The sequence below is a fragment of the Fimbriimonadales bacterium genome (genome assembly GCA_035559795.1).
GTDB lineage: Bacteria > Armatimonadota > Fimbriimonadia > Fimbriimonadales > ATM1 > DATMAR01.
This window is the reverse complement of the sequence record DATMAR010000009.1, coordinates 173,015-230,685: the sequence shown is the minus strand read 5'-3', so window position 1 is coordinate 230,685 and position 57,671 is coordinate 173,015. Positions and strand designations below refer to the sequence as shown.

The 57,671-nt window shown below is 47.3% G+C and carries 49 protein-coding genes (2 of these 49 running past the window's edge); 15 read left to right on the top strand and 34 right to left on the bottom strand.

Going from position 1 to position 57,671, the window contains the following annotated elements:
- Window positions 1-1,226, top strand: the final stretch of a protein-coding gene (locus VNK96_06590) for a TIR and AAA domain-containing protein (GenBank protein ID HWP31374.1). Its footprint begins 1,312 nt before the window's first position; 1,226 of the gene's 2,538 nt are visible here — the last part of the coding sequence; its start codon lies beyond the left edge, outside the window; it ends in the stop codon at window positions 1,224-1,226.
- Between the two features lie 166 nt (window positions 1,227-1,392).
- Here the strand turns inward: VNK96_06590 and rpsT are convergent, their stop codons facing one another.
- The 7 genes from rpsT to VNK96_06555 form a co-directional block, all read right to left on the bottom strand.
- On the bottom strand, window positions 1,393-1,656 hold the full coding sequence (gene rpsT / locus VNK96_06585; GenBank protein HWP31373.1) for a 30S ribosomal protein S20: 264 nt from the start codon (window positions 1,654-1,656) through the stop codon (window positions 1,393-1,395).
- Window positions 1,657-1,665: 9 nt separating this feature from the next.
- Window positions 1,666-3,483, bottom strand: coding sequence for a hypothetical protein (locus VNK96_06580; protein HWP31372.1), 1,818 nt, complete (start codon window positions 3,481-3,483; stop codon window positions 1,666-1,668).
- 95 nt (window positions 3,484-3,578) lie between these two features.
- A complete protein-coding gene (locus VNK96_06575) occupies window positions 3,579-4,775 on the bottom strand; it encodes an ABC transporter permease (protein ID HWP31371.1) in 1,197 nt (398 codons plus the stop codon).
- Window positions 4,776-4,902: 127 nt separating this feature from the next.
- Complete coding sequence (locus VNK96_06570; GenBank protein HWP31370.1) at window positions 4,903-5,304, bottom strand: cupredoxin domain-containing protein; 402 nt, start codon at window positions 5,302-5,304, stop codon at window positions 4,903-4,905.
- A gap of 114 nt (window positions 5,305-5,418) precedes the next feature.
- A complete protein-coding gene (locus VNK96_06565; GenBank protein HWP31369.1) occupies window positions 5,419-6,150 on the bottom strand; it encodes a sulfite exporter TauE/SafE family protein in 732 nt (243 codons plus the stop codon).
- 56 nt (window positions 6,151-6,206) lie between these two features.
- Entirely contained in the window at window positions 6,207-6,740 is a 534-nt protein-coding gene (locus tag VNK96_06560) for a hypothetical protein (protein HWP31368.1), read from the bottom strand.
- A 279-nt stretch (window positions 6,741-7,019) separates the two neighbouring features.
- A complete protein-coding gene (locus VNK96_06555) occupies window positions 7,020-7,526 on the bottom strand; it encodes a hypothetical protein (protein ID HWP31367.1) in 507 nt (168 codons plus the stop codon).
- 230 nt (window positions 7,527-7,756) lie between these two features.
- On the opposite strand from VNK96_06555, the gene VNK96_06550 reads away from it, so the two are divergent.
- From VNK96_06550 to VNK96_06540, 3 genes are all read left to right on the top strand, one after another.
- Complete coding sequence (locus VNK96_06550) at window positions 7,757-9,511, top strand: beta-L-arabinofuranosidase domain-containing protein (protein HWP31366.1); 1,755 nt, start codon at window positions 7,757-7,759, stop codon at window positions 9,509-9,511.
- A gap of 134 nt (window positions 9,512-9,645) precedes the next feature.
- A complete protein-coding gene (locus tag VNK96_06545; protein HWP31365.1) occupies window positions 9,646-13,911 on the top strand; it encodes an FtsX-like permease family protein in 4,266 nt (1,421 codons plus the stop codon).
- Between the two features lie 107 nt (window positions 13,912-14,018).
- Window positions 14,019-15,425 carry a hypothetical protein gene (locus VNK96_06540; protein HWP31364.1) on the top strand — a complete coding sequence of 469 codons (1,407 nt, stop codon included), beginning with the start codon at window positions 14,019-14,021 and terminating at the stop codon, window positions 15,423-15,425.
- A 23-nt stretch (window positions 15,426-15,448) separates the two neighbouring features.
- Here the strand turns inward: VNK96_06540 and VNK96_06535 are convergent, their stop codons facing one another.
- From VNK96_06535 to trxB, 3 genes are read right to left on the bottom strand one after another with little or no spacing between them, the layout of a single operon-like run.
- Complete coding sequence (locus VNK96_06535) at window positions 15,449-16,189, bottom strand: hypothetical protein (GenBank protein ID HWP31363.1); 741 nt, start codon at window positions 16,187-16,189, stop codon at window positions 15,449-15,451.
- Window positions 16,190-16,206: 17 nt separating this feature from the next.
- Window positions 16,207-18,294 (bottom strand): hypothetical protein, encoded by a 2,088-nt coding sequence (locus VNK96_06530; protein HWP31362.1) that lies wholly within the window; start codon window positions 18,292-18,294, stop codon window positions 16,207-16,209.
- On the bottom strand, window positions 18,254-19,219 hold the full coding sequence (gene trxB / locus VNK96_06525) for a thioredoxin-disulfide reductase (GenBank protein HWP31361.1): 966 nt from the start codon (window positions 19,217-19,219) through the stop codon (window positions 18,254-18,256). The genes VNK96_06530 and trxB overlap by 41 nt, the downstream gene beginning before the upstream one ends.
- 547 nt (window positions 19,220-19,766) lie before the next feature.
- Between trxB and VNK96_06520 the strand changes: the two genes are divergently transcribed.
- Window positions 19,767-21,071 (top strand): hypothetical protein, encoded by a 1,305-nt coding sequence (locus VNK96_06520; GenBank protein HWP31360.1) that lies wholly within the window; start codon window positions 19,767-19,769, stop codon window positions 21,069-21,071.
- A 40-nt stretch (window positions 21,072-21,111) separates the two neighbouring features.
- Here the strand turns inward: VNK96_06520 and VNK96_06515 are convergent, their stop codons facing one another.
- The gene (locus VNK96_06515; GenBank protein HWP31359.1) at window positions 21,112-23,667 is read right to left on the bottom strand and encodes a T9SS type A sorting domain-containing protein; all 2,556 of its coding nucleotides are present in this window, start codon (window positions 23,665-23,667) and stop codon (window positions 21,112-21,114) included.
- Window positions 23,668-23,692: 25 nt separating this feature from the next.
- The gene (gene gcvT / locus VNK96_06510; GenBank protein HWP31358.1) at window positions 23,693-24,769 is read right to left on the bottom strand and encodes a glycine cleavage system aminomethyltransferase GcvT; all 1,077 of its coding nucleotides are present in this window, start codon (window positions 24,767-24,769) and stop codon (window positions 23,693-23,695) included.
- A gap of 195 nt (window positions 24,770-24,964) precedes the next feature.
- Here gcvT and miaA point away from each other — a divergent pair, with 195 nt between their 5' ends.
- Genes miaA through dapF form a run of 3 tightly spaced genes read left to right on the top strand, consistent with a single transcriptional unit; the run spans window position 24,965 to window position 26,990 of the window.
- Window positions 24,965-25,858, top strand: a complete 894-nt coding sequence (miaA, locus tag VNK96_06505; protein HWP31357.1) for a tRNA (adenosine(37)-N6)-dimethylallyltransferase MiaA — start codon at window positions 24,965-24,967, stop codon at window positions 25,856-25,858.
- A gap of 18 nt (window positions 25,859-25,876) precedes the next feature.
- Window positions 25,877-26,152: an RNA chaperone Hfq gene (hfq, locus tag VNK96_06500; protein HWP31356.1), complete on the top strand. Its 276-nt coding sequence runs from the start codon at window positions 25,877-25,879 to the stop codon at window positions 26,150-26,152.
- Window positions 26,142-26,990: a diaminopimelate epimerase gene (gene dapF / locus VNK96_06495; GenBank protein ID HWP31355.1), complete on the top strand. Its 849-nt coding sequence runs from the start codon at window positions 26,142-26,144 to the stop codon at window positions 26,988-26,990. The genes hfq and dapF overlap by 11 nt, the downstream gene beginning before the upstream one ends.
- Window positions 26,991-27,105: 115 nt before the next feature.
- Here dapF and VNK96_06490 read toward each other — a convergent pair whose 3' ends face one another.
- The 3 genes from VNK96_06490 to trxA all read right to left on the bottom strand — a co-directional run bounded on the left by VNK96_06490 (window position 27,106) and on the right by trxA (window position 29,764).
- Window positions 27,106-27,726: a PilZ domain-containing protein gene (locus VNK96_06490; protein HWP31354.1), complete on the bottom strand. Its 621-nt coding sequence runs from the start codon at window positions 27,724-27,726 to the stop codon at window positions 27,106-27,108.
- Window positions 27,727-27,812: 86 nt separating this feature from the next.
- The gene (gene murJ, locus VNK96_06485; GenBank protein ID HWP31353.1) at window positions 27,813-29,411 is read right to left on the bottom strand and encodes a murein biosynthesis integral membrane protein MurJ; all 1,599 of its coding nucleotides are present in this window, start codon (window positions 29,409-29,411) and stop codon (window positions 27,813-27,815) included.
- Between the two features lie 26 nt (window positions 29,412-29,437).
- Window positions 29,438-29,764 (bottom strand): thioredoxin, encoded by a 327-nt coding sequence (trxA, locus tag VNK96_06480; GenBank protein ID HWP31352.1) that lies wholly within the window; start codon window positions 29,762-29,764, stop codon window positions 29,438-29,440.
- Between the two features lie 150 nt (window positions 29,765-29,914).
- On the opposite strand from trxA, the gene VNK96_06475 reads away from it, so the two are divergent.
- From VNK96_06475 to VNK96_06465, 3 genes are all read left to right on the top strand, one after another.
- The gene (locus tag VNK96_06475; protein ID HWP31351.1) at window positions 29,915-30,658 is read left to right on the top strand and encodes a hypothetical protein; all 744 of its coding nucleotides are present in this window, start codon (window positions 29,915-29,917) and stop codon (window positions 30,656-30,658) included.
- A 6-nt stretch (window positions 30,659-30,664) separates the two neighbouring features.
- Window positions 30,665-32,392 carry a DNA primase gene (gene dnaG / locus VNK96_06470; protein HWP31350.1) on the top strand — a complete coding sequence of 576 codons (1,728 nt, stop codon included), beginning with the start codon at window positions 30,665-30,667 and terminating at the stop codon, window positions 32,390-32,392.
- 98 nt (window positions 32,393-32,490) lie between these two features.
- Window positions 32,491-33,303: a PD-(D/E)XK nuclease family protein gene (locus VNK96_06465; GenBank protein HWP31349.1), complete on the top strand. Its 813-nt coding sequence runs from the start codon at window positions 32,491-32,493 to the stop codon at window positions 33,301-33,303.
- 34 nt (window positions 33,304-33,337) lie between these two features.
- Here the strand turns inward: VNK96_06465 and VNK96_06460 are convergent, their stop codons facing one another.
- From VNK96_06460 to VNK96_06435, 6 genes are all read right to left on the bottom strand, one after another.
- Window positions 33,338-34,930: a S8 family serine peptidase gene (locus VNK96_06460; protein ID HWP31348.1), complete on the bottom strand. Its 1,593-nt coding sequence runs from the start codon at window positions 34,928-34,930 to the stop codon at window positions 33,338-33,340.
- Between the two features lie 176 nt (window positions 34,931-35,106).
- Entirely contained in the window at window positions 35,107-36,696 is a 1,590-nt protein-coding gene (locus VNK96_06455; protein HWP31347.1) for a S8 family peptidase, read from the bottom strand.
- 218 nt (window positions 36,697-36,914) lie between these two features.
- Complete coding sequence (locus VNK96_06450; GenBank protein HWP31346.1) at window positions 36,915-38,042, bottom strand: S8 family peptidase; 1,128 nt, start codon at window positions 38,040-38,042, stop codon at window positions 36,915-36,917.
- 134 nt (window positions 38,043-38,176) lie between these two features.
- Entirely contained in the window at window positions 38,177-39,031 is an 855-nt protein-coding gene (locus VNK96_06445) for a hydroxymethylglutaryl-CoA lyase (GenBank protein HWP31345.1), read from the bottom strand.
- Complete coding sequence (locus VNK96_06440) at window positions 39,028-39,450, bottom strand: biotin/lipoyl-containing protein (GenBank protein ID HWP31344.1); 423 nt, start codon at window positions 39,448-39,450, stop codon at window positions 39,028-39,030. Before VNK96_06440 ends, VNK96_06445 begins: the two co-directional genes overlap by 4 nt.
- Window positions 39,447-40,898 (bottom strand): biotin carboxylase N-terminal domain-containing protein, encoded by a 1,452-nt coding sequence (locus VNK96_06435; protein ID HWP31343.1) that lies wholly within the window; start codon window positions 40,896-40,898, stop codon window positions 39,447-39,449. Before VNK96_06435 ends, VNK96_06440 begins: the two co-directional genes overlap by 4 nt.
- A 212-nt stretch (window positions 40,899-41,110) precedes the next feature.
- Between VNK96_06435 and VNK96_06430 the strand changes: the two genes are divergently transcribed.
- Window positions 41,111-42,334, top strand: coding sequence for a hypothetical protein (locus VNK96_06430; protein ID HWP31342.1), 1,224 nt, complete (start codon window positions 41,111-41,113; stop codon window positions 42,332-42,334).
- Between the two features lie 18 nt (window positions 42,335-42,352).
- Here VNK96_06430 and VNK96_06425 read toward each other — a convergent pair whose 3' ends face one another.
- From VNK96_06425 to VNK96_06405, 5 genes are all read right to left on the bottom strand, one after another.
- Complete coding sequence (locus VNK96_06425) at window positions 42,353-43,447, bottom strand: aromatic ring-hydroxylating dioxygenase subunit alpha (protein HWP31341.1); 1,095 nt, start codon at window positions 43,445-43,447, stop codon at window positions 42,353-42,355.
- 579 nt (window positions 43,448-44,026) lie between these two features.
- Complete coding sequence (locus VNK96_06420; protein HWP31340.1) at window positions 44,027-44,911, bottom strand: sugar phosphate isomerase/epimerase; 885 nt, start codon at window positions 44,909-44,911, stop codon at window positions 44,027-44,029.
- A gap of 255 nt (window positions 44,912-45,166) precedes the next feature.
- A complete protein-coding gene (locus VNK96_06415) occupies window positions 45,167-45,934 on the bottom strand; it encodes an enoyl-CoA hydratase-related protein (protein ID HWP31339.1) in 768 nt (255 codons plus the stop codon).
- Between the two features lie 10 nt (window positions 45,935-45,944).
- Window positions 45,945-47,339, bottom strand: a complete 1,395-nt coding sequence (locus tag VNK96_06410; GenBank protein HWP31338.1) for a TIGR00366 family protein — start codon at window positions 47,337-47,339, stop codon at window positions 45,945-45,947.
- A gap of 72 nt (window positions 47,340-47,411) precedes the next feature.
- Window positions 47,412-49,001: a carboxyl transferase domain-containing protein gene (locus VNK96_06405; GenBank protein ID HWP31337.1), complete on the bottom strand. Its 1,590-nt coding sequence runs from the start codon at window positions 48,999-49,001 to the stop codon at window positions 47,412-47,414.
- Window positions 49,002-49,042: 41 nt separating this feature from the next.
- On the opposite strand from VNK96_06405, the gene VNK96_06400 reads away from it, so the two are divergent.
- A complete protein-coding gene (locus VNK96_06400) occupies window positions 49,043-50,014 on the top strand; it encodes a Gfo/Idh/MocA family oxidoreductase (GenBank protein HWP31336.1) in 972 nt (323 codons plus the stop codon).
- 11 nt (window positions 50,015-50,025) lie between these two features.
- Window positions 50,026-50,937 (top strand): aldo/keto reductase, encoded by a 912-nt coding sequence (locus VNK96_06395; GenBank protein ID HWP31335.1) that lies wholly within the window; start codon window positions 50,026-50,028, stop codon window positions 50,935-50,937.
- A 127-nt stretch (window positions 50,938-51,064) separates the two neighbouring features.
- Here the strand turns inward: VNK96_06395 and atpG are convergent, their stop codons facing one another.
- From atpG to VNK96_06355, 8 genes are read right to left on the bottom strand one after another with little or no spacing between them, the layout of a single operon-like run.
- Window positions 51,065-51,931 carry an ATP synthase F1 subunit gamma gene (atpG, locus tag VNK96_06390; protein HWP31334.1) on the bottom strand — a complete coding sequence of 289 codons (867 nt, stop codon included), beginning with the start codon at window positions 51,929-51,931 and terminating at the stop codon, window positions 51,065-51,067.
- A gap of 27 nt (window positions 51,932-51,958) precedes the next feature.
- Window positions 51,959-53,560 (bottom strand): F0F1 ATP synthase subunit alpha, encoded by a 1,602-nt coding sequence (atpA, locus tag VNK96_06385; protein ID HWP31333.1) that lies wholly within the window; start codon window positions 53,558-53,560, stop codon window positions 51,959-51,961.
- A 22-nt stretch (window positions 53,561-53,582) separates the two neighbouring features.
- Entirely contained in the window at window positions 53,583-54,134 is a 552-nt protein-coding gene (locus tag VNK96_06380; GenBank protein ID HWP31332.1) for a F0F1 ATP synthase subunit delta, read from the bottom strand.
- A 1-nt stretch (window position 54,135) separates the two neighbouring features.
- Window positions 54,136-54,726 carry a F0F1 ATP synthase subunit B gene (gene atpF, locus VNK96_06375; GenBank protein ID HWP31331.1) on the bottom strand — a complete coding sequence of 197 codons (591 nt, stop codon included), beginning with the start codon at window positions 54,724-54,726 and terminating at the stop codon, window positions 54,136-54,138.
- A gap of 21 nt (window positions 54,727-54,747) precedes the next feature.
- Entirely contained in the window at window positions 54,748-55,077 is a 330-nt protein-coding gene (locus tag VNK96_06370; GenBank protein HWP31330.1) for an ATP synthase F0 subunit C, read from the bottom strand.
- Between the two features lie 33 nt (window positions 55,078-55,110).
- A complete protein-coding gene (locus VNK96_06365; GenBank protein ID HWP31329.1) occupies window positions 55,111-55,836 on the bottom strand; it encodes a F0F1 ATP synthase subunit A in 726 nt (241 codons plus the stop codon).
- A gap of 12 nt (window positions 55,837-55,848) precedes the next feature.
- Window positions 55,849-56,202: a hypothetical protein gene (locus VNK96_06360; GenBank protein ID HWP31328.1), complete on the bottom strand. Its 354-nt coding sequence runs from the start codon at window positions 56,200-56,202 to the stop codon at window positions 55,849-55,851.
- Window positions 56,199-56,615, bottom strand: coding sequence for an AtpZ/AtpI family protein (locus tag VNK96_06355; GenBank protein ID HWP31327.1), 417 nt, complete (start codon window positions 56,613-56,615; stop codon window positions 56,199-56,201). The genes VNK96_06360 and VNK96_06355 overlap by 4 nt, the downstream gene beginning before the upstream one ends.
- A gap of 247 nt (window positions 56,616-56,862) precedes the next feature.
- On the opposite strand from VNK96_06355, the gene VNK96_06350 reads away from it, so the two are divergent.
- Window positions 56,863-57,671, top strand: partial view of a hypothetical protein gene (locus VNK96_06350; protein HWP31326.1) — the 5' portion only. Its footprint extends 214 nt past the window's final position; the window shows 809 of its 1,023 coding nt (coding positions 1-809); its start codon is at window positions 56,863-56,865; the stop codon falls past the right edge of the window.

Sequence of the window (57,671 nt, the reverse complement as noted above, 5' to 3'; positions counted from 1 at the left end):
TTGGACTGAATAGAGAAACCCTGGATATCCTTTTGGAATCCCGCATCCTCTCTGGAGGGGGCGGAAGAGTGAGCCTTCACCATTCGGCTGTCGCAAACCTTTTCCTGGAAGCCCAAACCTCATCCCGGCTCAGACAACCGGTCAAGCAAATTCGTAATGCCATCCTAACTCATGCGCAAGACTTACAAAATACACCCTGGGAGGATGCCCTCTTCCATCTGTATTTACGGAACTGTCCGAAGAACGCCTGCGAACTCATCGCAAAGCTTCCCTCGTGGACAGGAGAAGGTAAATCGCTGATTCGTTCTCTCGCCGGGAAGAAGGAGAATCTGGACAAAATTCTTGAGGCAATTCGTGGGGAGATGGATGTTGGAAATATCGGATGGTGCGTGTGGGGAATCGCCAATGCCAGCATAGAGGTTGCCCGGAAGATTGTGGAAAACCCGAAGTTTGACTGGCAGGGGCTGATAAAGAAACTGAAGGAAGAGAAGGATGTGGGAAAAATCAGATGGTGCGTGGAGGAAATCGCTAATGCCAGCAAGAAAGTTGCCCTCAAACTAGTTCCTGTGGTGATAGAGAAACTGAAGGAAGAGAAGGATGTGGGAAAAATCGGAAGGTGCGTGGAGGGAATCGCCGAAGCCAGCATAGAGGTTGCCTGGAAGATTGTGGAAGAGCCGAAGTTTGACTGGCAGGGGCTGATAAAGAAACTGAATAAGGACAAGGATGTGGGAAAAATCGGATGGTGCGTGGAGGGAATCGCCCTCGCCAGCGAGGATGTTGCCCGGAAGATTGTGGAAGACCCGAACTTTGACTGGCAGGGGCTGATAAAGAAACTGAAGGAAGAGAAGGATGTGGAAAAAATCAGATGGTGCGTGGAGGGAATCGCCCGTGCCAGCAAGGATGTTGCCCGGAAGATTGTGGAAAACCCGAAGTTTGACCGGCAGGGGCTGATAAAGAAACTGAAGGAAGAGAAGGATGTGGGAAATATCGGATGGTGCCTGGAGAGAATCGCCCGTGCCAGCAAGAAAGTTGCCCTCAAACTAGTTCCTGTGGTGATAGAGAAACTGAAGGAAGAGCAGGATGTGGGAAAAATCGGAAGGTGCGTGTTGGGAATCGCTAATGCCAGCGAGGATGTTGCCCGGGAGATCTTTCAGGGGCTGGAACCTGAAGTCCAGAATATACTGCGGGAAACGTTTCCCTGGCGCATAAAAAGCATATTAGAATAGATTCCGGTGCGTGTTGTTTTGCGAGTACAATCGCACTCGATTCACCCCCCCCACGAAAAATTATCCAAATTTAAATAAAATTATCCAAATTTTAAATAATTAAAAAGCCTCCGGAACACAACAATCTAAAAAACTGCCGAATCTTAAAGATTTGTCCAAACAGAAATCAAGCGTTCGACTGTGAGCGGTTGAAGGCTTGCATTAGACGAGATTTCCTGCGCGCGGCTTGGTTTTTGTGAATAATCCCCCGTTCCGCCGCTTTATCCAGCATCCTGCACGCCTCTCGAAGGAGCGCCTCTCCTTCCGGAGAGCCTATCGCTTCGCGCGCTTTTTTGACGTAGGTTTTCAACGCTGATTTCGTGCTCTGATTTCTCAAGCGTCGTTTTGCATTGCGCTTGAGGTCTTTGACCATCGATTTGATATTCGGCATATTTCTTTCCTACTTCCTGATGAATTTCCGTTTCGTTTTATCGAACCCTTGCGCTGCTTTCTTCGCATCGAAGTGCCATACCGGCGAACCGGGACGTTGATAGAAGCAATGATATCCGGTGAGTATCGAGGCAACCAGCCTACGTGTCACACGACGAACGACATTCGTTTCTGCAAGGATCGTCAAGTAATGCGCTCCTTTGGGATGTTTGCTCAAAATTTCCATGATGATCTCGTAGGTGGACAAATCCGCGGAGCGCGAAGCGAAATCGCGAAGTTCTTCCATCCTGTCGTTCGGGATGAACAAGAGCGGGTCTGTTTCATCGAGCCATTGAAACGCATAAACATTCGGGCGCTGTGTTTTCGTCAGCGTGAACACTGCCCCACTCTCCACTGGTTGCTCGAGCCACCAATCCAAAAGATTATAAAGAAGGCGCGTTTCGTGATTGAGCCAAACGGGCAACTCTCTACCTTGCGGGTCTACAAAAACGATTTCCTGAATCGTCGGCTCTGTCTCTAGCCAGCCGGGGGGGAATTGGCAAAGGGGGAAAGTACCGAGTTCTCTGTGTAAAGATTTCAAAACGAGCCGAATTATGACCGGAAGTTTTTTCGAAACCGGTTGTGGGTCTTCATCCAAGACATCCATTGCGAGCGGATGCGACATCTCTTTTCTCAAAGCGCTGCTGAACGCGTCATCGGAAAGTTCGATGTCGATCAATTCGCCGTCTTCATCGCGAAATTCGTATTTCGGAAACTCGAAAAATTCAGGAACGTAATAAATGTAGTCGGGCGCACTGTTCGGTTTTCTAAAACGGTCTCCACCGACCCACCATGCAACTCCCGCATTTTTCAATGCGTTGACGGCATTCGCTAAGTCTTCGTAGTACGTTCTATCGACGGGAGTGAGTTCGTATTTTTCTTCCAAATACTTGCTTACGCTGAAGGATTCATCGCTCGAGAAAATGAGTTCGTGCATCTCCTCGATTTCCTGTTTTCCGAATTCCAGGGGAGCCGCTTCTTCGATTTCGACGGTAGGTTCCATTGCGTGCGCTTCTCGAATCGCTGTACGAATCCAACTCGCGGCCGTGCTTGCGGGATACAACTTTCCGTCTGCCCCGAATACGACATCGCTTTGCGAAATCAGCGCTTCGAAAAGGGCTACAGGATCGTAAAGTCTCGGCGCGTATGGCTCTGCTGGATTTAATTTCCGCCATGCGAGAAACCCGATAGGTTTCACAGCGATAGGCAAAAACTCAACGATTCTCTTTGCGGCGGAATCCAAGTCGTGAAAACTCAAACGTGCAATGGACGGGTCGATCTCTTCGACTTCCTCGTAAGTGAGGTCATTGATATAAAGTGCTTGCTCTGGGGTCTCGTCGTAGGCTTCGAAAATCCATTTTCGCAGCCCTGCAATTCCGTTTTTGGTGCAAAAAAGATAAGGGTCAGCATTCAGCATTTTCGGAAGCCTTTCGACCCAAACCTCTTTAGCCCTACCACGGCTCGCGGCAAGTTCACTCGCTAAGTCCACCACACGCATAGGCCCTTCGACTTTCTCTAAAGTCAAACGAATCTGCTCGTTTACAGGCTGCCCAATACTCTCAACCCGCGCTTTTGGAAGCCATCTGCGGTCATGGTAAACGTATTTTTCAGGGTTCGTTGCTAAAATTTGTTGAAGGTCTTCCATCTCGATGCCGAAGGGGGCAACGAGAGTAGCCAGTTCCCCTAAACGAAGGGTCGTCGAAACACGCGCCATTCCGACGAGTACGATCCGGTCTACGTAAGCGCGCGCGAGTTCGCTCTTTGAAAGTGTTTTAATGGTGGTAATCAAGCGTGAAATGCCTCTGTCCTATACAAAGCCGAAACATCATTTTACCCTGAAAAATTTTTTCAACGAATACGCAAAAGGGCATAAATTCCACAAATTCATTCATAGCGCATGCTTTCGACGGGGTCTTTGCTGGCGGCACGGATGGCAGGTAGTAATCCGAAAATACATCCGACACCCATAGACACGGCAAAACCAAGTACTACAGTCTCTAAGGTCAAAATTGCCCGTATTGGGGTAAGCCATTCGAGAATGGTGATTCCTATATACGTTACAGCCAAACCGAGCAAACCTCCTAAACTCGTTAGGAGGACAGCTTCCCAAAAGAACTGAGTGAAAATGTCTATTTTTCGTGCCCCTACAGTTTTTCGGATGCCGATTTCCCGTGTTCGTTCGTTCACATTCATAAGCATCACGGTCATCACCCCTAACCCTCCGACAGCCAAGGCTACTGTAGAAATTCCGACGACGAGATAGGTGACGATTCTCAGCACATTGTAAACAGCCTGCAAAAGTTCGTCTTGTGTGAGCACGCTGAAATTCTCCGAGCCATTTTGAGTGTGAAGCATGCTTTTCTCGATTGCGCTTTTCAACAATCGAGGTTCGACGCTAGGGTCTGTTTGCACGAAAATTCGGTGAATCTGTTCTTGTCTCATCATTTTGGACACTTCGTCGAAAGGAATATAAACGACGATGTTGCTCAATGCAGGACCCGATAATAGATTTCGCTCATCTTCTCCCTTCAAAACTCCTATTACTTCGAAAGGAAAATTATTGATTCTGATTTCTTCGCCTATCGCTTTTCCGGTCTTGAATAAATCCCACCTTCGATTCGAACCCAAAACAGCGACATTTCCACGAACGCTGTCGAATGGAACACCTTCGGAAAATTCGTGTTTCGCAATCGAAAACCATTCCGGGTCGCATCCAATTGCGAAAGCGCCCGTTCTTCCGTTTTTCGATGTAATTACTCCACCTACTAATGCCCAACGAACCACTTTTTTGACACCGGGGATTCGCTTCAAGCCTTCGACATCTTTATTCGTAAATGGGCTGAGCCCAATGGTGCCACTTCCACTGAATGGGTCCGAAGGGTCGACGATTCCAGGCATCACTACAAGAAGGTTCGTCCCCAGTTCGTCTACTTCTGCTGTTACACCTTCTTTCACCCCGAGCGCGATGGAAACAAGCAGCATAATCGCCGTCGTCCCCACCATAATTCCGATAGCGCTCAATAGAGAACGCATTCGATGCTCTCCTAACGCCGTGAACGCTAAACGAAAAGAGGTGAACACAATCAGTATTTTACAGACTTCGATGTAGGAAAACGCATAAATTTATGCCTCAACATTCCTACGTTGAGGCTTATTAATCGCGTTCGCTAATAAAAAAATTAGAAGGACCAGACTAAAACAGGGGGGGCTATTTCGCTACGATTTTTCCCTTGTACATCCCCATAGGACATTCGAAAACGTATGTCCCGGCATTCTTCGGAGTGAATGTTACGACAGTCTTTTTACCATCGGTAAGCCCTTTTCGGATTTTCAAAGTTTTAAAGACGACTTCCGTTGCACACCCACGGCTTTTAGTATCGAAAGTCAACTCCACGAGTTTTCCTGTCTTTACAATAATCGTCGCAGGAGAAAATCCGTTATCTACTTTTATCGTCGCCTTTTGCACACCTTTTTTATCCGGGCTAATTTGCAAACTATTCTTCGCTTGTTCGTCCGTTGGCTTTTTGCAACAATCACATTCTTGTTGTTGTGCGAAGGGGGCTGTTCCAATCGTAAGGGCTAAAGCGATGCTCATTAGAATCGTTTTCATTTGTAACCTCCGAAAACATCTGCGTTTTAGTCGCTCTATTTTACACGTTATTCAGACTCAAAAAAAATAAGCAACTCTTTTGAGAGCAGTTCCACTGACCTTTCCAAGCCTTGATCAACTATAAATGAGTTTTATCGCTGCTACTACCAGCACCGCTGATAGAGCGCGGCGGAGACCCATTGCGCTCAGTCTCTTTACGCCTAAATGCGACCCAAGTAGTCCACCGCATAATGCAGCGGCAGCCCAATAAGGAATTTGTGGAGGAAGGCTCGGTGCTGCCTGCCATCTACCAGCAAGGCCAGTTATAGAATTCACGAGGATAAAAGCGGCTGAGACTCCGCTCGCTTCCCTCGGACGTGCCCAGCCTGCAAACAGAATCACGGGTGTCAAATAAATTCCTCCGCCCACTCCTGTAAGACCGGATAACAGCCCGATCGCTGCCCCTAAGATGAGCGTTTGCCACAAAGGTGCTTCAACAAGTGGTTTTTCTGCCCCTCGAGAGTGTAGAGCCAAACGAAATGCTGCCGTTACCAGTGCAAAGGCGACCAGAATTTTGTACCACTGTCCGGATAGCGTCCATGCCCCTCCGAGAAATGCAAACGGAGCTGAAGTCAGCACTAACGGAATAAACAATTGTGCACTAAACGCTTTCGCTGTTAAGAATCGCGTGGTGGCAATAGCAGCCACTAAAATATTCAATACAAGCGCAGCTGGCTTCATCGTTTCCGGCGCTACTCCGAAAAGCGCCATCGCTGCTAAGTAGCCGGAAGCACCTGCATGACCTACAGAAGAATAAAGGGTCGCCGCGAGGAAAATGAGAAAGACCAAAGCGGCGTCATCGAGCATCACAAATGGGACACTCCTGCTGGCTCGATAAGAAGCGATGATTTATCAAAGATTTTTTATTTTACATTTCCGAACCCAAATCCGACGGCGATTAGCAGTTCGGGTTCTTTGATGCCGTGCGTTCCCACTGTAACCCAAAAATCTTTCTGAACAAAGTTCAAAAGAACATTCCACTTTTCACCATCATACATAGGCAGGAGGCTAACCTCTCGACTCAATTGAAAACTAACGCCGAATGGAAACTCGAAACCACGGTCGAAAGCGTAATGGACTGCGAGATATCCTCCGAGTGGAGATTGAGGTAGGGATTTTGCAAACGATAAGTTGATATGACCCCCAGCGACTGAACCTACGCGTGTTTCTGAAGTGCTAATTGTGATCATTGGTATCTGCTCTGTTTCCTCGGTGAGAGTCCAAATGATTCGCAAGAGATTCGCACTTTTGTCCCCTGGGTTGTATTCGATACCGTAACTGAACTTGTGATTGAAACGGTATTCGAGCACATTCACCCAACGTTCCTCTTCCTCTTCGGAGTCAACGAACCGAGTCGAAAAAGTCCATTCTTTGCCGAGGTTGCCCGCACCGAGCAACTGCCCTTCACCAGGTCAACCTGCTCATGTGGGAACGGTAACTTGAGCAAAAGCAGAAACAAGCAAGGAGTACGCCATAAGCGAAAGCAAAGAAAAAAGCCTAAGCACGAATGCGGATGATACTTGAGGAAATCCTTGGTTTTTGCTAGGGTTTGAAAAAAGCATTTATGGAACTCTAAAAAACGAATGTCCCCGAACCGATAAAAATATCGAGTTCACACATCTTTGGGGGTTTGCGGGCTTTGCTCTCCTTTCACCGCAACCCTCTTTTTTTGCTTTTTACGCAGTTTGTTTTTGCTTCAAAAACTTCTCGATTTCGAGAGGACCTAAAATTCTAACCGTGGGATTTCCCTCCTCCAAGAACCTCTCGAATTCATTTTCCCCGAGATACCCCTCAGCGACGAACTCTTCGAAAATCGTTCGGAGAACAGTGCCTTCACTCGGAGGAGTTGGATAGGCGTCCATCCACAGCCCCGGACCTGCCTTTGTCGTATAAGCGACTGCCGCCACGTAGGTTTCACCAGAGAGTTTTGCGAGATGCTCTAACGACGCTTCGCTTACCCACATTCCCCGCATAGTCTCGAAGCCCTCTGCTTTTAGTTTCGCTGTCACTTCATCCTCTGTTCCGACACAAAAGGATGAGACGTGCACCCCCGATTTCGGGTCTGCATAGGTGAGGTGCACCGAATCTCGGATGGCTTTCAGCATCAGACAGCAGGCGGTGGGTTCGCCTCCAAACATCTTCACCGCTCGAAGGAACTCCGGAAATTCCACGAAAAGAGTCATAGCAAAAAGTGTAGCAAACCCAGATTGATGAAGTGAGGGTGTCGCAAGCAAAAACTATTTAGATATGCGCTCCTGCGCTCGAACCTCTTTTCGAAATAGTTTCTCGAGATCGCTTCGGAAACACTGTTCGGCAAGTTCCTGATAGAATCTTATTCACTATGATTCCGTTGGCTGATTTTTCGAAAAGTCCATTCTCTAAGATACGACCTATATCCATTGAAAAAATCGAAATGAAAAATGGATTGTTAGCAAACCGGCAGCGAGCGATATTCGAAAAAGGCATTTGGCATGGGCTCAAGATGTTGAAAGAAACCGGCTCTGTCGAAGCCTTCGATATCGCTTCCGGGAAAAGCAATGCCCCTTTGCGAGGTTTCGTTTATCGAGACAGCGACTTATATAAATGGCTCGAGGCGGCGGCTTACGCGTTGGCTTTAAATCCTGATTCCAAATTAGAAAGAGAAGTAGACGAAATCATCGAAAAAATCGCAAATGCACAAGACAGCGATGGCTATGTGAACACATCTTTTGCAGGAGAAAACAAATGCAAGCGTTTTTCCAACCTTGCAAAGGACCATGAAATCTATTGCGCTGGGCATTTGATCCAAGCGGCGGTCGCGCATCATCGTGCCACGGGCAAGTCGAATCTTTTAGAAATAGCGAAACGTTTTGCGCAACACCTTTATGAAGTTTTCGGTCCGAGCGGGCGGCTCGGCACATGCGGTCATCCCGTTATCGAAATGGCGATGGTGGAATTGTATCGAGAAACGGCAGACGAAAAGTGGCTTACGATGGCGAAGAGGTTTCTGGATGCACGAGGACATAATGTTGCGGGGGGGACAGAATATTTCGTAGACCATTTACCCTTTAGGCAACAAAAAAAGGCAGTCGGACATGCCGTTCGCGCTTTGTATCTTTATGCCGGCGCAACCGATATCTTTTTAGAAACAGGGGAAGATGCGTTAAAGGAAACGGTATTAGCACTTTGGGAAGATTTACAAAATGGAAAAACATATGTAACAGGGGGGGTGGGTGCGAGGCACGAAGGGGAGGCGATAGGAGAGCCTCACGAACTTCCTAACTTACGCGCTTATGCGGAGACATGTGCAGCAATCGCCTCTATGCAATTCAATTGGAGATTGTTCGCAATGAGCGCACATCCCCGATGCCTGGACGCTTTAGAGACCGCTCTTTACAATGGCTTCTTAGCAGGAGTTTCGTGGGACGGGACGCGATATTTTTATGTAAATCCGCTCGAATCCTCCGGAAATCACGAAAGGCAACCCTGGTACGATTGCGCCTGTTGCCCCCCCAACATTTATCGTACCCTCGCTTCCATTCAAGGAGTATTCTTCGCAAAAGACGATGAAGGAATATTCGTCAACTTTTTCGAACCCTGCATTTTGCGAGATGAAGACTATTCCCTCGAAATCGAAGCGAACTATCCATGGGGGGAAGAGGTTGCGATTAAAATCATGAAATCGAAAGAATTCACCCTCCGTTTGCGCATCCCGGAATGGTGCAAAACTTTAGCGATAAACGGAGAGCGTATTTCAAGAAACGGCTTTTTTGAAATTCGAAGAGAATGGAAAAAAGGAGACACAGTAAAATTACATATGGAAATGCCTGTCCATCGGGTTTTCGCTCACCCAAGAATGCGAGAGAATCGAAACTGTATCTCTCTCATGCGCGGTCCTATCGTATATTGTTTCGAAAGCGCACACAATAAAAGCCTTCCCGTGAGAGATATTTCGATTACAAACGATGAAAAACCGAAAACGATTTCCTTCGGGGACTTCGATGGCATTACAGCGCTCGAAGTCCCTGTATTGGATGGGAAAAACCTTTCGAATGCTCCGAGTTATGCCTACGATGAATATCCGAAATTCGAAAGAGTGAAAACGATGGCAACAGCAATACCCTATATGACATGGGCAAACCGCGGGGCATCGGAAATGTTAGTCTGGATTCCTCTTGCCGAAAAATAAGCCACATTATGCGAGTTCTTAGCCTTCTTTTACTGTTTTTAATAACTTCCCTTTCCTTCTCGCAAAGCGCTCGCAACTACTCGGAAATCATCAGAGGTATCGATATCGAGCGAGTCCGAAACTCTATCGTGAAGATGTCTTCCAAGACGCGAATTGGAAGCCCCCCCACGGAACTCTCGAAATGGTTGCGTTCGAAAGAAGGATTGGGGAGCGCAGGCGAAGTTCGAAAAGAGACTTATCCTCTTACGATTCCGGACCCAACTGCGAAAGCAAAAGCATTTACGCCGCACGGTAACACGACGTTGTTCCCTCTTTGGCCTAACGGAGTGAGAACCTCTTCTTGCGATTTGACAGGAAACTTGATTTACGTCGGCGATGGTGGAATCGAACGATACGAGGGCAAAAAGGTAGATGGAAGCATCGTTTTGATGGATTTCAATTCGGAAACGAATTGGCTGATTGCTGCGCGCTTAGGCGCAAAGGCAGCGATTTTTCTCGAACCCGATGCTACATGGCGCTCGCAAGGAGAGATGCTTTGGTCGAATCTCCCCTTAGATTTTCCGAGATTTTGGGTTTCGAGAGAGGATGCAAAAGTTCTTTTTCAATCTCTCGACAAACAAATCCGCGTTCATTGTAACCAAAAATGGATAGAAATCGAAGCAGAAAATCTTTTCGTTACGATTCCCGGAAGCGACCCTGGATTCAAAAATGAATGGATTCTCATCGGTGCGTACTCCGATTCGATTTCTGTCGTGCCCGGTCTTCCCCATGGTGCAGAGCAAGCATGCAGCGCGGCTGCATTGATTGAAATCGCTCACTTTTTAAAAAAGAACAAACCGAAGCGAAGCGTTTTGTTGCTTCTTACTTCTGGTCACTTTCAAGCGATGCAAGGTATTCGTCAATTTTTAGAAAAACGCTTCGAGGATAACTGGAAAATCACGAACTATCGCATCCCGCAATTTGCGTATTTTCTCGATTTGAGCAGTCATAGCACCGGGGTCGTTCCGCTAGGATTCGGGTGGTGGGTGGAATACCGATGGGAAGTGATTCAAGAAGAAACCGCCGTTGCTCGTTTCATGCGTGAACGAATTCCTGAAATCGCGCGCACGATGCAAAGAGAAGAGCGTGAAATTTTTTACGACGGAGTGAATAACCCGGACGGACGCGCATGGAAAAACAACATTCTTTGCCGAATCGCTCACGAAGGAGAAATCGCTAACCTCGCAGGTTTGAATATGATTTCGTTCGTAACTTCAGAAGACGCTCGATACCATCAAGACACTCCTTTCGATAATTTAGAAAACGTAAACCTTCCAGCATTTTGTACACAATTGCGAACGATACTTTGTCTGCTCGACCACCTTCTGAACGACTCACAAAACGAATCTCTTTATGGAGATAATGCCGTTCCCTATCGTGGCGGAAGTGAATTCCTAAAAATGTCGCTAAAGGCGGGATTTTCGACGATTGCAGGGCAGGTTTTGACGTACGATCCTCGTCGGAGTTTTCTTCCCGACATTCCCGTACGAAATGCATTAGTCGTTTTGGAGAACCGTTATCCGTCATACGCAGGAATTCGAGGCGCGTATGTCGCTCGCGCATACGGGAAAGAGGCTCGATATCGTCTTTTGGGAATCCCCCCCGTTACCGCTTTTTATCCTCTTGACCGTTTTCCGATTAGTCTGTGGGCATACGAAATCGGAAAAGATGGAGAAATCATTCGGACATTGGATTTCAACGAACAACATCCTAACCGGTTTCCTACTACGTTCTTTCTCAATACGGCTTATCGGGAAGTGCCCATTGCAGTTTTTTCGTGTTTAGCGTGGGAACTCTACGGCCTGCGCGATTCTCTTTCGATGCAATCCCTGACGGTGCTGAAAATGCTCGATGGAAGAAACAACGGCGACCCACGACGTTATAGTCTTCAAGTATCCCAACGCGATTATCGCTGGCGAGAACAACCACTTTGGGAAGACGGGGGGGTCTTCTTCGGCATCGAAAATGACCGCTTTAAAATCGTAGGGAAAAATGCGGCTAACGATACCCGTTTACTTCTTACGAACAGTAATCAGGAAATACCCGAAGGTACAGGATTTCCCTTGTCGAAGAGAATGCCTGTATTTTCTATCGCATTGCAGTCTGCAGTAGATATTTATACGATCAACGAAGAGAGGCTCGCGCTTCTTCGCAAACATCGCATTCTCAACAAGGGCATCGAAGACCTGCACGGAAAAGCATGGAATGCGATTCTCTCCGCCAAAAAAGCATATGAACAAAAACATTATGCGCTCGCAGAACGCGATGCCCTCGAAGCATGGGGATATGCCGCGAGAGTGCATCCTTTAATTTTATCTACCACGAAAGACATCGTAAATGGTTTAGTTTTTTACTTATTTCTTATAATGCCTTTCTGCTATTTTTTGGAAAGGCTTTTTTTCGGATTCAAAAAACTCCTCAACCAACTCCTCGCTTCATCTTCGATTTTCATCGCCACTTTCTTCGCGTTGCGCTATCTCCACCCCGCTTTCGACCTCAGCGGAAACACTTTTATGATTTTCGTCGCCTTCACGATGGGCGCATTGAGTCTAATCGTCATTACCTTCGTATTCGGAAAGTTCGAATCCAGTTTGCTTTTATATCAAAGAGAATCGGAGGGCACACACGAACATAAACTCAGCCGAGTAAGCATTCTTTTCACCGCGTTACAAATCGGAATCAACAACATGCGTCGAAGACCTATGCGAACGACGCTCACAGGGCTTACTCTTGTTTTGGTTACCTTTGCGATGTTGAGTTTCACGAGCATCATCACGGATCTGCGCTTCAACGAAATCGAAGAACCCGGAAAGCCGCAGTATCCAGGAATCTTGCTTAGAGACGTGAAACTTCAGCCTTTGGACGACGTCGCTTATCGAATACTGCTCACGGAATTCGGCGATGAGCATCCGGTCGTTCGACGTGTCTGGTTTTACGGAGCTCAAGGGGGGGCACAGAGCGTATTGCCCCTACACGCCAATGCAAAAATGGTCGAAGTCAACGCTATACTCGGACTCGAAAGTGACGAGAGACATGTTCTCGCTCCACATCTCGCGCTACTGCCGGGGGGGAGATGGTTCGAAAAAGGAGAAAGAGACGCTATCATTCTCCCGCGCTCCGTCGCCGAGCGACTGGCAATCCTTCCTGACGACGTGAATCACACGCTGGTTCGACTCGGAGGGATGAACTTTCGACTCGTCGGAATAGCAGACGATTTGGCTCTTAAAAAACTGAACGATTTGGACCAAGAAAGTTTCATGCCTGCCGATTTCGACCGCTCTGGGCAACTCCAGCAAAGAGGGCAAGGGGGGGATGCGTCGTTTCTCACCTACGTGCGGCTCGACCCGAGCCAAATAGCGATTCTCCCTGCGCAAACGACATTAGAAATAGGGGGGGTGATGCGCACGATCGCTGTTTCTTTCTCGAACCATCGAGAGGCAGAAAACGCAATGCGCGCGCTTTTGCCGAGAGTGAACCGAAATCTTTATGGATCTGCGTTGCGAGACGGGAAACCTGTGATTCGACGTTTCAGCAGTGTAGCCGCAACGCAAGGAACCGGCTTCGAGTATGTCCTGATTCCTGCAATTCTCGCTGCAATTATTATGCTGAACACGATGATTGCGAGTGTCATAGAAAGAGAGCGCGAAATAGGAATTTTCAGCGCCATCGGCTTGAGCCCTCGCAACATCTCTTCGCTCTTTTTCGCCGAGGCTTTGGTGTATGCAATCTTGGGAGTCGTGGGGGGGTACATCTTCGCGCAAATTGTCGGCAAATTCGTTGGAATGACAAATCTTTTTCCGGAAATCTATCTCAACTTTAGCAGTATGTCTGCCTTCGTCTCTGTACTCATGGTGATATTCGTCGTCTTTTCGAGCACGATTTACCCTGCAAAAATCGCCTCTCGCATTGCCACCTCGGCTGGACAAGAATGGGTTATTACGACACCGGAATCTGACGAATGGAAGATTCCCTTACCATTCACGACATCACGCGAACAATCCGTAGGGTTAGCCCGTTATTACGAGCAATGGCTCAAAGCCTTCGAAGAATATGCAATCGGAGAGTTCGTGACCACAGACGTAGAAACCCAAATACAAAACGGCTACCTCGCTACTTCGGCTCGGTGCTGGCTCGCGCCCTACGATTTGGGGGTACAGCAAAAATTCGAAATCGTGTTCGAAGAGACAGAAATTCCCGGGATTTTTGGAATCGCCTTGAATATCCATCGTTTCAGTGGTGACCCCGAGCATTGGGAAAGCCTCAATAGGCGTTTTATAGGCTCGCTTCGACAACAATTCTTGATCTGGCGCTCCCTCACGAAGGAGCAACAGGAGGAATACCTCCGAATGGGGAACCAGTGAGACGTTTTTCTACGTAAAATAGGTAGCAAAAACGAAATCTAAACGTTTATTAACTAGAGCAGACAAAAAATAGCCTAAAATCAGTAGCCTAAACTATCGGAGGAAGAATGAAGAAATTACTCGTTGCCCTCATGCTTCTCGTTTCCTTAGGGCTTTCGAATGCCCAAGACGGCTGGAAACGTCCTGACGTTATTACCGGAACCGTGGTCGAAACCTATACGGGAAAATCACCGCGCACCGTCCGTATAGTCAAAGAAGGGGAAAACTTAGCCGTCTACACCACAGCACCGGTAAACGGTGAGCTGGAGGGGGTTCCACGCGTCGAGGTGTATTCTTCGAAGGGCATTTTTACATGGCTCGAGGGAAAACCCAACTACGCACTGCAGATACTGCTGCCATCTTCCTTCGAGGTTTTCGAATACTTGGAAACGCCGCGTTTTTCGAGGGCGGATTTGGAATTCAATTTGAAGGGTATCGAAAAAGCGCTTCAAAAGCGCGTGCTGGTGCGCAAGCCGGAAAAAATCGCAGGACGAGAATGCATGGTCTTCGACATTTTGGAAAGACCCGATTCGATGAACAAAGATTTCCAAAGAATATGGATTGACCGTGAAACGGGAATCGCTTTGAAACTGCAAGATTACTTCAATGGCTCATTGGTCTATCAAAGAGAATTTACGAAATTCGATTATGGGACTCTTCCCGAAGGAGTACTCTTCGCCCCCCCAGATAAGGGAGTGATTATCAAAGGTGTCGTATCTGCGCAAGCGCTTTTGCGAGTACCGGAAACTCGCAGCATCAAAGATTTTTATTCCGATATATCCAAAGTGAATGAAGCATCCAAGCCACCCGTAGAAAAATGGGCTTCTTCTTTCGATACTTCTTTAACCCACGGATATGTTCAAACCCTTTATCGAGAAATCGCAGCGAACACGGCTCAGTTGGCTGCTCAAGCGCAAAGACAACAGCAAATGGATCAACTCCGACAGCGTAGAGAGAATCAATTGAGCAGAAGAGAAGTAGCGAGAGCACTTCGTTCTATGGGAGAAAGGGGGGGTCGAGCGGAGGTATCCGTAACGGTATTGCCGGATGGCTCACGCCAGGTTCAAGTTATCGGAACGAGTGAAGGTGGAGAACGACGTGAAATTACCTTGCAAATGGACGACCGCGGACGAGTAATCGCGCCTGGAACTGCTGCTCAACAACAAGAAGCACAAAACAAAAAGGTTCTCGTCGCAAAAAGCGATTTCGTAGACCCGAAAACCGGAGAAGTATTGACTTTCATTCAAGTGCACGGTTCCGCCGCAGAACCGTATTTGGGACCGCTCTCTCTGGGAACCGGCAAACCCATTTCGGAACAAAAGATTTCGCAAGCGAAAAGCTACACTATCACAGAGCCATTCAAACTCACCGTGATTACTTGGCAGCGTGGTGAAATTCGATACGCATTGGCTTCATCGAATTTATCGGAAGCACAACTCATCGAAATCGCCGCCAAGGTAAAACCTTCGCAATAATAGAACTGCTTGTATCTCAAATATTATTTTTTCGGTGTATTGAAAAATTCCGAAGCGGCATTCGTTAAAGTGAGGAAACGTGAACCGCGTCCTTTGAAGTATTGAATGACGGTATCGAGCGCCGCCGCACAATCCATATAGTCGCGCATGCCTATGCAATACACTTCGCGCTCTCCAGCCGCTTCGATTATCCCGATTGCCTCTTCCGCGCCTTTATCTAAATAAGCATATTGTCCCTTCGCGCAAGTCACTGGGAAAATAACGATTTTACTGTTCCCTTCTTGTTTTAAATCCTCGTAACTCGGACGGTAAGGATAAGTAGGTGCACCCCCCCAATCCACGAACATGCGATAATCGCTGCCACTCACCGAACTCGAATCCGCAATGATTTTTACTTCTTCCAAGTATTTTAAATCACTCGGAAGCAATGCAAAGCAACCCGCGCGAAAACTCGTAGCTTTAATCCGATGGGATTTCAAAACGTCTTTCGCTATTTGAATGATGCTCCCTCTTTCTTTCGGGTCTTCGACATAGCCACGATCGTTTTCGAAGTAAACATTCATTCCGATTTCATGCCAACTGGGGATTTTATGAAAGTATTCGTGATAATAAAGTTGGGTGTTTGCACTCGGGTCTGCACCGGATGTATGGATGAGCCACGTCAAAGGAACTACATGTTGTTCTGCGATTTTAACGATCTCGGGAGTGTAGCATCGCTGGTGGTGGGCTGCTTTGCAGTCCACCGTGAGAAGAACTTTGGGCATGGTCATTTACCTCCATATTATCTTTTAGTTTTTTCCGTCTCATAGATTTCAACGCCTTTACGCGACGCACGAATCGTTACATACCCTCCTGATATAGGAACATTATGGAACGTTATGCTCTTCCAAGATGCAGGAAGGCAAGGCTCGATAGAAATTCTATAACCATTTGCCAAAACTTTCGAGGGTGCATTCACTTCTCCCTTCCCCTTTTCGAGCCGAATCCCTAAAAAACCATAAATCACCGCCTGGAGACATCCCGCTGCTCCGGTTAGAAAGGTTGTTTCGTTCGTGTTTCTTCTTTCGCTGAAAAGCGCATTCGGCTCGCGGAGAAAAGGTTTCCAAGAGGCTTTCCAGAACGCATAAGCCTCCTCAGGACGATTCAAGCGTGCTGCAATGGTCGCATGAATACTATCGCTCATCGCTGGACCAATTGGGCTGATTTTGTTTTTGTAAAGGTCGAACATTCGAATTTTTATCTCACGAGAAAAATTCCATTCGAGGGGAAAAAGGGCTAAGAGCGCAGTCGTTTGTTGATAACTGCGCAGATGGTCGTTGTCATAGGTGGCGGGAATGCCATTAGCGAGTGCAGGTATTTTTATCGTCGTAGAGTATTGCTTATAAAGATAACGCTGTTCTCGGGGGATTCGATCATCCATAGAAAGTTCGTGCCAAACGCTTTTTGCGAGTAAGTTCGTTATCAAATCGTTATTTCGTTCACGTGCCTCGTCGGGACCCCTCACTGAGCGAATCTCCGTTTTCGAATCGAAATGGCTAGCATGTCGAAGAAACTGTTCCCCGACGATGGAGCGAACGTAAAAACATTCTTCTTCATCGAGAAAATCGAATGCTCTTGCTCGTTCCATCCACCACCACACCCATCCTGCGACGTGCAGCGCGTTTTTGAATTCTGGGGGAGTAAGGTCCAGCCCCCCCGCTCCTTGCTCCCAAGGAACAATCTGCGATTTTCGTATCGCATTCAATCTCCATCGTGTCGCTTTCTTTGCGATATCTGGAAAGATCCAAACATAAACCGGCAGCATCCAAGCCTCGGCATCCCAAAAACGATGACCGCGATATTTCTCCGAACTCAATCCCATCGGTGGGAGTTTTTCGTTTGCGCTCATATATAAATAAAACAAAAAAGTGCGAACGGCTTTTTGGTCTTCCGGAGAACCCTCGATTTCGATGTCCGTTTTCCATCTTTTTTCCCACCACTCCTTCGCTCGAGCGTATACCTCTTCGAAAGAATCACCACTTTCTGCAATTGGAGTTTCACTCAATTTCGTAACGCTTTCGAATACGAATTCTCGAACTGGTTCCTCACTGCTCGAAAGAGTTCCACCTGTTTCTTCCTTCGTAGTAATCCCATTTTGTGAAAATCTACATTCTCGAACAAAATATAAAAAATTTTGTGTAAGTGCTTTCTTTTCCCCATCTGAAACCGGAACGAGTTTGATTCGCCCTTCGTAATTCTCGGTTTTCGAGTTTTCGCTCCGTTTTATCGAATACTCCATCCCTTTAAATCCATTCCAAAGACGAATTTCAATTGGCTCATCTGCGGTGATCAACACACGCTGAGCGATCTCCGGTCGAATAGGATTACAAACGTTCTCTATTTTCACGGAGACGTTCTTATCGTTTCCCAATTTCTGCTTCCATTGGATGGTAAAAAGCCCACTGCGCATATCGAGAATTGAGAGATACGACGACGTTTTCGATGGCGTTAAAATTTCTCCGTCCGCCCAAAATAAGAACTGTGCGATATTAGGAATTCTGCAAAGGATATCTTTTTGCAAATAAAAGCAAGGCAGAGGTTCCGTTTTTTCATCAAAGTTTTCATCAAAACCGGAGCCATTCGAAGCGAGGCGAATACCGAACCAACGATTGCCTAAATATGCAGGAATCTCGAATGGCTGATTACTGATAAGCCTCCAGGGTTCAGCGCTGCGATGAAACCGATATTCCTCCTGCTTTGCAAGTTCGGGTTTACGATATGCCTTAAAACAACTAAAACACGTTAGACATATCAGACATGTCAGAAAGAAAGCAATTGTTAGTTTAGTTTTATTTATGATGCTCTTCCGCTTCCAAAAAACGTTCAGCATCTATCGCCGCCATACATCCTGTGCCTGCGGCGGTGACGGCTTGACGATAAACTCGGTCCATCACATCTCCGCAAGCGAATACGCCGGGAACATTTGTCAGCGTTCTCCAAGGTTGCGTTTTGATATATCCCAATTCGTCCATTTCCAAAACGCCTTTAAAAAGTTCGCTATTCGGACGATGACCAATCGCCACGAAAACTCCATCTATAGGCATCTCCTTTTCGGAACCATCCACAGTGTTTTTCAATCTCACCGCTACGACGTGTTTTTTCGGAGCATCCTCGCCCAGGATTTCGACCACTACTGTGTTCCAAATGAAATCTATTTTTGCATTTTGAAATGCGCGTTGTTGCATGATTTTGCTAGCGCGCAATTCGTCTCTTCGATGAACGACAGTAACTCTTTTGCAATATCGGGTAAGGAACAAAGCATCCTCCATCGCAGTATCTCCCCCCCCTACTACGATCACATCCTTATCTCGAAAGAAATATCCATCGCATGTAGCACAAGCGCTCACCCCGTAGCCTGCGTATTCCTTCTCCCCCGGAACACCCAGCCACTTCGCTTCCGCACCCGTGGCAATGATGAGGGTTCGTGAAAAATATTCCTTATCCCCCGCAAAGACTCTGAAAGGTCGTCGGCTAAGGTCGACCTGAGCAATGGCAGCCTCCACGATTCGAGTGCCGAACCGTTCTGCCTGCCTTCGGAAGTCTTCCATCATTTTTGGCCCCAAAACCCCTTCGGGGTAACCAGGGTAATTTTCGACTTCGGTCGTGAGCATGAGTTGCCCACCGGGCTGAAGTCCTGTGAAAAGAAGTGGTTCGAGGTTTGCCCGAGCGGCATACAGTGCAGCCGTATAACCAGCGGGTCCTGAGCCCATGATAATCACGTTCTCGATAGAATCTTCACGTTTCACGTAGACCATTATAATTCCGGAGGGTTGTGGATGTCACTTAGGTGCCTGCCAAAGTAAAACTTCTCACAAGCAACGTTCTCACCGCGTTAGATGTATCTTGAATTGCCAACTCGAGGGAAAGGAATTTTAAATGTTAAATTTTTCGTATTACGCAAAATTACCAGGATTAGAAATTTCAGAGCAAATTTCGAACGTTGGCACACTTTTTGCTCGTCTTATAGGACGAGAATCTGTATCCCACGAAGACGAAAGCTATATTACTAAAAGGATATTTTTCGCGCGATTTATGCTCGAATTACCAACGATGAATGAATAACGAAAAACAAATGACAAGTTAAAGACTTTTTTATTACCTCCCCCTCCCTAACCCCAAGCCGACCCTTATTAGGGTCGGCTTTTTTTGTTGACACTTGACACGCTGTCATCCTTACCTGTAGAATCGCTTTTTGGTTACGGAATACAACTGCCTGTAAAGAGTTACTTTTGAGGGACTGCTTACGGTTCCTTGCAAAGGATCTTGTGGAGATTGTTACAGTCCAGGGACTTAGGAGGAAAAATGAAACTTAGTCGTAGAGACATTATTAAAACTGCAGGTGCAGTTGCACTCGCAGGAACATTCCCAAAATTACTTTCAACCAAAGCCTCAGCCGCTGCTAATGCTTCGGCAGAAACAGATCCCATTTTTGCTGTACAAGGCTTTGGTGCAGATGTCGCTCCTTGGTGCTTCGATAAATCTTTGAAAAAACGCCTATGGCAAATATTGTTTCTTAAACGTCTCGGACTCAATCGAGCGAGAATTAACGACCCTCTCGGAGGAACTGACCAGGGATACGACATCTATCATGCAGCGGCTGTATTCGAAGAGTGCCTCGAACACGGCATCATGTATACGATATCGGGTGTATGTTTCAATCCCGGTGTCGAGAGTTTAGTTACCGAAACCCAATTCAATGCGCTTTGGAACTATTATTCGGTTGTAGACGGAAACGTTCTTTCCAACACGCGCGGAGGAATTTGCGCAATCGGAATCGGTTTGAACATCCCGACTATTCGTGATTTCCTTCTCAACCAAATCGCCTATATGAGAAGCATCTTCCCTGTCGGCGTTCGCATGCAGTGCTGGAACGGACCCGAAATGGATAACTTAGGTTGGGGGTTCGGTCTTTGGAATTTGTTCGATCCAGCGTTCCAGCAATTCGTATTCAGTCTCGGATTTAGTTTCGATAACGTAGACATGTCTGGAGGATGGGGTTCGGAAAAACTCAAACAATCCGTCCAAGCGAATTTCGATTCTTTCGTAGTTCAAGCGAAGGCGATTTGGGGTGAACCGTTTTACGGAACATCGAACCATACTTATTGGAGATGGGGTCCGGAATTCGGAATCAACATCTATATTTCGCCTTGGCAATTAGAATCTTGGACACCCCACCATACGGAATTCGGAATCAACAAAAAAGACATTCCGATACGCAAAGATTATTTCTATAACGCACCCTTCGAGTTGATCAAGAAATATGCGAAGAAGGGTAAGGAATTTACCGACCAAGATGGAAAATGGAACATCAAAGAGATAAATATCCATCAAGGTATTGATTCTCGATTCCGAGACCTTTGGACTAAAGGTGATACCAGCCCCCTGTGGAACCCGAGACTTTATCAAAAACTTCTCGACGAGGAGAAAAAGAAGGGTTCTGAGCGTGGGGAATGGGACCCATACACTGGCAGTTTCATGGAAGTCGGATGTGCATTCGCTTATGCGAGAGCGATTCGAGAACTCAAAACGCAATATTCCTTCGATGGAATCACCGACAAGGAACTTTACGCATACATTCACTCCGACTCTATGGATTTGCCGAAGTAAACGACGTCGCTTGTAGAGGGATACGAGGACTGGGAATCTATTACGGTTCCCAGTCCGTAATTTTTAAAACCTTCTTCTCCGTTTTATCTCCTACTTTCAATTGAACAAGATAACTACCGGAAGGAAGCGGACGCGGTCGTTCTGTTTTTTGAGTGCGTAAATCCCAAGAAAAAAAGTGAATTCCTGCTGATTTTTCACCTTTCCACTCGGCGACGACATTTCCAGCAACGTCCGTGACTTGAAGGATAGGCTCTTCTGAAATAGGTTCTTTGATGTAGTAAGCAATTTTCGTCCCCGGTTCTGGATTCGGAGCAAGAAACACGCGCTGTCCTCGAAAACCATCCGACATCTCGAAAACAGGTTGCATATTCAACACAGCGCCTGGATCGAATAAATGAAATGGTTTTCCTTTTACGTCATCCGTGTATTGTCTAAGGACTTGAATATTACAAATAAAGATTCCTCTGCCATGCGTTCCCAAAATTAAATCTCCGTCCCGCGGATGAATTACGATGTCGTGAACTGCAATCGTCGGCAAGCCATTTTTCATTTTGTGCCAGCTTTGTCCACCATCAATGCTGATGTAGCATCCTAAATCCGTGCCGACTACGAGCAATTTCGGGTTGAGCTTATCTTCCTTTACGACGGATATCGGTTCGTTCGGCAAGCCATTAGAAATCGAAGTAAACGTTTTTCCGAAGTCCGTCGTTTTGTATAAAAACGGACGAAAATCTTCTTCGCGGAAACCTGTTATGGCGACATATGCCGTTCCTTCTTCATGAGCCGAAGCGACGACACGACTAACCCAATAGCCCTTCGGAGCATCAGCGGGCAAATTGTCATTCACTTTCGTCCAACTTGCACCATTATCGCGCGTTACCCAGAGATTTCCGTCATCCGTTCCCACCCAAATCACACCTGCTTGTTTGGGAGATTCATCGATTGTGGTTATCGTGCAATGAGGAACATTGCCTTTTATTTTTTCGGCATCGTTCGTCGTCAAATCCGGACTAATCGCATGCCAGTTATCCCCTTGGTCATACGAGCGGAATACTTTCTGAGCGCCCAAATACAGAACACGAGGATTGTGCGGAGACGTCAAAAACGGCGTCATCCAGTTATAACGCAATCCGCTTTCTCGCGGACGAATGTTCCTAACGTCACGACGCTTCATGTCAATCCTCACGACATTTCCGAATTGGGAAGACGTATAAATCGTATATGGATCTTCCGGGTCTGGGACGGAATACATGCCATCCCCCCCATAAATGTTGCTCCAATGCCGATTCGTAATTCCCCCACCGGAACGAGTGCGAGAAGGACCTAGCCAAACGCCATTATCCTGCGTCCCCCCCACGATGTTATAAGGATTCGCCATATCCACACCGATTGCATAAAACTGCACAATCGGTAAATTGTTTACGAAATCCCAAGTATTTCCTCCATCGTAACTCATGTAGAACCCGCCATCGCATCCCAACAGAATCCTATCGGTGTCATTCGGGTCAATCCACATTGCATGGAAATCTACATGAACTCCACGCGCAATCGTCTCGAATGTTTTTCCTCCGTCTTCGCTTTTATGAAGCCTCGTTGCCAACACGAATACTCGTTGTGGGTTTTTCGGGTCAACACGGATTTGTCCGTAATAATAACTTCCTGTAAGCGATCTGTCGTTCATCTTTTTCCAGGTCAGTCCGCCATTCTCCGAACGGTAAACCGTTGTCCCTGTACGAGGAGCAGGATTTTCGATGACTGCATAGACTATCTTGGTGTCAGTCGGCGAAACGACAACTCCGATTCGACCGATTTCGCCTGTGGGCAATCCGTTCGTCAACTTTTTCCAAGTTTTGCCAGCATCCGTTGTTTTATAAAGAGCAGAACCAGCTCCCGTTTCGCGAAAATGCCATGGCCTTCGCAAACGGTCGTAGGCTGCGGCATATAGTACGCGGTTATCTTTCGGGTCTTGCGCGATATCGATAAAGCCGGTTGTATCGTTCTCTGGTTTTAAAACCAAGTTCCAGGTTTTCCCCCCGTCTGTCGTTTTATAAACTCCGCGCTCCCCCCCTGCTCGAAAAAGCCATCCAGACACGGCGACATAAACGACGTTTGGATTTTTCGAATCCACCACGATGCGACCAATATGCAGACTGTCCCGAAAACCCATGTTCTGCCAAGTCTTTCCTCCATCTTCCGATTTGTAAACCCCATCCCCCCAAAGGACACTTCGCTGATTATTGTGTTCTCCCGTTCCGACCCAAATAATGTCCGGGTTGGTAGGTGCAATCGCAATGTCTCCGATAGAAATCGTCCCTTGATTGTCGAATATCGGCGTCCAAGTCGTGCCGTTGTTTTCGGATTTCCAGATACCGCCGGATGCCGAAGCGAGGTAAATCGTATACGGTTTCGAGGGATGCACCTCGATATCTACTACACGCCCCCCACTCGCAGCAGGTCCAACGGAACGAAAATGAAAATTCTGTAATAGCTCCTCTACGTTCGGCTCTGCGAAAACAGAAAGCGAAGAAGAAAGTAAAAAAATCGAAATTAAAATGCGAACAAAAGAACCAGAACCCTTTTTACCAAGTAATTTCATCTTCGAGATACTACCTCCTTTATTTCTATTTCTTTTTCAAAAATCTCTTCGAAACTACCGTTGCCGGAAAGCCTTTATCGCGAATTAAGACTTCACACCGCAAACCTTCTTCCGCATATTCCGAAGAAACAAACGCGAAACCGATTCCGCGCTCGAGAGTCGGCGAATATACACCACTGCTCATTTTCCCGATTTCTTTGCCATTACAAAACACAGGATAACCTTCCCGAGGCACCATCCTCCCGTCCATCAAAATGCCAACGAGTTTACGTCGTGTACCTTCTTTGCGCATCCGCTCGATGGCATCCGAGCCGATGAACTTCTTCGTTTTCGAGACTACCCATCCGAGACCTGCTTCGATCGGTGAAATTTGGTCGCTCAATTCATGCCCATAAAGTGGCAATCCGGCTTCGACCCTAAGCACATCCCTTGCAGCAAGACCGCATGGAACGACATTTTTCTCTAATAACGCTTGCCAAACCTTCACCGATTCTTGGCTGGGAACTACCAACTCGAAGCCATCCTCTCCCGTATAACCGGTTCGCGCGATAAAAGAATTCGCGCCTGCTACGTTGCATTCAGAAGAATGAAAACGCTCGATAGCCAAAACGTTGTCTTTGCTCAAAGATTGTGTTATCTCGCAGGCTTTAGGTCCTTGCACGGCTATCATCGCCGTTTGCATCGTCTCGTCCTCGATTGCCACTCCGTAAGTGTTGTGAGATTTTATCCATTCCAAATCCTTATCGTGGTTCGCTGCGTTGACTACCATGCGGAACAGATTCTCGTTGATACGATATACGATAATATCGTCTACGCATGTTCCGTTTTCGTAACAAAGTAGAGAGTATTGAGAGCCTCCATTCGTCAACTTGCTCACATCGTTCGCGGTTATCCATTCCAAAAATTCCAGCACCCTATCCCCACGAAAAGTAAGGCGACCCATATGAGAAACGTCGAACATGCCCGCGCGTTCTCGTACGCTTTTGCATTCCGCAACCACGCTGGTGTACTGAATCGGCATCTCCCAACCGGCAAATTCGACTATCTTCGCACCTAACCGCACATGTTCAGGGTATAATGTTGTTCTCTTCATCGAATTCATGGGTGGGATTTTACACGCTAATCCTCGGAAATTTCTCACTCGATTCGGAGAAGAATTAGGAAGTCGGTAACCGGGGGGGCTATTCAGGGTTCTCTCTGAAATCCCAACAAGCGGTTATCTTTATCGCTTCCTTGGATTTCTCCAATTTATTTCTTGGCGTTTCAGCCGAAGAAAATAACGTTAATATTAACGACAATGCCTTTCGCCATCGCCATAATGGGTCCGACCACGAGTGGAAAAACCGACGTAGCGGAATCTCTCGCAGAGAGATTAGACGCCGCTATCGTCAACGCCGATGCTTTTCAAATCTATAAAGGGCTCGATATCGGTACGGCGAAACCCAAAAACAAAAAACGCTACGAACTTCTCGACATTCTCGAACCTTGGGAACCCTTTTCCGTCGGGAAGTTCCTCGAAATGGCTCGCCCTCTCTGTGAGCGTTATGCAAACGAAGGAAAACACTGCATCGTTACTGGCGGAACGGGTCTTTACATCCGCGCTTTATTCGAAGAGTACGAAGAAATTCAAAAGCCTGCGAATCCAGAACTCCGAGAAATTCTAAGAAAAGCATGGGAAGAAGTGGGTCCTAAAAAATTGGCAGAACGGGAAGGAATCTCGCTCGAAGGGCTTTCGGAATCCTTCATAAGAAACCCAGCGCATTTCCTGAGATACATCGAAAGAAAGAAAATGCCTAAAGTCTCTATGCAAAGAACGGAATGGAAAGCAGAAAAGAGAAAATTCGGGCTCTTAGTTCCTCGCGAAATCTTGCGCAAAAGGATTTCGGAGCGGGTGCATCGAATGTTAGAAGCAGGTTGGCTGGAAGAGGTAAAAGCCTTGAGCGAATTAGGTGCTGATGCTTCCTGGCCAGCGATGCGCGCTCATGGCTATAGAGAACTTCTAAGAGTAATTCATAAAAAAATGTCTCTCGAAGAGGCAGTAAATAGCATAATTAATCAAATTTCCCAGTATGCTAAGAGACAGATGACTTGGCTTCGCAAGGAGCCTAACTTGATTTGGATAGATGCCGAAGGGACAGTAGAGGAAATTTGCAACCGTATAGAGAATAACCTACAACCTTCTGCATCGTGAAGGGATGAGGATAAAAAAATGGCAAAAGCAATCAACTTGCAAGAAATGTTTCTGAATCAGGCTCGAAAGGAGAACGTTCCGGTAAAGGTGCATTTGACAGGCGGGCTTGTCCTCGAGGGGGTTGTGAGAGGTTTCGACGCTTTCACGATTCTTCTCGAGCCTATGGGTCAGCCGACACAATTAATCTATAAACACGCGGTATCCTGCATTACTCCCGAAAAACCCATACTTGGGTATAGAAACCTTATGAAAGAAGCAGTGGGTGAACGGGAAGGATACTCGCATGATCGCTGAAAAACGTTCGTTCCCTTTCACGAAAATGCATGGAATCGGAAACGACTTCGTGCTCATTGATTTCGTGAAAAATCCCCCTCTCAACCTTTCACTCCCTGCACTTGCTCGAGAGATGTGCGACCGAAAATTCGGCGTCGGGGCGGACGGCATCATTTTGATTGAAAAAGGAAATAGCGCTCCCTTTTCCATGAAAATGTTCAACCCCGACGGTTCCGAAGCCGAGATGTGTGGAAACGGCATTCGTTGTTTAGCGAGGCTTGTGAAAGACCGTGCTTACACTGAACTCGATAAGTTCCCTGTCGAAACGAAGGCGGGAATTCTCGAAGTCGAAGTACTGGATGGGAAGCAAGTACGTGTAAATATGGGCAAGGCACGAACTTTGCGAAAAGAAATCCCGATGCATGGACCACCGGACGAAGCCGCTTTATCCTTCGAGTTAGTTGCAGCGGCACAAAAATTCGATGCAAGCGCAGTTTCGATGGGTAATCCCCACTGCGTAATTTTCGTCGAAGATGTCGAAAAAGTACCTCTCGATGTATGGGGACCCGCCATCGAATACCATGAACTCTTTCCTCAGCGCACGAATGTTCAATTCACACAAGTTTTATCCAATAAGGAATTGAAAGTAAAAACATGGGAGCGAGGTGCGGGTGCTACTTTGGCTTGTGGGACAGGGGCTTGCGCCGCTGGCGTAGCGAGTTTCTTAAGAGGTCTTTCCGAAAGAAGTACCCTCGTCCACCTGCCAGGTGGAGACTTGACGATTGAATACATCGAAAACGGAACTGTCTATATGACCGGTCCTGCTGAATATGTATTCGAGGGTGAATGGGATAAATGAAATAGACGTTTCTGGTCTACTATAAAAAAGAAATAAAAAAAGAAATCTACCAAAACTACAGCAAAAAGGGACTTAATCTCTTCCTCGCCCACGCTCCCAGTCAGAATAAAAAACGTTACGCAGCCTGTTCGTTTTTCCGCTTTTCCAAAGTCATCAACAGGTTGTTCAATCTCACTCGTGAATCTCCACTAAAATCGAAAAACTCCAATCCCACTGAGTCATCTTGGATTCTCGTTATAATGGCGAGCATCCGCATTTCCCCCGATTTCAAAGGATCAGGGATGCGAACAGAAACTAAACAACCGCGCTCGAACGGAGCAGCGCTTTTGAATAAACATCCAACACAACTGATGTTGATGACTTTTCCTGAATAGGTTTCGAGTGTCGCCGCACCACCATGGTCTTCCTGAACGACGGTTACCTCACCGTCGAAGTCTGTGTCGTATCTTTCTCCTCGCCTGCGGTCGAACTCCACCCAAGTACTTTTCGCTAATTCGATAACGAGGCTAAGTCCATAACTCGTGATCCTGCTAATAGAAGTCTCGTAATGAGCGTTGGAATTAGGTCCTCTCCAAATCACGCTAACGGCGTTCCCAACGTCCAAGAGCGGGGTTTCTTCCCGAATCGGAACGACGAGAGTCAAAGGGTTTGTCCTCTCTACGCGAGAAGCCAAAACGGTCGCTGACTGCTCCTCAGAGGAGCGCAGGAGCAATACGGAGTCGCCGACTTTTATCATAGTTATGTCCAAAAAAAAGATGTGTCCAGAAAGCCTAAGGCTTTCCTTGAAATTATCGACATATTCGAGAACTTCTTCAGTGGGATTTATGGAGAGATTTCTGGAGGAGGGGCTGGTTGTCGCTTAGAAATCGCTCTCAAAGCATAGCCCGCCTCTTCCAAACCCAAGGCATTTCCTATTTTAAGGTAAATCCACAGCCCACCTAAGCCGAATAGGAACAGACGGACGAAGGAGATAAGGTTCGCGGGGATTATCTCCGGAAACGGTACGACCAAAGTCCCTAATGCGATAAGCAGAGAAATCAATACTGTCGAGACCACTCCGACACCGAGTACTCTCAGCAGTTTCGTGCCATCGAATCGTCCTAACCTAATTTTAAGACCGATAAGGAGCAAGGTCATAAGAAAGATCGCTGACAAGGAGACTGCGAGCGCATACCAAGAATAACCTACACCGATTTTCAAAAAAAACGCACAAAGGCTAAAGAGGAAAAAAGTAGTGATCGTTCCCAAAAACACCGGTGTAATCGTGTTTTCCATTGCGAAGAACGCCCGCATTAAAATCGGATGAGCGCACCATGCGAACACACCGAGACTATACATTCGCAAACCTTCTGCGACGAACTTCGTATTTTGCGATGTAAACGTTCCCCACTGGTTGAGTACTCTAACGATGTCTTCACTCATCACGAACATGATCCCCCCCACTATCAATCCGATAAAAATAACTGTGCGGACGGACTTGCTTGCAGTTTCCAAAAACTCTCGTTTCTTATTATGCGCATACATTTCGATAAGCGTCGGAAACACAGCAATTGCCAACGCTTGCCCGAATATCCCCAATGGCGCTTGCATGATGCGATTTCCGATATCCAGTGCAGAAATCGCACCTTCCTCGAAAAACGAACCAAATGCGCGAGTGATAATAGCATAAACCCCTGGCAGACTCAAGCCCAAGACAACCGGAAGCATCATCCGAAACACACGCTGAACGCCTTCGTGTTTCCAATCGAGACGGAATTCGTACTTCGCTCCGAATCTATTCATCACCCAAATCGGGATCAACAAATTCCCCACCAATGCTCCTGCCAAAGCACCCCACGCAGGACCGAATATGGGCACGGACAAAAGAGGAGCCAGAACCGAAGCACCGAGGATGATTCCTAAGTTATAAATGTTGGGTGCGAGAGCAGGTACGAGGAAATGTTTTTGGGCATTCATCGTTCCGAACATCAGCCCCCCCAACAAAAAACCGAACTGGCTGGGGAGCAGGACTCTCGACAAATCCGCGGCTAAGGCTTGCTTTTCGAAAGATAGACCCGGTGTAAAGATGGCAACGAGTTGAGGTGCAAAAATCTCCGCAAAAACCACGAAGAAAAACACCGCAAAAGCCATCAGCGTAACGAGGGAACTGAAAACCTTCCATGCCTCTTCCCTTTCTCCTTTAGCCCAATAACTTCCGAAAACCGGGATGAACGCGCTACTCAATGCGCCTCCTGCAAGAAGAAAAAATAAAAGGTCGGGAATAACGAATGCTGCTACATATGCGTCCCGCTCGAATCGAATGCCGAATTGCGCAGAAAGCACCGCATCCCGAATGAGCCCCAAAATCCGACTGAAGAGAATGGCAAATGCCATGACGCTGCTCGCTTGGAGTAACGTCATCGGTTTCGGCGCTTTAGCCACTTGGCTGCTTTCTTTCTACCCCGAGTCTATTTCAGAGCTCTTTCGAGAGCACTGATGATTTGTTCTTTCGGAACAAGACCGATGATACGGTCGAATTCCTCCCCATCCTTGAAAATAACTAACGTCGGGATGCTCATGATATCGAACCGCATCGCTAAATCCGGCTCTTCGTCAACGTTCACCTTGTAGACATTGACTCTTCCTGCATATTCGCGAGCGATAGCCTCTATATGCGGGGCAATCGCCTTGCACGGACCGCACCACTCCGCCCAAAAATCAACTAATACAGGTACGGTCGACCGTTCTACTTTCTCTTTAAACTCTGATGCAACTAAGTGCGCTGGTGCTCCCATAATTTGTTTCCTCCTTGAGGATAGTATTCATAATATCAGCAAAAGATTACCTGAGATTCGGGTTGCCAAGAAAAACACCCATCGGAACGGTAACAATTAGGTACGTTTTGCGTCAAAATATACGATAACTCATCTGGAGGATATTGATAAGTGAAAAGTACAAAAATATTAGCCTTGCTCGCTTGTAGCGGGCTTGTTCTCTCCGCACCGTTAGCTCAGACCAAGGTCAAGGCTGAAACGGGACTCTTGGGAATCAAACTTTATGACAGCGGAATTACGGTCGCAAAGAAATTCGGCTCTCCGACGGATATTCTCGCCGTTCAACTCAGCCTTCAATCCGGCGCCGCCGGTGGCGGGGGTGGTGGCGGATTTGCTGGCGCTCCCGGTGGCGGAGGTGGTGGGGGCGGCGGCGGTAGAGCGGTCACTCCAGGTGTTTGGGAAATTCCACCTCTGAGCATGGGCCAAATGGGTGTAGTCCCAGCCAACGCCGGTCCGCCTGATGCTGGCGGCGGTGGAGGCTTGAAGAGCAGTGACGCTGGCGGTGGCGCTGGTGGTGGTGGCACGGCCACACAAGTTCAGTACGTAAGATGGATTTATCGCCTAAGCCCGAGCAACAGCGTCAACTTCGTGCTCAATAAGTTCAACAAAGTAGTTCAAATCGAGGTTATCGGCATCTCGAATCCGAGAGCGAAAACCTCCAAAGGAATTCGTCTTGGCAGCACTCTCTCGCAAGTGATAAAGGCGTACGGTAATCCCGATGGTTACGATGTCGGGCAAGACTACTTCATGGTGAGATTCCTCCAACACTATAAAGTGGCATTCCGATTCACGAGAGAAAGCGCCAACAAACCGTATCGAGTTACTGCAATAGTCGTCTCTGCTGGCAAAGGGTAATTCCCTATGCCGGACGAGTTGGATGAAATTCGCTCTCGGATAAGCCTCGTAGACTTAGTCAGCGAAAGAGTCCAACTCACAAGAGCAGGAAAAACATTCAAGGGTCTTTGTCCCTTTCATCGGGAAAAGACCCCATCTTTTTATATTTATCCTGAACAAGGGCGATATTTTTGCTTCGGATGTCAAGAGCGAGGAGACATCTTCTCTTTCGTGATGAAAACGCAAGGCTTAGATTTTAAAGAAGCCCTCGACGTTCTTGCGAAACGAGCAGGAGTGACGCTCAAACCACGATTTCAAGAAAAGGAACCGAATCAAAAACAATTGCTCGGCAAAATTTTAGAAACTGCCTGCAGTTTCTTCAATAAAAGTTTTTTCGAATCCTCTTTTGCGCAGGAATATGCTTCGAACAGAGGGCTTACACCCGATATCATTGCGGAATGGAAGATTGGTTATGCGCCCGACTCAGACGAGGAATTGATACGAGTTCTCCGTAAATCGAATTTTTCTTTGCGCGATGCGGAGCAAGCGGGAGTCGTAACCGGCTCGGAATCTTCAGGGTATCGAGATTTCTTTCGTAACCGTCTGATCTTTCCCGTTCACGATGAAAGAGGAAATCTGATTGCATTCGGTGGAAGGGCGCTCGATGATTCTCAGCCGAAATATCTCAATTCCAAAGAAACACCTCTTTTTCGAAAGAGCGAAACTCTTTATGGACTGCACCGTGCCAAATCGAAACTCTCGCAAACGAAAGAGGCTATTTTGGTCGAAGGTTATTTCGATGTAATCAGTTGCCATCGAGCGGGGCTGACGGAAGCGGTTGCCCCTCTCGGAACTGCGTTCAACGATCGACATGCCAAAGTTCTAAAAAAATGGTGCGATAAAGTCATACTCGCTTACGACAGCGATTCCGCCGGAGTCAAAGCCAGCGAACGTGCCTTGATTTTCTTGAAAACGGTTGGCATTGATTGTAGGGTCGCTCTTCTGCCCCCCCAAGAAGACCCGGATCGCCTTTTCCAGAACCACGGCGCTGCGAAACTGCATCAAATCGTTCAAAAGTCGGTCAGCCCATTGCGTTTTCGCATAGAAATTGTGCGCCGCATGTATCCGCATGGCATAGAAAAAGCCGATTCTGCTTTTTGGAAAGAAATAAAGAAAGTTTTAGCGACAGCAGAAGACAAACTCGAGCAGCAGCAATTGATTCAAGAATTGGCAGCGCTTCATCCGAGTTCGAAAATAGATTACAAAGCGACGGTAGCCGCATTGCGAAAGGACGTAGAAAACCTCGGAAAGAAACAAAAGTTCGTAGGAGAACAAACTTCCCGAGTTCTGCCCGGAAAGACGAGCAAATCGAACGAGGTTGTCCCCCCCATCGCGGAGCGTGTGATTCTTCGCGCTGTGCTTAGGCCAGAATTTCGAAAAAAAGCACTCCCTCTTTTAGAGGAAGAAGGTTTTTTAGTCAGCGGTTCGGGAAGAAGATTAGCAGATAGAGTTCTTCATGAAATTCGACTTCTCGGTGAAGACTGCGATCCGGGGTCGGTTCTCGAGAACCTCGAAGAAGGAGACCGACAACTCTTTGCTCTTTTCGAGAGACCGGAAGAAGGGCCTCTTACCGAAGCATGGCTCGAAGATTCGATTGCAAAACTGCGATACGAAAAAGAAAAAAGAGAAGCACGAAAACATCCCGATTCCGCAATTGCCATCGTGGAAGCATTGAAAAAAAAGAAGATTAGATAAGCGCATTGGGGGGGTAAGATGTTCTTTTGCGAACATGAAAAAAACAAACCACACAAACGCAGGATTTCCCACATTCCTCATCGAATAAAATTACCGAAATGAATAAAAAACCGACCCTTTCACCCACGAAAATCACTACGTATCTCGCATGTCCTGTGAAATACATGTGGAGTTTCGTAGATGCGAGGGGAAAATGGTTTCTGCGTGCGAAATCTTATTATTCCTTCGGTATAAGTCTTCATCAGGTCTTGCAGCGCTTCCACGACGAGGGGGATGTGGGCGTACAAACCAAAGAAGAAGTCCTAGCAGCGTTGGAAGAAAACTGGCTTACCGCTGGCTATTCTTCTCCTGAAGAAGCCACTGAAGCACTCGCTGAAGGTCGTGCTGTCGTATCAAGTTACGTAGATGAATTCATCGCGCGCGGACCTTCGACGAAAACTCTATTCGTGGAAAAACGTTTCGAAGAAGACATGGGAGAATTTACATTAATCGGTAGAATCGACCGCGTGGACGAACACGAAGACGGCACATTGGAAATCATCGATTACAAAACGAATCCGACGAAGAACACAGAGAACATACAAGCGAGGCTCAGCGAGGTAGATGTTCTCAACGACATCGCGATGAACTGTTATCAACTTCTTCTTCGCTCCAAAAACCCCAATCGCAGGATATTGAGCACACTCGTTCTTTTAAATACGAACCATCGTATTACCGTAGAACCACGCATCGAGGACCTCGAATTATTCCGCACCGATTTGATTCTTTTGGGAAAAGAAATTCTCAACCGAGATTATGAAAGCGTACGACCAGTAGTAAAAGACATTTGCAAATCCTGCGATTTCGTCTCTCTATGCCAACGAGATGAAGAATTCTCAGAAAGCTTCAAACCATTTGCATCTTACAGATAGGAACACTTTCGAGAAAACTTACGAAAGAGAAAATTCACTGAGAAAACGTACGAAAAGTCACTTTGTCTGTCTGCATTTCGAGGAGCGAAGGTCCTTCTACGGCAAAATATGCGACGCAATATCCATCCACGACATAATCCGATAGACCCGAAGTAACCGCAAGAACCTGCGTCGTGTCACTCGTACCGAAAGACACCGTGCCAATGTAATCCAGATTTCCTGTGTTGATGTTTAAAAGATAAATATCGCACGTGTCAGCAGGTTGAACGAATGATTGGATTTCTATCTCCAACTTCGTAAGCCCCCCCGGATAACTCACGAACGTATCGCACCACCACTCGATTTTCGCCGCACTGAAGTCGGGCTTATTCGAACTAATTCTAAGGCGATTCTCGTCATCGGAAGCCAGACTTCCGATGTTTCCTGCGCGCTTCGTCCCTTGTACCGTGCCGAAACTGACAGGTGCAAACTCATTGATAACCTCACCAGTGTTCAATGCTTTGAAGCAATTGATTCTTCCCCACACAGTCCATGCACCGAATGGGTCGCAATTCTGCTCGATGCGGCTTCGTATCGTGCTGTTGCTCACGGAAGTTCCGAGATAACTCCATAAAAGGCCTGCTTCCCCTGCGACATGAGGAGAAGCCATCGAAGTTCCGTCTGCGGTGGCATATCCAGAGCCAGCCCAACAACTGAAAATATCCACGCCAGGTGCTCCGACATCCACCCATGTTCCGAATGCGCTGAAGGAGGCTTTATTATCCGATTGGTCCGAAGCGGCAACCGCTATGCAATTATCGTAGAACGCGGGATAAAAGGGAACGGGAGTTCCATGATTTCCTGCTGCTGCTGCAATAATCACATTATTGTTCCATGCGTTATTTACCGCACTTTCCAACGTGCTCGATGGCGTAAAAGTGCCCAAACTCAAATTGATAACGTGAGCCCCCCCGTTTTGCCAGGACCAGGTAATGCCTTCCGACACATCCGCCACAGTTCCAGTACCATCGCTGCCCATGCTTTTCACAGCGACTATCGAACAATTGTAACTCACTCCTGCTATTCCGACTCCGTTGTTCGTTTCGGCGGCGGAAATTCCTGCGACGTGCGAACCATGTCCGTTGTCGTCATTGGAATTCGACGAGTTGTTAATCGTATTCCAACTCGCTACGATTTTCCCGTCCAAATCGGGATGATATTTGCTCACACCCGTATCTACAACAGAAATTCGCACCGATGCATCGCCGATGTCTATGTCCCAAGCAGCGGGGCATTCGATTTTTTTCGGTCCCCATTGCTTACTCCACTGCGGGTCGTTCGGAGCAAAATTCCCTTTTACGATTCCATTAGGCTCGGCATATTCCACGATGGGTAAATTCTCGTAATAACGTAACCCTTCAAAAACGGTCATCCTTGGGTTGAGCTTCAAAAGCACCGCATCGGTCCCGGATATCTCTTTGATAAATCGTGAGCCGATTTGTTGGTTCGCCAAAGCCGCTTCGAAATGAGCACCCGGCTTGAATTTCACAATCACTTCACCGGGCACGAATTCTTGTGCCCAGAGCGAAACAGAGGCGAACAATAAATAAAGTAATAAGAAGGGGGCAGTAATTCCCTTACTTTTCATCGAATGCACCTCCTCTCGGTACCGTTACTCGAGCGCGTACACCAAACGCACTTGCCCTTTAGACGATACCAGTAACAATAGAAGTTCCTTACGGAAGCAAAATCCAAAAAAAAATCGAAGCCGGCATAAAATGCCGGCTTCATTGTTATCAGTCTGCGCTAAGGTTAGAAACTAGTTCATTGCGAGAAGGTCCGGAATATCACCTGGTCGGTTCGCATCTCGACCAAGCTCGGTCCAGACACAGCGAAATATGCAACTGTGTAACCATCAACGACGTAGTCCGACAACCCTGATGTCACAGCGATTGTCTGAGTCGTGTCTGAACTAACTAATGACATAGTTCCTTTGTAATCTAACACCCCTGTGTTGAAGTTCAAAAGATACACATCACAGGTGTCTGCTGGGAGGGTGAGAGCCTGCAACTGAATTTCCAGTTTCGTCAACGTCCCTGGATAACTTACGACTGTTTCTGCATACCACTCAATTTTCGCCGTGGTGAAGTCGGGCTTATTAGAACTAATCCAAAGTTTGTTCTCGTCGTCGGCTGCAAGGCTTGCAATGTTGCCGCCTCGCTTCGTTCCTTGTACCGTGCCGAATCCAGTCGGAGCGAATTCTTTTACAGTCTCGCCTTGATTGAGCGCTTTGAAGCAGTTGATGCGCCCGTAAACGACCCAGCTGCCGACAGGATCTGCGCTCTGTTCGATTCGACTTCGGATGATACTATTGCTCACGCCGGTGCCGAGATGCGCCCAGAGTAATCCTGCTTCGCCTGCGACATGCGGGCTTGCCATAGAAGTTCCGTCGGAATAAACGTACGAGTTGTTTTTCCATGTGCTGTAAATGCTCTGGCCAGGTGCAGCGACTTCGACCCAACTTCCATAAGTACTCCACGATGGTTTCCCATCAGCAGAGTTAGAGGCTGCGACGGCGATACAGTTCGTGTAAAAGGCTGGATAGAATGCTGCCGTATTGCCGTTATTCCCTGCTGCGGCAGCGATAACCACGTTATTGTTCCATGCATAGTTCACAGCGTTCAGCAAAGTGCTCGAACCGGAAGAAGCCCCTAAACTAAGGTTAATAGCATCAGCGCCATTGTCAGTTGCCCAAGTAATTCCGCTTGCAACCCAAGCCCACGTACCACTACCGCCGTTATCGAGAACTTTCGCTGCCATTAGGGAACAGTTGAAACCAACACCTGCAACACCAATTCCGTTGTTCGTAATTGCAGCGGCGATTCCTGCGGTGTGAGATCCATGACCGAAGCCATCATCCCAGGCGTTAGCATCACCGCTCGTAAAGTTCTTCCCCAGAACGATTTTAGAAGCGAGGTCGGGATGGTCTTTATCTATTCCAGTGTCGCAAATTGCGATTCGTACTGAACTCGAGCCTTGAGTGATGTCCCACGCCTCTGGGCATTTGATTTTCTTAGGACCCCACTGGTTTCCCCAACCAGGGTCGTTCGGTGTGAATGTAACATGAACGATGCCGTTCGGTTCTGCATATTCGACAAAGTCTAATTTGCTGTAATAACTAACGGCTGCCGGGACAGAAACCATCGGTGGGAGTTTGATGGTCGTGAACCCGATTGCATCGTTGTAATCCACGACTCTTGCGCCGAGTTTGTTATTCGCAATAGTTGCAGAAATTTGACTACCGGGTTTGAATTTTACAAGAACTTCGTCCTTTACGTATTCGCCGTATCTCTGGGCGGAAGCGCACACGGCTAAGGACGCTATCAGAGAAGCGACCAGTAATTTCGAATTCATACCATACCTCCAGATAAACAATAGATTAAGATTATGAATGGGCACGGAAAACCCCTTAACCTAAAAAGACGTGTTGGTAACGCTAACACGTTCCTTTAACTTTCAAAAAACGTGCCAATTATACAAAAAAAGCCACACCAAAGGGGTTGGTGTGGTGGATAACCCCGTCGAACCTTCAATTGGTGAACTTTTTATCGGGAATCCCAATTAAGAACGGCTTACTGCACCGCTTTATATGCGTTGACGCGTCCTTTCGAAACCCACGTACCTACGTAATCTGCCGTGCTTTCGATTTTCGAACGGACCCAAGAGTTGCTCTGTCCCGTACCGAAACGACTCCAGACAAGGCCAGCAACCCCAGAAACATGCGGGCATGCCATGGAAGTGCCGCTCAAAGTGGCATAAGAAGAGCCTTTATAGGTGCTATAAATGCTCGACCCTGGGGCGGCTAATTCGACCCAACTTCCATAGTTGCTGAAATAAGAGCGAGTATCGCTCGACGTGGAAGAAGCCACCGCAATGCAGTTAGAATAATAGGCTGGGTACGTAGGAGAAGTCTTTCCGCTATTTCCAGCTGCTGCGACCAGGATGCAGTTTTTGCTCCAGGCGTAATTGACAGCGTTTAACAAGGTGCTCGAACCCGAGGATGCGCCGAGGCTCATCGAAATCACTTTCGCTCCGTTGTTCGCAGACCAGGTGATTCCGTTCGCTACAGTTGTGAGGGTTCCCGAACCAGAGGCATTCAGAACCTTTACCGCAAGCAGCCTGCAGTTGAAGCCGACACCAGCGATACCGACTCCGTTGTTCGTAGCCGCGGCGGCAATTCCTGCACAATGCGAGCCGTGGCCATTGTCGTCGTTATAGTTGGAATTGTTGCTATAGAAATTCCAGCCTCCGGCAATCTTTGAACTCAAATCAGGATGTGTTTTACTTATGCCTGTATCCACGATTGCGATGAGAACACTCGATGAGCCGAACGTAATATCCCAAGCCGAAGAACATTGAATCTTCTTCGGTCCCCATTGGCTTCCGAAGGAAGGGTCGTTGGGGGTGAAAAACGCCCTAATAATGTAGTTCGGTTCTGCGTATTCCACGAAACTCAGGTTCGAATAGTGCTCGATTCCTTCAAGAACATCGAGGTTCTTGGGAAGTTTCAACCGACAGACTCCTAAATCAGGCAGTGTTTCCATTACCTTAGCGCCGATTCGACGGTTCTCGAACATGGCTTGGAGTTCGTGGCCTGTTTTGAATTTGACGAGAATCTCTCCAGGAACGTACTCCGTTCGCGCAAGAGCGTAGGTGAATAAAAAACACAAAGAAAAAACAAAAAGCACCTTTGCTTTCATCGTTAGACCTCTCTGAAAAAGTATTGGAGAAACCACCCCAAACGAAGGCGGTTAGATAATTATATCAAAATATAGACGTTTCTAAGGGTCGTGTGGGATTAACTTTTGAAGTCATGCATGGGGCATACCAAATGCTACTGTGCCTTTACTCTCTTTTCCGAAACGTACCCACGAACAATCTGCGACGCAGCAGCCAATTTTTCTAAATCTATTCCTGTTCTTCCGGGAAATGCTCTCACCAAATCCTCTGTCGCGACGTTCCCCGGTGCACCTGGTGCATAAGGGCATCCTCCTATGCCCCCCGCCGAAGCGTCGAAAACTCTTACTCCCATCTCCGCACCCACCAAAGCATTCTTAACCGCCCCCCCATAAGTGTCATGAAAATGAAGTGCAATTTTTTCGAAGGAGCAAACCTTAGAAACTTCTTCCAACAAAGTACGAACGTCTTCTGTCGTCGCTTTTCCTATCGTATCCCCGATGGAAATTTCTTCGCATCCCATTTCCAAAAGTTCTTTCACGACAGGAATAACTCGGGAAGGAGAGATCTTCCCTTCGTAGGGACAAACGAAAGCAGTCGAAACGTATCCACGCACCGGAACAGGCGAATTCGAAACTACCGGACGCAACCGGTTCAACGATTCCTCGATTGTCGCATTGATGTTTTTCAAATTGAAGGTTTCGCTCGCTGCAGTGAAAACGGCAATTTTATCAACCTTCACCTCCAGTGCGCGTTCCAACCCCTTTTCGTTCGGTACGAGTGCGGAGTATCTCACTCCTTGTTTCCTTCGAATTCTTCGAAACACTTCATCGGAATCCGCCATTTGTGGAACCCATTTCGGAGAAACGAATGCACCTGCTTCGATTTCTTCGAATCCCGCCTCGGACAGTGCATCGATAAATGCGACTTTCACATCTGTCGGAATGATATTCGGTTCATTCTGAAGACCATCTCTCGGACCGACTTCTACGATTCGAATTTTTTCTTTCATACCAAACGAATGAGAACCTGCCCTAAATCCACCAAATCGCCTTCTTTGACATAAACGTCGTGTATTTCTCCGTCGATAGGAGCCTCCATGCGATATTCCATTTTCATCGCCTCTAAAATCACGAGCGTATCTCCTTTTTGTACTTTTTCACCAGCTCGGACGGGGACAGTAACGATTGTCCCTGTCATCGGCGCCCGTATCTCTTTCACGGCGCTCGTTTCCGAAACGTCCGGCAAGGAAAATCGAAAAGTTCGCCCCCCCGAAGCTATCCATATATCGAGACCGCTTCGCGCGATAACGATTTCTTGCCTTTTTGCATTGATTTCCAAAATGTAGCGATGGGGTTTTTCCGATGGAACGAGTTTAGCATTCGGAGGAATTGTCACCTCCATTACACCGGTCGGAGTAAGGATTTTCATTCCATCCTCCATTTTCCGAGCGTTTGCCACGGGTTTCGAGAAGGCTTAACTCCTGGCGCTTTATATAAAAGGGCTGCAGCAACGAGTATTTCGGGCGGAATTTCTTTGCGGGTTACTTCCATTTCGTCCAATGTCGTCGTATAGGTTTCCCCTCGAGCGAACATATCGCTTTCCAACAATTCCATAAGAAATTCCTGGTTCGTATAAACACCCAAAATCACAGAGGATTTCAAACTTTCGATAAGTCTTCTCCTCGCCTCTTCTCGATTCGAACCATGCGCGATGAACTTCGCCAATAAGGGGTCGTAGTGCGTCGTCACAAACTCGCCGATTCCCGAATCTATTCGCCCCCCCACAGGTGGAGTCAGCTCGCAGAGTAAAACTCTCCCTGCACTCGGCAAAAAATCGTTATAAGGGTCCTCGGCGTTTAGACGTGCTTCGATAGCATGTCCTCGAGGTCGAATCTCGTTTTGCGAAATCAGTTTTCCACCGCAAGCCAATTCGATTTGCATCTTCACCAAATCGAGTCCTGTGCAAAGTTCCGTAACGGGATGTTCTACTTGCAAGCGCGTGTTAACTTCCAAAAAATAAAAATTCCCTTTCGAATCCAATAGGAACTCGCAAGTGCCTGCGTTTCGATAACCGACGCTCTCCGATAATTTCTTGGCAGATTCGAAAAGTCGCTCACGCAAAGAATTGTCTACCGCGGTCGATGGTGATTCTTCGATAACTTTTTGGTGTCTCCTTTGAAGACTGCATTCTCTTTCTCCCAAAGCCACCGCTCGTATGCCGTCTCCGAAAATTTGTACCTCTACATGCCTCGAAGGATAAATGTAACGTTCTATGATAAGCCTGTCGTCCCCGAATGCCCCTTTCGTTTCTCTTTGCGAACTTTCGATTTGCGATTCGATCTCGCTGAGGTCGAGAATGCGCTTCATCCCTTTTCCCCCCCCGCCTGCCGCGGCTTTCAACATGAGTGGGGCACCTAAACGAAGCGCTGCATTTTTCAGTTCTATGGGGTCCGAACTCGGTCCGACTCCCTCCATGACTGGTAATCCTAAACTTTTTGCAACATCGCGCGCTTTCGCCTTGTCTCCCAACGTCTCCATCGCTTCAGCATCCGGACCGATGAAAATGATTCCCGACTCTTCACAGGCTCGTACGAATGCCGGATTTTCCGCCAAGAAACCGTATCCCGGATGGATCGCATCCGCCCCGCATCGAAGCGCGATTTCGACGATCTCAGAAATCGCCAAATAACTCGAAACCTCGTAAGCCTCTCGCTCTTTTGGATGGTTTTGGAATGCCGCGAAGCGATGAATTGCGTCCCGGTCGTGTTCGGTAAAAATAGCCACCCCTTCGATCCCCATTTGGTCTAAGGTGCGGAATATCCGGCAGGCGATTTCACCCCGGTTCGCTACGAGGACTTTTCGAATTGGTTTTCCCATCTGGTTAAGGTCTCTATTTTGACTGCTTGCAGGACTTTTAGACGTCGAAACTTCAACTTATCCAAGGAACACTCGGTCGATATAATACGTCTGAAAGTTATAAATATCGCAGGCAGCGCTTTTTTTGCTCTGACTTATCATCTGGATACATTTTTTTGTACAATAGATAGAGCAAGCGCAATGCGAGGTGTTCAGAAAAACGAGGACTACTCATGAATTGTACTAGGTGTTTTCTACTTGCTGCATTTATTATTTCTGGAATCATCCCCGCGTATAGCCAAAAAATTTACGGGGAAATGCCGATAACCTTTGGCAAAGTCAAGAGGTTTTACGGATATGAATCCGTCGCCGGATACCGTATTTCCTACGTCGCCGAAAAAATCCCTGCTAATGAGTCCTATCGCGGCGGCGACCCGAGGGCAACTGCCTATCTGAACGACAACGGAGACGGCACTTATTTCTTCACCGACCAAAATCCGAGTTCGTTAGACGACCTCGTTTTAGACCCGGTGGGGCAGGGTCAGCCATGGAAACACCTCACCGTCGGAATCAACGGAGCAGACACTCACCAGTTCCTGATTCGTTGGATTGTTTACGATACATTCATCCAAGGGCTCGGTGCGGGTGTTTCTGCGTTTTACGATGTGTTGGCGGATTTCGGTGGATTTTTCCAACTCCCATCCGGGGGGGCTTGGAAAATCACCTTCGATATCTCCATTATCGGTATGACCGTGCCCGATGGAGAATGTTATTTCGCCCAACAATTCCGTGAACCCGACCCGTCGGGAGAAGGAAACTTCGATTTCGCCTTTTCTACAGTCTTCAGTGGGGGGGGAGCGACTACGGGAACCAGCGAAGACGTGTTCTGGTACGATATTTTTCCCCTTCCTGATGGTGTGTACGACGAAACCGAAGTGGATTATTTCGGCGGCTCACCGAACGAGGCGAATTTTCTTTTAGGAATTACCACCGGTGGAAAATCGAATGACGTATTCCCGATTACTTTTACCATCGAGAAAGGAACTTTGAAATCCGGTAGTTTAGTCGACCTTTGGTATAGCGATGAATCGAAGATGCAAATTCTTCCTCAGCCGGGTGCCTTGCGAGACCCGCCCGTCGTTTTGGTCGTCGAAAGCGTCGCCCCGAGTAGCAATGTGTTGAGTTTGAGTTTCACCTTGGAAGCATCCGTCACGCGTGAAGGTATAGACCAGAAAATAGAACTTTACAACTTCCAAACGCAAAAATGGGACACGTTCGACACGAGAAGTGCAACGACTACGGACTCTTCGGTAACCGTAACCGTCGGAAGTAATCCCTTGAAATATGTCGAAACCGGTTCAAGAAAGATACGTTCTCGCGTGAGTTGGAAATGGTCTTTCACGAGTCGCTTTACTACGCGGGTTGACCAAACGATGTGGAAAATCGTTACTCCGTAATTTCAGAATAGTCGCGATTTATAAAGCTTCGTCTTGCAAAAAACTCGTAAGCAGACGATGAAAATGGTGGACGCCTTCTTCTCGTTTTGGAGAATAACGTCCGCGTTCGTAAAATCTCGAATGCACACCTTTCTGCACGGCTTCGACGATTGCTTGGTCTTCTCTTTCCACTCTATCCAAATCCGCTCCAGCGCCTCTTCCGAGCCTCGTTTCATCCCAAATATAAGTTAGGTAAGAAATCTTCGTGAGTTCCAGAGAAACGGGACGAACGATGTTTAGCGAAAGTCCCCAAGGATAAAAGTTGAACATAAGATTCGGAAAGAACCAAAAATAATAAGCAGCGACGGATTTACCGGAATCAGGATGACCGGGGGGGATATCGAAAGTCTCCTCTCCCTTATCCGAGTAGGCAATTTGCAAAACTCCATAGGGAAATATTTCCGTCTGATACGTTCCGTAATCAATCGCTTCGCTCAGTGAAGGATGAACGTATGGGATATGAAACCCTTCCAAATAATTGTCGCAATACAAAGCCCAATTCGCTTTTACGAGATAGTCTCTGCTTCTTGTGGGATCGTGTCGAAACTGTTCCACGGGAATCCATGACAACCTGCGTATCATCGGTTGAAGCCACTCTTCGAGATCGGCTTTCGGAGACAAGGACACGAATATCCATCTTCCCCATTCGGCAAAAGGAATCGTCGAAAGATTGTCTGCTTCGCTTGGAAAGCCATCGCAACCTTCGAATTCCGGCATGCTATGAAACTTTCCATCCAAATGGAAGCGACGACCATGATAGCGACAGCGAAGCATCGTTGCATTTCCCGGGTTTTCTATTAATAAATTGCCACGATGCGTACATACGTTGGAGAGCAGATGCAAACGGTCTTGTGAATCTCTCGTAAGCAACAACGGTTCGTTCAGAAAACCCTCCAACAAAAAGAATGGATAAACCTGCCCTGGCAGACGCACGAAATCCCTATCGGCAGCCAACTGCCAAGAACGCGCGAAAATAGCATTTTTGCTTCGCTCGTAAATTTCTTGACTGCAATAAAAAGACCCTGGAAGAGTAGATGCTAAAGAAATGTCAGGATGTATTTCGAATTTTTTCATGCACTTACCACCGAATCGAGATTATGACGCAATCCGACCGTTCACTCCTAAAAAAATCGAGAGTAGGAGCGCCGTAAGGCGCGATAAACTATTCCTCCTCGGGTTCTCCCTGCATCGCAAGGGGAACTGATTCTTTTTTTGAAAAAAAGAGTAATCGTAATTAAAAACATAACAAAATGAACGTTACCAAACAAGTTTGGAAACGAGAAAGAACTGAGTTTGTGGAACGAGGACGAAATCACTTTATTCTCTAGTGTAGGAGCGCCGTAAGGCGCGATAAGAACCTCTTCTTAAAGGCCTCTGCTTTGCAAGGGAAACAGATTATGTTATTTATACGCATGTAACTTCGGAGATAAAGGGAATTTATGAATAATCCAGTTCCGCTTCGAGCGGAGCGAAGAGGGGGAACGTTCGAGGAGGGGGTGAATTCTTTTTTTTGTCTGTGGCTAAGAACTTCTTTGGTTTTGGATCCCCTCCTCATAGGTTCCCCCTGCCGCGCAAGGGGAACTATTTGTGGGCGAAGCGTTCAAAGGTGGGGGTTCTATGCAACCCTAAAACACTCTCGAGAGTAGGAATTTACTATTCCGGATTCGGGACGTAATCCCCCCCGCGGCAGGCTTTGAGATAGTTCAGAGCGCGCACTTGTCCTGTCATCTCTAATTCGTCACGATAAATCGGATCGTGCCATCCTTCGATATCGATTGCACCGACATACCCCCCCTGCCGTAAAATCGTAATAATATCCGTCCAATTGGAATCGCCGAAGCCGGGAGTTCTATGCCAAAGGTAAGGAACTCCGCTGCGAATTCCTTGCGTTTCGATGATATCCCATGCAATCGTCGCGTCTTTACCGTGAATGTGATAAACCCTTTTTACCCATTTCCTGAGTTGTGCTATGGGGTCTATGAAAGAGACCATTTGATGACAGGGCTCCCATTCCAAGCCTAAAACGTCACTTTTTACTGCATCGAACATCATCTCCCATGCGCGTGGGGCGTGGGCAATGTTCCATCTCGGCGCTTCCCATGTCCCCCCCATATCGCAATTTTCGAATGCGATCTTCACTCCCTCATCTTCTGCAACTTTCGTTAGACGTCCGAAGACTTCTGCGAATCTCGGGATGTTTTCTTGCACGGGACGATTTTCGATTGCTCCCGTGAATCCGCTTACGACACTGCACTCGAAATGCTTTGCTGAGCGAATCAACCTCTCCCAGTCTTTTTCGGTTTGCTCGTTCACTAAAGGATTTCCGTAAATTCCTATGCAACTAATGACCGCCTGCCCACAGCATGCATCGAGACAATCTTTAGCGAGGCTTTCGATGTCGAGGTCTCCGATTTCTCCACCGAAGGTAAGTTGGAATGATTCGAACCCATGCGGGAGGATTTGCCTAATATAATGCCCCGCTTTGCGTGCAGGGACGATAGTGCCTATGCGGATATCTTGGTGATTTGCTCGATTCATAACTTCCTGTCCTCTAAAAGATTATGTCGGATAAGTCTACCAAATATTATTTCGAAATCCTCTCCTATTAGTCCAATATTCTCAAAAGTAGGAATGTCGTAGGCTCGATAAAGCTAATAAGACAATGCGTTCCCAAACAGAGTTTGGGAACGAGAAAAAAATAGTATGGTTCCCAAACAGAGTTCGGGAACGAGAAAAACGAATACGAAAGACAAGAAAGCAGTATGAATAAATATGTAAGTTAAAGCGTAGGGTTTATCGCTTCCAGGATGGCGATCTTTTTTCCAAAAAAGCCTTCACGCCTTCTTGTCCTTCTTCCGAAACGCGTAGTCGCGCGATCGTCTCGATGCATTCTCGCATCACATTATCCTCCAAAGGAACGATTTTACGAATCAAGCGCTTTGCCTCACGTACTGCGTTCGGTCCTGTCTCGCGAATCGCAGAGAGAATCTCGTTCACACGAGACTCTAAATGGTCGTGAAGTTCTACTTCATGAACCAATCCTATTCGTTTCGCCTCTTGCGCATCGAACACTTCTGCCGTCAAAAAATAGCGTCTTGCTGCAGCGACCCCGATTTTTCGAAGAGCAAAAGGTGCAATGACGGCAGGCGAAAGCCCTAATTTCACTTCGCTAAAACAGAATTTCGTTCCTTCCGCTGCGACCACCACATCGCAAACACTGACCAGCCCTAATCCCCCCCCGAATGCCGCTCCGTGCACTTTCCCTACGACTGGGCACGAGCACTCATCTATAGCCCGAAACATTTCCGCAAGTCTTTCTGCATCAACGCGGTTCTCCTCTTCGGATAAAGTTATGGAACTTCTCATCCATTCCAAGTCCCCCCCCGCACAAAAAACTTTCCCCTCTCCCGAAAGAACTACGGCACGAAGCATCGTATCGATGTGGGAAAAAACCTCCGTAATTTCCCTTATGAGATTATCGTCGAAAGCATTGCGAACCTCGGGGCGATTCAAACGCACATAAAGCACATCACCGCTTTTTTCGAGAATCAACGATTTCATCTGTATTATGTTAGACGAAAATCCACAACGGAATCACGAAAACGGGCGTGCTCAATAGCATCACCAGTGTCGTGTATCCGATGATGTCGCGCGCCCTCAAGCCGGTTATGCTCAGTAAAGGAAGCGCCCAAAACGGCTGAAGCATGTTCGCATACTCGTCCCCGTAAGCGAGAGCCATAATCGTCGGTCCGAGGGGCGTTCCTAAATTCGCTGCACTGTCCACGACTACCGGACCTTGAACTCCCCACTGCGCACCTCCGGAAGGAATGAATAGTCCCACGATCGTCGCGGAAAAGAAAGTAAAAACGGGAAGGGAATGAACAGTAGAATTCGCTGCAATCCAATCGCTCATCACCTTAATCAACCCGCTATATTGCAGTATTCCTTGAATTCCGGCATAAAAAGGAAATTGCAAGATAATCGCTCCGCATCCTTGCGCTGCTTCGTCTATCGCGCGAATGTAATTCATCGGAGAGCCATGCAAAAGAAGCCCTAAAAACAAAAAGAACATATTGATTGCATTGATGTCAATAGACCATAAACTGATTTTCGACAAATAATAAAACCAATAGCCGAATCCCAAAAGACATATCAAAATCGTTATCAAAGGTGTTCGCTCTAAAAATTCCACGGGGGTTTTCAGCCTCTTTTCCTCTCGTTTTTCGGTGTATTGAATTCGTGCTATTTCCACACCTTGCGTTTTGTCAGGGTCTTTCGGCGCTAAAAGCCAAAACACGATGGGTATGAACACGAGAAGCCCCACCGTAACGACTCCATTCATCGGGCTAAAAATCGTTTGCTCGAGCCCCACTGTGCCGACCGAGGCGGCGCGTTCCGCTCCGAGCATCTCCACTACGTCTTTAGTTTGCGTCATCTTGAATGGCGCTGAGCCCGATAGCCCCCCATGCCAAATGAGCAAACCCAAATAACCCGATGCGACCACTAAAGGATAGTGAATTCGATTTCCTTTTTCTTTCGCTGCGAGCCCCACCTCGCGAGCAAGCAACGCACCTACGATTAATCCTAACCCCCAATTAATCAAACCGAACAACATGCTCACGAAAGAAGTTAATGAAGCCGCTTGCGCAGTATTTTTCGGAAGCGACCCGATCCAACGAATGAGTTTCCCCACCGGTTTCGTCGCCGCGAGTGCATGTCCTGTAACGAGGATGAGGCACATTTGCATAGAAAATGCGAGAAATCTCCAAAAACCAACTTCGTCTTTCGTAACTTCTCCATGGATAATTCGCCCACCCCATGCCCCAATCGCATCGAGAATTCCGAAACCCTGCACGAAAAACGCGAGAATCAAACTTAAAAACGTGAGGAGTAACGCAAGAATGAACGGATCGGGCACCCAGCGCAATGACCATCGCGCCATCCTTTCCCCAAGAGCCTCAATCATGCTATCTATAGTGACGAGCTACGAAAGGAAATTGTAGTTTCCTGTCTCCTAATGCTTTTCTTCGAAACCCCGTTACATCCTGAATACAGGGAAACGAACTTCGGGAATCGGCGCGTGTAATGCAGCAGATAAGCAAAGACCGACCACTTCTCTCGTTTCGGTAGGAAGGATAATACCGTCGTCCCAAAGCCTTGCAGTGGCGTAATAGGGTGAGCCTTCTCTTTCGTACTGCTCTCGTACTGGGTCGCCGATGGCTCGTTTTTCTTCTTCCGAAATCGGTCCTTTCGCTTCTTTTATCGTTATCAACACTTGCGCCGCTTGTTCTGCGCCCATGACGCTGATACGAGAATTCGGCCAGGTGAATAAAAATCTAGGATCATACGCACGCCCGCACATCGCATAGTTTCCTGCCCCATGCGAGGCGCCGATGATGACCGTAATCTTCGGCACTTGCGCACAGGAAACCGCCTGCACCATTTTTGCTCCGTCTTTGGTGATCCCCCCCTCTTCGTATCGCTTCCCTACCATAAAACCCGTAATGTTTTGTAAAAATATCAAAGGAATTTTTCGATTGCAGCAAAGTTCGATGAAATGCGTTCCCTTCAAAGCGCTTTCCGAAAAAAGCACTCCATTGTTCGCTAAAATCCCCACCGGATATCCCATCCATCGAGCGAAACCGCAAACGAGTGTCGCTCCGTATTCCTTTTTGAACTCGTGGAATCGAGAGCCATCTACGAGTCTTGCAATGACATCACGCACTTCGTAAGGACTGCGAGTATCCGGGGGAAGGATGCCGCATATTTCTTCCGCTTTCCATAAAGGTTCTTCAGGAGTATAGGGGGGGCTTACGTTCGGGGGCGTAGGAAGATTTTCGACAATGGACCTGCATATCTCCAACGCATGTTCGTCACTCTCTGCCAAATGGTCGGTAACCCCACTCACTCTAGAATGCATCTCACCCCCACCTAACTCCTCTGCGCTTACCTCTTCTCCCGTCGCTGCTTTCACGAGCGGAGGACCACCCAAATAAATCGTTCCTATTCCCTTCACGATGATATTTTCGTCACTCATCGCCGGCACGTATGCCCCCCCTGCCGTGCACATTCCCATCACTACCGAGATTTGAGGAATTCCCAAAGAAGACATCACCGCCTGGTTATAAAAAATCCTCCCGAAGTGCTCCTTATCCGGAAAAACTTCGCTTTGCATCGGCAGGAAGACCCCACCCGAATCCACCAAATACACGATGGGCAGACGATTCTCCAATGCGATTTCTTGCGCACGAAGGTGTTTTCGTATCGTTTCCGGATAATAAGTGCCTCCTTTCACTGTGGCATCGTTTGCAACTATTACGCAAATTCTTTCATTTATCTTTCCAAGACCTGTAACGATTCCTGCGCTCGGCACTTCTCCGTCGTACATCTCCCATGCCGCCAACATTCCGATTTCTAAAAAAGGCGATTCCGGGTCTAAAAGCCTTTCGATCCGCTCCCTCGCTGTGAGTTTTCCCCTTTCGCGGTGTAGCGCAAGTGCTTTCTCCGGTCCTCCGCGCTTTATTTTTTCGCGCCTCTCCTTCAATTCTTCAATAAGCCCCATGTAGCACTGAAAATTCGCCTTGAATTCTGAAGAACGAGTGTTTATTTCGCTGCGTATCGGCTCCATCACGAGAATTCTACTTCGAAATCTTGTATAGAATCCTTTTCATGAAAACGCTCAACTGGGGAATCTTGGGAACGGGAAGAATTGCGCAACGTTTCGCCCGAGGTCTGAAGCAGTCGCGTACCGGAAAACTCGTGGCAGTCGCTTCGCGCAAACAAGAGACAGCAGATGAATTCGTGCAAAAACATGGTGGGCGTGGATACGAAGGTTACGAAAAATTGCTCGACGATAAGGAAGTCCAAGCCGTTTATATTTCCCTTCCCCACCATATGCACACCGAATGGAGTGTAAAGGCAGCCAGAAAAAGAAAACACATCCTCTGCGAAAAGCCTTTCGCGCTCGATGCGCAAGAAGCAGAATGGGCTCTCGATGAAATAAAGAAGAACGATGTTTTCTTTATGGAAGCTTTCATGTATCGCTGCCATCCTCAAACGATAGAACTTCAAAAACGGATTGCCGAGGGTGCGATTGGCGAGCCGCTATACATTTATTCGGAACACGGCTTCGAAATGCCTCGCGATGCGGATGATTTTCGCCTCGTCAATCGTTATGGAGGGGGGGCTCTTATGGATGTAGGTTGTTATTGCGTTTCGTTTGCCCGTATGATTTCCCGATCTGCATTATCACGTGCCGTGTATTTAGCGAAAATAGGCTCGAAAAAATACGACGAATACGGAACAGGATGCCTCTTCTTCGAAAACAATCTTTCTTCATCTTTCAGTACTTCGATTCATCTCTCTCTATCGAATTACGCCACGATTTACGGAACGAAAGGCAGAATCGAAGTCCCCTCTCCTTGGCATTGCAATATGCCCTTCAGGATTGTTACAAAAGACGACAGCATAGAAGATGTGAGCGCGGGTCTCGAAGGAGATTTATACGGTTTCGAGGCAGACGCCGTTATGGAATTTTTAGAAAAGCGCGAGGCTCCCTATGTAACGTGGCAAGATACTCTCGAGCAAGCCTATACCCTCGATATGCTTCGTGAAAGCGCAGGTCTTATTTTCGAAAAGTAAAAATCAAAAGAATGCAGATGAAATACGGAAAAATCGAAGGAGTAGATAAACCGATTTCGAAACTCGTTCTCGGGACGGATTTCTTCTTCGAAGACAAAGAAGGCGAACTTTACCAACTCATAGACGCATATTTCGAAATGGGAGGAAATGCCTTCGATTTAGCTCACATCTATGGTGGGGGGGCTGGACAGAGAATCGTCGGAAGATGGATGAAATCGAGAAATGCAAGAGATAAAGTCGTTCTTCTCGACAAAGGTTGCCACCCTTACGGGCACCCACGTGTCAGCCCGAAATACATCGAAGAGGATTTGAACGAAAACCTTGCACGTTTAGGAATCGAGCAAGAGGATGTATTCGTCCTCCATCGCGACGACCCGAAGCAGGATATCGCACCATTGCTCGATTCCCTCAACGAACAAATTGCAAAAGGAAAAATCTCCGCATTCGGTGCATCCAATTGGACTACGACTCGTCTGGACGAAGCGCTCTCTTATGCAAAAAGACATGGACTTCGAGGCTTTTCTCTAAGCAGCAACAACCTCTCCTTAGCAGAACCCAACGAACCGATGTGGGAAGGCTGCGTGAGTTTAGGAGAAACCGAACTACTGTGGCATCGCCGAAATCGTTTTCCGCTATTCGCGTGGTCTCCCGCCGCACGTGGTTGGTTCGCCGGTGTTCGAGACCCCGATGTCACTCGCGTTTATGAAAATGATGAAAATCACCGACGGCTCGAACGCGCAAAGATTTTAGCAAAACGACACGGTGCAACACCTCATCAAATTGCGCTCGCTTACGTTCTTTGTCAAGATTTCCCCACCTGGGCAATCATCGGTGCTAGAACCATCGACGAACTTCGACAAAACGTCCAAAGCTTGGAGATCGAATTGTCAAAAGAGGAGATGCTTTTCCTGAAACGGGGCTAAGAATAACTAGTATCTGTTCTGTGTAACAACAAGTTCTTCTCGTTCCCAAACTCTATTTGGGGACCTTCTCGTATTCAGCAAAAGTATGAAAAACCCGTTTCACCACACGCACAGATAAAAGAGAAGCCTAACCCTTCAAAGCTTCCGCCCCCCCAACGATTTCCATAATCTCTTTCGTGATATTCGCTTGTCTCTGTCTGTTCCTTTGCAACGTCAATAAAGAAATCATTTCTCCCGCACTATCCGTGGCGTTCGTCATCGCCGTCATGCGAGCGCCATGTTCGCTCGCAGTAGACTCCAATAGCCCCTGCAGAATCAGGGTCAATGCATATCGAGGAAGCAATTCGCCGAGGAGTGTTAGAGCATCCGGTTCGAAAACATACTGCTTCAAATAACTATCTTTTTTCTCAACCCCCCCTTCAGGAGGCTCGATGGGCAATATCTGCACCACTTGGGGAATTTGCCGAATCGCCGAATAAAATTTGCTATAAACCAAATACACCGCATCCACTTCCCCACTCACGAAGGCATCTTTGACTTTCCCCATCAAATCCTCGGCATGTCTCTTCGTTGGACCTGTCGTGGGAAGCGAAGAATCGTACAAAATTTTATAACCTCTTCTTTCGAAAAACTGCCTTCCCTTTTTTCCTACGCAATAAAACAACGGCTCTCCCGTTTCTTTTCGCACGAAATCGAATGCCTTACGATTGAGGTTCGAATTGAAAGAACCGCAAAGTCCACGCTCCGCTGTAACCAAAATAACACCATATCGCTGAATAGGTCTTCGCACAAGAAGAGGATGCTCAGGCATTTCACCCGCTTCTGCCAAACTGGCAATCAATTCCCGCATTTTTTCGGAATACGGGCGCGCTTCTAAAACTCTATCTTGCGCTCTCCGCAATCGCGCAGCTGCGACGAGTTTCATCGCACGCGTGATTTGCTGAATGTTCTTCGCGCTTCGAATTCTTCGATTGAGTTGTTTGAGCGTCGGCATACAACGAGTTTATGTTCTAACTTGAGTTTATGTTCTAACTTCCTGCTTCTGAGTGCCTTCTTCCGGATTCCCTTGTGCCTCCTGAGAGCGTTGGGCTTCCTTTTTCTTCAAGAATGATTTTTGGAATTCACCGATCGCCTTGCGCGCCATCTCTTCCGTTTCGGAAGTCCACTCTTTCGTAGAACGTACTTTCTCTATGAGATCAGGATATTGCTCTTTCAAATACGCCAACATCTCTTCCACGAACTTCTGCACTTCTTCGACCTCGATGGCATCGAGAAATCCACCCGTGCCGCTGAAGATTGCGAAGATTTGGTCAATGACGTCCCATGGCGAATATACGTCCTGTTTTAATAACTCAGTAAGCCTCGCACCTCTCGCAAGTTGCATCTGCGTCGCTTTATCCAAATCGCTCGCAAATTGCGCAAAGGCTTGCACTTCTCGGTATTGAGCCATTTCCAATTTCAATTTTCCAGCGACCGTTTTCATCGCTTTGATTTGGGCATTGCCACCTACACGCGAAACGGAGATACCTACGTTAATCGCAGGTCGAATTCCTGCGAAGAACAAATCGGGCTCCAAATAAATCTGTCCATCCGTAATCGAAATCACGTTCGTTGGGATATATGCAGAAACGTCTCCTGCTTGCGTTTCGATAATCGGCAACGCAGTCAAAGAACCTCCGCCCTTTTCATCGCTCATCTTCGCAGCGCGTTCTAACAATCGGCTATGAAGATAAAAGATATCTCCGGGATAGGCTTCTCTGCCGGGGGGGCGACGAAGAAGAAGAGACATCGCGCGATACGCCTGGGCGTGTTTCGAGAGGTCGTCATAAATCGCAAGAGCATGCATTCCGTTATCTCGGAACCATTCTCCAATCGCGCAACCTGTAAACGGAGCAAGATATTGCAGAGCATTCGGTTCGGAAGCGGATGCGACGACGACCGTCGTATATTCCATCGCCCCGAAGCGTTCTAAAGTATCCACTACCCTGCGCACACTTCCCATTCGCTGACCGATGGCGACATAAATACAATAAACGGGACTTTCCCCTGGTTCATGCGTGCGTTTCTGATTAATAATCGTGTCTACGACAATCGCAGTTTTTCCCGTTTGTCTATCTCCGATGATCAACTCTCGTTGACCGCGTCCGATAGGAATCATCGCGTCAATCGCTTTGATTCCTGTTTGGATTGGCTCTTTTACTGGCTGTCTCCAAACGACGCCGGGAGCAATCACTTCCACCAGACGTGTTTCATCGCTCGGGATAGGTCCTTTTCCATCGAGCGGTTGACCTAATGGGTTAATCACCCGTCCCAAAACACCTTTTCCTACTGGGACTTGAATGATGCGTCCCGTTTCGCGAACGGGGTCACCTTCTTTGAGGTCTTCATCAGAACCTAAAATCACAGCCCCGATGCTGTTCTCTTCCAAATTCAAAACGAGACCCATGATTCCGCCGGGAAATTCCAAAAGTTCTCCCATTTGCGCATCAGGTAGTCCATAAATTCGCGCAATACCATCGCCGACTTGCAGAATCGTTCCTACATGTTCGGTCGCTGGTTCGCGCTCGAAACTTTGCAGTTCCTGTGTCAAGATGCTTGTAACTTCTTCTGGTCGTATAGGCATATTCAAACTCCAAAGATAATTTTCATGTTTGTTTCAAAACGTCGTAATACAAATGTTCTTTCAATCTTCGCAAAGCGCCTTGGACTGTGCCATCGAGAACGTCGTCTCCATAACGCACCGCGACTCCACCGATTAATTTCGGGTCTACGACGGTTTCATAGAGAATGCTTTTCCCTGTGCGCTTTTCGAGTGCGGCGATAAGTTTTCGCAACTCGTTATCCGATATCGGTTTCGCAGAAGAAATAATCACTCGCAAAATCCCTTCCGATTCTTCTCGCAACCTTACATAATCTTTATAAATTAGAGGAATCTCCTGTTCTCGATGCTTTTCGATGAGCAAACGGAGCAACCGCATCGTAAGGGGGCGAGCACGGTCAGCAAAAACTCGATCTACTAACTTGAGTTTTTGTTCGCGCGAAATCTTAGGAGCCTCTAAAGTCTTCTTGAAATCCGGCTTCGCCTCGAGAATCTTGCAAATCGCTTCTAAGTCCTCTTCTGCTTCGCGCACCGTATTCGTTTGGCGTGCAGCGGAAAATAGAGCTCGCGCATAACGATGAGCCGCGCGTGGGTCCATGTTACTGTTTCACCTCCACGCTTTCGATGAATTCTTCGATAAGGCGCTTGTTCGATTCTTCATCGAGTCGCTTTCCTATGAGTTTTTCCGTCGCAATGAGAGCCATTTCAACCACATGCGTGCGCAAATCCACTAACATCTTTTCGCGCTCACGCAAAATATCTTCTTGTGCCTGTTTACGAATTTCTTCTGCTTGCGTTCTCGCTTCGTTAAGGATTTGCTCTTTCATCCTTTGGGCTTCATGCAATGCAGCCTGAATTTGCGCACGCGCTTCCGCTTCGCTCTTCGCTAATTTTTCTTCGTATGCAGAACGAAGCGCCTCCATTCGCTTTTTCAAACTCTCTGCTTCCGAATAAGTATCTTCGAGATACTTCTTTCGAGCATCGAGTGCTTCCTTCAACGGGGTAAGAAACAGAGCATCCACGAGCGGCATCATGAAAGTCAATACGCCGATCGTGACGAACATCGCAGAGAAATCGAGCCCCAACTGCATCGCGATAGGATGATGACTCGCTTCCTTTACCCAGGAAAGTTGTGAGACGACAAAAAAGGGTAAAGAAGAAAGCAGCGATTTAACGAATTTCCACAACATGTTTATTTCTTGTTTTCTTTTTTATCGATTTTCAGGATCTTGATTTTCCGTTGCGTAAAGATTCGAATCTTGCCTTTGTTCGTATGCGCTCACCTTGGTCATATCTACTTCCGCTGCGTTAGGAAGTTTTCCTAACAACTGGAAGGCAAGGAAGAACGTGAACAAAACCAGAGATTCGATGAAAGCCAACGAAAGCAAAAGAAGCATTTGGATGCGACCAGCCATCTCTGGCTGTCGTGCTACTCCGTTCAATGCTCCGTTTGCAGCGTGACCTTGTCCGATAGCGGCACCTAACACTGCAAAACCCATAGCGGTGCCTATCGCCAGTGCCATAGCAGCAATTGCAATCATCTTTTGATTTCCTCCATGATTTTCGAGAATGAATTAGTGCGCATGAGCCTCCTCTTCGTGAGAAACGAAAAGAGAGAGATATACGCAAGTCAAAACGGCAAACACCAGTGCTTGAACGATGCTTACCAAAATCGCAAGCGGTACTAATACCGCATCCAAAGGTACACCGAAATCCCCTATTTCGATGATTTTCCGGAATGCCGCTTTTAAAGAATGCTCCGCAGACATATTGATATAAAGTCGCAAAGAGAGGGAAACGTTTTTAAACAACTCCGAAACAATCTCTACCACAAAAAGGAGAACATTGACAATGAACAACCAACCCAACGGCGGTCCGAAAAAGTGCTTAATGTATCCCCAAATCCCTAACGTCCGAATTCCGACATACTGCACATAAAACACGACCATCACAGCCATCCCGAAAGTGACGCTAAAGACGCTCGTGGGAGCCATCAACCCGATAACACCTAAAAAATTAGCCACCAAAATAACCGTGTAAATGGTGAAAACCAAAGGAATGAATTTTCTACCCTGCTCCCCGATTACACTTACACACATATTCTCGATGAAGAAATAGACATGCTCCAGCAAACGTGTAAGAAGACTTCGTGGAACATTCTCTCGCGCTCCTCGTACCGCAATAACACCGAGCGAAAGAATAATCAAAGCAGTAAAAGATAAATAGAAAAGAGGAGTCCACCAAACTCCGTGGGCCCCTTCCGCAGCCGTCGCTGCAGCCAGTGTGGTGAAAATCTCCAAATGCGGATTACCTCATTCAAAACTCGTGGGAGCAACTCCTTCGAAAAGCGCTCCCACGACAAGCAAAAAGTATACCATCATAAGGGCGATGAAATACCATACGAGAGCCTTGCTGTCTATGACATAAACCAAAGCAAAACCACCCCCGATTGCCAGCCACTTCAGTAGTCCGAAAATGAACACCGGGCGATTCGATGTTACTCTCTGGGCGACGAGGGCTCCCGTAATCCACCTCGACAACCAAAAGCAAGAGAATCCTAAAAACAACCCCACTATAACCGCTAAAAAGCTCGTAAAGCCACTCCATAACCCTATTCCGCTCAACGTTATCGCTAACACGACGACTATCCAAGTTACTTTCCTCACAGATTCATCCTCTTCACGATTCGAAGCATAAGCATGAAAGAGAGCACGACCCCTACCAAGAACCCTACCACCGTCCCGTAAGTAAAACCGAACTTAGAATCTATCCATGCTCCGATTCCGACTCCTAAGACGATAGGGACCACTAAGCCGAAGGCAAGTGTAAGCCCCAGCCCGAGCGCGCTATAGGCTTTAGATTCATCCGGAGTTTTAGTACCGGGAGGCTTTCGCTTCGGTCTCTCGAATTTCCATTCGGGGACTTCCGGCAAATCCACATTAGTCAGTTTTTCCCGCTTCTCATATTTTCCAGAATCCTCAGGCTCGTTCCCTAACTCCGCTGAGGATTGCTTTTCATCGTTATTTGTATCACGTTCGTTACGGTTATCCATCTCGTTCGTTTTTACCGCCTTTTTCACAACTATAGTCCATTAGATTTCTCGTTCCCAAACTCTGCTTGAATCGCCTTTCTCATCGTTCCTCTCGTTTTCTCTCATCGTCCCTCTCGTTCTCAAACTCTGTTTGGGAACGCTTTATTCTTCTTTGCTTAGCTCAAGACCCTCAGTTCATGTTCCAAAGCCCCAGTCTCTCGTTCCCAAACTCTGTTTGGGAACGCCTTTTTTTCTCTAAGTTCAAAACCCTAAGTTGATTTATAATCAAGCACCGATGCTCCCTCTAACCCTCTATGCATTATTCCTCCAATCTACAATAACCCTTCCATCGAACTCCGATGCAAAACTCTCGTTGAAGGTTTACCCACTGCTCGAAAATTCGAGGATCTGCCCTAAATACCGCTGGGAATACCCCTTCAAGATCGAAGCGCACGCAGACAAACTTACAGGGGAGCAAACCTTGCGCTTTCGCATTTATACGCAAAGCAATGAAAGCCTCGAAACAAGCATCTCTATTTCTCGTGTTCTTTTGCACCTTTGGGAACTCGCAAATTCGAAACTCTCTTTAGAACATCCATTGCGCTTTCGAAGAACTATAGATGTGTTTCTCGCATCGGGGGGGAAAAGCGGTGCGGAACAAGGCATCTTTTTCGGACCTGACGAAAACGGTTTCGATAGCACACAACTCGCAATTTACATCTACGACATAAAAAACCTTTCTAATTCTATCGAAACTCTGCGTGAAATTGCGCACGAATACGGGCATGCGATTCTCCCCCCCATAGGGACTTACAAAGAGCCCGAACCCTGGTCGAACGGATATTTAGGTGAAAAATTATTCCTTATGATGCTTCTCGAAGCACTCGAAAAGAAAAATATTCGAACCGAAGACCTTCTAAACGCCAACCAGCGAGAACTCGAAGAGTGGGTTAAAAAAAATGCATTTCCGTTGGCAAACAAAATATGGAGAAATGGCATCGAAGAAAAAGAGTTGAGCAACAGCATGGATTCCCTGATTGGTTTTGCGCTTTATACTCATGAGGCATTTCCACGGGCTTTATCGAGAGGACTCCGTATCACGGG

What these genes read in the sequence shown, in the direction of transcription:
- VNK96_06425 (HWP31341.1), bottom strand. Translation starts at nt 43,447, where the DNA reads ATGAAAAAATTCGAAATACATCCTGACATTTCTTTAGCATCTACTCTT.
- VNK96_06445 (HWP31345.1), bottom strand. Translation starts at nt 39,031, where the DNA reads ATGAAAGAAAAAATTCGAATCGTAGAAGTCGGTCCGAGAGATGGTCTT.
- VNK96_06545 (HWP31365.1), top strand. Translation starts at nt 9,646, where the DNA reads ATGTCTTCCAAGACGCGAATTGGAAGCCCCCCCACGGAACTCTCGAAA.
- trxB (HWP31361.1), bottom strand. Translation starts at nt 19,219, where the DNA reads ATGGTCTACGTGAAACGTGAAGATTCTATCGAGAACGTGATTATCATG.
- VNK96_06550 (HWP31366.1), top strand. Translation starts at nt 7,757, where the DNA reads ATGAAAAATGGATTGTTAGCAAACCGGCAGCGAGCGATATTCGAAAAA.
- VNK96_06400 (HWP31336.1), top strand. Translation starts at nt 49,043, where the DNA reads ATGAAAACGCTCAACTGGGGAATCTTGGGAACGGGAAGAATTGCGCAA.
- dapF (HWP31355.1), top strand. Translation starts at nt 26,142, where the DNA reads ATGATCGCTGAAAAACGTTCGTTCCCTTTCACGAAAATGCATGGAATC.
- VNK96_06490 (HWP31354.1), bottom strand. Translation starts at nt 27,726, where the DNA reads ATGATAAAAGTCGGCGACTCCGTATTGCTCCTGCGCTCCTCTGAGGAG.
- VNK96_06415 (HWP31339.1), bottom strand. Translation starts at nt 45,934, where the DNA reads ATGAAATCGTTGATTCTCGAAAAAAGCGGTGATGTGCTTTATGTGCGT.
- VNK96_06450 (HWP31346.1), bottom strand. Translation starts at nt 38,042, where the DNA reads ATGAAAGCAAAGGTGCTTTTTGTTTTTTCTTTGTGTTTTTTATTCACC.
- VNK96_06520 (HWP31360.1), top strand. Translation starts at nt 19,767, where the DNA reads ATGAAACTTAGTCGTAGAGACATTATTAAAACTGCAGGTGCAGTTGCA.
- VNK96_06460 (HWP31348.1), bottom strand. Translation starts at nt 34,930, where the DNA reads ATGAAAAGTAAGGGAATTACTGCCCCCTTCTTATTACTTTATTTATTG.
- VNK96_06540 (HWP31364.1), top strand. Translation starts at nt 14,019, where the DNA reads ATGAAGAAATTACTCGTTGCCCTCATGCTTCTCGTTTCCTTAGGGCTT.
- miaA (HWP31357.1), top strand. Translation starts at nt 24,965, where the DNA reads ATGCCTTTCGCCATCGCCATAATGGGTCCGACCACGAGTGGAAAAACC.
- VNK96_06370 (HWP31330.1), bottom strand. Translation starts at nt 55,077, where the DNA reads ATGATTGCAATTGCTGCTATGGCACTGGCGATAGGCACCGCTATGGGT.
- atpG (HWP31334.1), bottom strand. Translation starts at nt 51,931, where the DNA reads ATGCCGACGCTCAAACAACTCAATCGAAGAATTCGAAGCGCGAAGAAC.
- trxA (HWP31352.1), bottom strand. Translation starts at nt 29,764, where the DNA reads ATGGGAGCACCAGCGCACTTAGTTGCATCAGAGTTTAAAGAGAAAGTA.
- gcvT (HWP31358.1), bottom strand. Translation starts at nt 24,769, where the DNA reads ATGAATTCGATGAAGAGAACAACATTATACCCTGAACATGTGCGGTTA.
- VNK96_06465 (HWP31349.1), top strand. Translation starts at nt 32,491, where the DNA reads ATGAATAAAAAACCGACCCTTTCACCCACGAAAATCACTACGTATCTC.
- VNK96_06410 (HWP31338.1), bottom strand. Translation starts at nt 47,339, where the DNA reads ATGATTGAGGCTCTTGGGGAAAGGATGGCGCGATGGTCATTGCGCTGG.
- VNK96_06555 (HWP31367.1), bottom strand. Translation starts at nt 7,526, where the DNA reads ATGACTCTTTTCGTGGAATTTCCGGAGTTCCTTCGAGCGGTGAAGATG.
- dnaG (HWP31350.1), top strand. Translation starts at nt 30,665, where the DNA reads ATGCCGGACGAGTTGGATGAAATTCGCTCTCGGATAAGCCTCGTAGAC.
- atpF (HWP31331.1), bottom strand. Translation starts at nt 54,726, where the DNA reads ATGTTGTGGAAATTCGTTAAATCGCTGCTTTCTTCTTTACCCTTTTTT.
- VNK96_06395 (HWP31335.1), top strand. Translation starts at nt 50,026, where the DNA reads ATGCAGATGAAATACGGAAAAATCGAAGGAGTAGATAAACCGATTTCG.
- VNK96_06440 (HWP31344.1), bottom strand. Translation starts at nt 39,450, where the DNA reads ATGAAAATCCTTACTCCGACCGGTGTAATGGAGGTGACAATTCCTCCG.
- hfq (HWP31356.1), top strand. Translation starts at nt 25,877, where the DNA reads ATGGCAAAAGCAATCAACTTGCAAGAAATGTTTCTGAATCAGGCTCGA.
- VNK96_06530 (HWP31362.1), bottom strand. Translation starts at nt 18,294, where the DNA reads ATGCTGAACGTTTTTTGGAAGCGGAAGAGCATCATAAATAAAACTAAA.
- VNK96_06515 (HWP31359.1), bottom strand. Translation starts at nt 23,667, where the DNA reads ATGAAATTACTTGGTAAAAAGGGTTCTGGTTCTTTTGTTCGCATTTTA.
- VNK96_06535 (HWP31363.1), bottom strand. Translation starts at nt 16,189, where the DNA reads ATGCCCAAAGTTCTTCTCACGGTGGACTGCAAAGCAGCCCACCACCAG.
- atpA (HWP31333.1), bottom strand. Translation starts at nt 53,560, where the DNA reads ATGCCTATACGACCAGAAGAAGTTACAAGCATCTTGACACAGGAACTG.
- rpsT (HWP31373.1), bottom strand. Translation starts at nt 1,656, where the DNA reads ATGCCGAATATCAAATCGATGGTCAAAGACCTCAAGCGCAATGCAAAA.
- VNK96_06420 (HWP31340.1), bottom strand. Translation starts at nt 44,911, where the DNA reads ATGAATCGAGCAAATCACCAAGATATCCGCATAGGCACTATCGTCCCT.
- VNK96_06430 (HWP31342.1), top strand. Translation starts at nt 41,111, where the DNA reads ATGAATTGTACTAGGTGTTTTCTACTTGCTGCATTTATTATTTCTGGA.
- VNK96_06565 (HWP31369.1), bottom strand. Translation starts at nt 6,150, where the DNA reads ATGCTCGATGACGCCGCTTTGGTCTTTCTCATTTTCCTCGCGGCGACC.
- VNK96_06435 (HWP31343.1), bottom strand. Translation starts at nt 40,898, where the DNA reads ATGGGAAAACCAATTCGAAAAGTCCTCGTAGCGAACCGGGGTGAAATC.
- VNK96_06570 (HWP31370.1), bottom strand. Translation starts at nt 5,304, where the DNA reads ATGAAAACGATTCTAATGAGCATCGCTTTAGCCCTTACGATTGGAACA.
- VNK96_06380 (HWP31332.1), bottom strand. Translation starts at nt 54,134, where the DNA reads ATGGACCCACGCGCGGCTCATCGTTATGCGCGAGCTCTATTTTCCGCT.
- VNK96_06455 (HWP31347.1), bottom strand. Translation starts at nt 36,696, where the DNA reads ATGAATTCGAAATTACTGGTCGCTTCTCTGATAGCGTCCTTAGCCGTG.
- VNK96_06405 (HWP31337.1), bottom strand. Translation starts at nt 49,001, where the DNA reads ATGGAGCCGATACGCAGCGAAATAAACACTCGTTCTTCAGAATTCAAG.